The following is a 57671-nucleotide window of genomic DNA, read 5'->3' on the forward strand; positions in this document are numbered from 1 at the left end:
GCTGTCTGCTGACCGCGCTGGCGCTGGGGCCGCTGCTGCACTGGAGCTGGCCGTGCATTGTGCTGCTAGTGGCCTTCCCCCTGCTGCTAAGCCGACTGTGGCGCGTTGAGCAGGCACTCGAAAAACGCGGCGGTGCGCCATTGCTGCCCCCGGCACTGATGCGCCTGCACGGCGTGCGTTTTGGCCTGATCATCGCGGTACTGTTTTTCTGCTGCTGGAGCGGGTTTATGTTCGTGGTGGCGCTGACCCTACAGTCCGGCCTTGGGCTGAGCGCCTTCCAGTCAGGAAACGCCTTTATCGCGCTCGGCGTCGCCTACTTTATCAGCTCCCTGCTTTCCGCACGGGTGGTTGAACGGCTGGGTAAGGTTCCCACATTGATTACCGGCTGTGCGATCCAGATGACCGGGCTGCTCGGTCTGGCGTGGACGTTTAATCACGGCTGGCCGCACGTGGGTATTGCGCAGTTAATTCCGGCAACCGCGCTGATTGGTTTCGGTCAGGCGTTTATCGTCAGCTGTTTCTTCCGCATCGGGCTGGCGGAAGTGCCAAAAAGCCATGCCGGAGCGGGAAGCGCAATGCTGTCAACGGTACAACAGGCGGCTTTCGGCCTTGGCCCGATGGTGCTGGGTGCGGTATACAGCCACGGGCTACTCTCAACAGGAAATTACCAGCACGCCGTACTGTCCTCACTGGGCACCGAGTGGGCAATCATGCTGATACTGGTTATCAGTGCGGTTATTTTGCGACGCGGCACAACTCAGGGAAATGCTAACGTTCAGGGAAGCGCACCGTCGTTAAAGCCTGCCGTTTGCGCTGCCAGGGATAAAGCGGAGTGATATCGGGGAGTTTAAGGACAACCGGTGGTTTACAGGCCGGGTAAATGACAAATGACCAGGCGGATTACACTGAGCGATCCGCCTGGCTTAACGCCAGATATCTCACGGAGAAGCATAAGGCTGACGCTTCGAAAAGCTTTCAGGCTTTCAGGCTTTCAGGCTTTCAGGCTTTCAGGCTTTCAGGCTTTCAGGCAGGCATTTTTATCGCCTGCTTACTGGACAACCCACCTCGCCTCAACCTGCTGCGCAGGATGGAAGCGCAGTCGGCTGCCGCTCATCGTCCAGACTTCAATACTCTGCGGCGTGGTACGGATCATCGCCAGTTTCACCAGGTTGCCAAACTGGCACAGCTGATGGTTAAGAGTCAGCTGACGTGCTGGAATGCTCATCTCATTGTTCACTTTGCACAGTCCTCGCGCCATAAGTGTTAATTCACTGCGCGAAATATTAGCAAATTGTGCTGTAAAAGGCTTTGAGCTGGATCAACAATTGAGAACCAGAGCCAACTGGCTCAAGAGTATAAAAAAATCTGCATAAGCCCGCTGTTAAAGTCAGAAAATTGAACGACCGATGCGGTCGGCCAGCAGTTCCAGCGCGGCGGTGCCCGCCAGCGAATTACCGGAAGTATCCAGCTCCGGCGACCAGACCGCGATACTCATTTCACCCGGAACAATCGCGATAATCCCGCCGCCCACGCCGGATTTGCCCGGCATGCCGACCCGCCACGCAAACTCGCCGGCACCGTCGTACATCCCACTGGTGACCATCAGCGCGTTGATCTGCCGGGCCTGTTTTGGCGTCAGCAGCGGTTCGCCCTGCCCCAGGCCTCGCCCCTGATTGGCAAGATATAAAAAGCAGCGCGCCAGTTCGCCGCAGCTCATGGTCATCGCGCAGTAGTGAAAATAGGTCTGTAACACCGTCTGAACGTCATTGGAGAAATTACCAAACGACTTCATCAGCCAGGCAATTGCCGCGTTTCGTGCAGAATGATCGAACTCAGAACGGGCAACGTGGCGGTCGTAATGGATATCCGGCTGCTGCGTCAGAACCCGTACCAGTTCCAGCATGCGCTGGCGAGGCGCGGTCAGACGAGTCTCCAGCATATCGCACACCACCAGCGCCCCGGCGTTAATAAACGGGTTACGCGGTTTGCCCTGCTCCAGTTCCAGCTGTAACAGCGAATTAAACGGCTGACCGGACGGTTCTTTCCCCACCCGCTGCCAGATTTCACTGTCCTGATAACGCGTGAGGGCCAGAGTCAGAGAAAGCACTTTGGAGATCGACTGAATCGAAAAACGCTCATCCGCATCGCCCGCCTGATAAAGCGTGCCGTCCAGCATACAAACCGCAATTCCCAGCCGATCGGCGGGCACGTCGGCCAGCGCAGGAATATAGCTGGCCACTTTACCCTGACCAATTAGCGGCCTCACCTGTTGCAGGATCTCCTCCAGCAGGACATTATTCAGAACGCTCACGATATCTCTTCCTCGACGGCTGCCTTTACGGCCTGATTTTCTTCGCGATTCTGCGGCCTGGCAGACCAAAGGTCAAACCCGCTCAGGCGGAACTGCGATGACGGACGGTAATAGTAAAGGATTAATTGATTCGCTTAAGTTATATATAAATTCTGATTTACAAATTTATTGAATTTTCTGTTTCATCTGTCACATAAATAAAAGACAATATCCCTACTAAATTTATGATCCATAATTTGGATTAACACTTCATCAACACATCGTTAACTTCAATAATGCATCCAAACACTGTTTCTCGTAAGACCGCATGGCTACGCGTAGTTATGCTGGCTATTGCTGCGTTTATTTTTAACACCACCGAATTTGTTCCGGTCGGCCTGCTGTCTGATATTGGCGAAAGTTTCTCAATGCAGACGGCACAGGTTGGCCTGATGCTGACCATCTACGCCTGGGTCGTGGCACTGATGTCGCTGCCGATGATGCTGTTAACGCGCAACGTTGAGCGCCGTTTTCTGCTGATGGTGATTTTCACCCTGTTTGTTGCCAGCCATGCGCTCTCTTCCGTGGCGTGGGATTTCACCACCCTGGTGGCTTCCCGCATTGGGATTGCCTTTTCGCACGCCATTTTCTGGTCGATTACCGCATCGCTGGCCATCCGCGTTGCCCCGTCGGGTAAAAAAACCCAGGCGCTGAGTATGCTTGCCACCGGTACGGCGCTGGCGATGGTGCTTGGCCTGCCGCTCGGCCGCATGATCGGCCAATTGCTGGGCTGGCGTATGACCTTCGCGGTGATTGGCGTGGCGGCGCTGGTAACCATGGCGCTGCTGTTTAAGCTGCTGCCTAAACTGCCGAGTGAGCATACCGGTTCGTTAAAAAGCGTGCCGATGCTGTTCCGTCGCCCGGCGCTGGTGTCACTCTATTTGCTGATTGCCGTTACGGTGACCGCGCATTACACCGCCTACAGCTATATTGAGCCGTTTATTCAGAGCGTCGCGGGATTAAGCGGCGGGTTCACCACCTTCCTGCTGTTAATTTTCGGGGCCGCAGGCATTGTTGGCAGTATTCTGTTTAGCATGTTCGGAAATAAATATCCGGCCAGCTTTTTACTCGGTGCGATCCTGTTAATTAGCGTGTGTATGCTGTCACTGTATCTTGCCGCCACGCACGATCTGGCCATCTCCACCCTGTGCATCGTCTGGGGCATGGCGATGATGATCATTGGCCTGGCGGTTCAGGTTCGCGTACTGGCACTGGCACCGGACGCCACCGACGTGGCGATGTCCCTGCTGTCGGGGATCTACAATATTGGTATCGGCGGCGGCGCACTGCTGGGCAGCCAGGTCAGCGTGCATCTGAATATGGCCAGTGTCGGCTACGTCGGCGGTGCTATCGGCGTGCTGTCGCTGTGCTGGTGCGCGTGGAGCATGAAGCGTTACCCGCAGCTGAGAATCAACGGCTAAATTACTACCCGCGTTAACGATCAAAACGACAAAGCCCCTGACCGGCATGAAAACGGTCAGGGGCTTTTTGTTGATAAGCGGTCAACGGCGATTCAGGCGATCGACAATAAAATCAACCGTCGCCTGAACTCGCTTCGCCCGCTGGCTTCTTGGCAGGTAGTAAAGACAGACCGCCGGAAAGGTCGGCCAGTAGTTATTCATCACCGGCTGCAAATGCTCGTAGCCAGACATATTATCCCGCAACGGTTCAAACAGTCTGCCGATGCCAACGCCATCAGATATCGCATCGCGAACGGTATCAATATCATTGCAGATCATCGCATTATCCATATCGGGCGATATCGTCACACCGTGACTTTGCAGGATAAGCTTTGAAAGGCGCTTCGAAGTACCGAAGCGATAGGTGATCAGCCGGTGTGTCGCCAGCTCCTCCGGAGTGGTCGGCGTGCCGTGGTGCGCCAGATACTCATCTGAAGCATAAAGCCCCATTCTGAACGGCGGGAAAATTTCTCGGGCCACCATCCCTTCGCTCACCGCATTGCCAAACCGAATGCCCAGGTCGAATCCCTCCTCGACCAGGTTGACGCTGCCGTCATTGACCGAAACCTCCAGCTGGATATTTGGGTAAGTGCGATAAAAATCGGCCAGCAGCGGGCGGAGAATCAGCTGCCAGGCAAAGCGCGGCAGCGTAATGCGCACCGGGCCGGAGGGCGCGCCGCTACTATTCAGCACCTCTTCCAGCGCCGTATCCAGCTCGGCCATCGCACCTTCCGTTCGCTTTAACAGCGCCATACCGGTCTCGGTCAGGCTGATTTTTCGTGTGGTGCGGGCAAACAGCGGCACGCCGGTTTTCTGCTCCAGCAGGCGCAGGGATTTGCTGACCGAAGGCACGGTGACGCCGAGCTTGCGCGCCGCTGCAGAAATGCTCAGTTCACGTGCAATAGTGTGAAATACCGCCAGCTGGCCGTAGGTTGTGGTGTCCATTATTAACTTTGAGTTAACAGTTCAGGTGATAAAAGCAGTCTACTCCGCATTCGACGATTGTCCTACATTACCGACTGCCAAGACAGGGCGAAGGCATAATCCGTTACTCACTGAAAACAGAGGCACTATGACCAGGGCGCTAATCATCTCAGGGCATCCGAACCTGAAAGAATCTATCGCAAACGCAACCATTCTTACCGCGGTCGCTGCCGCGCTGCCTGAAGCAGAAATCCGCTATCTCGATTCGCTGTATCCCGATTATCGTTTTGATATCGAGGCGGAACAGCAGGCTTTACGTTGTGCGGATGTGATTGTCTGGCAGTTCCCGTTTTCATGGTATGCCCTTCCCGGGCTGATGAAGCTGTGGATTGATGAAGTGTTCCTGTACGGCTTCTCGCACGGTTCAACCAGCAAACTTAACGGCAAAAAGCTGCTGCTGTCGTTTACAACGGGTGCGCCGCAGGAAGCCTTCAGTACAGAAGGATGGTTTGGGCACGATCTGGACGACTACCTTCTGCCCTTCAGAACAACCGCCGGGCTGTGCAATCTGGAGCTGCTGCCGCCGATTCACACCAGCGGAGTCAGCTACACGGCGCGAATTGAGGAAAGTCAGATTAGTCAGCAAAAAGAGGCGGCGCGGGAACATGCCGCGCGGCTGGTGGCAGCTATTAAAGCACTGAGCTAAAAGCCGCGGCCAGTGCATAAGACGTTAACCCCGCTGAGAATTCACAGCGAAATCAACATCCCACGTCAGCGATAAGTTAGCGATAAGAACGAGAAAGCCCCTGAGTCAGGGGCTTTTGCTGGTAATCACGTTAAGAAAAGTGACTTAGGGTAAATAAAACACCGACGGCAGCTCGCTGCTGACCGGGCTGTGATCCGCATTGGACGGCATCAGCTCGCTCATCGACCGCCACCAGCGCTGGCACACCTCCGTGGCAGCCACCGCGCTCCAGCGCTCCTCGGATTCGATCTCCACATACGCAAACAGCAGATTGCGTGAGGCATCAAGGAAAATGCTGTAGTTGTGCGCCCCGTGATCCTTCAGCGTTTGCGCCAGCTCGGGCCAGATTGGGCTGTGCCGCTGCTGGTACGCCTGATGCTTGTCAGGATGCACCTGCATCACAAACGCCTTACGCAACATGAGAGTGCTTCGCTTCCAGCGCCGCCGCCCACGGTTTAACCCCGAAACGCTCACCCAGGGCGATCAGCTCCTCGGTGGTAATGCTCTGCCTCATTCCGCCCATCGACAGCACTTTCACCACTACCTCCGACGATTTCTCGGCGGTATCGATCAGACCAAAGGTTTCATCCAGCGTCGGCCCGGTGCCGAAAATACCGTGGAACGGCCACATCACCAGCGTATGAGAAGCCATCTGTTCGGCGGTTTTGGTGCCGATACCGTCAGTGCCCGGCACCATCCACGGCACAATACCCACACCGTCCGGGAACACCACCAGGCACTCGGTGCTGCCTTCCCACAGCAGGCGGGTAAAGCTGGCGGCGTTAAGTTCAGCCACGTAGCTCAGCGCCATAAAGTTGGTGGCGTGGCAGTGCATAATCACCCGATCCGCGCCGTTGGAAACTTTCTTACGCACGCTGTGCGACTGGAAGTGCGAGGCCAGCTCAGAGGTCGGCACACCGCCGTTGCTCAGTCCCCAGTGAATGGTATAGGCCCGGCCGTCGGCGCTGACGCGCAGCAGCACCAGGTTATCGGCCGGATCGAGCTGTACGTTACGGAAAAACTTGCCTGAACCGGTCACCAGGAACCAGCAGTTTGCCAGCTCCGGCGCGGGCTGGCTGAGTTCCAGCGTGCGCGGTTCGGCATAGAAATCAGCGGCGAACGGCTGCACTTCTTCGTCCAGCAGGCGCAGCGAAACGTTGCCGCCGTTGCGTTCGTCCCAGCCCTTCAGCCACATATCACTGGTTGCTTTGACCATGCCCTGGACAAACCAGGAGTTGAGTATCTGATGCATGTTTTTACCCTTAACGTTGGCTGAGAATCTGTTGTTCATAATGACGGACGTCGCCTAACCAGCTGGCACCCGCCGGGACATCATGGCGCAGGCACCAGGCTTCCCATACCGCCTGCCACGGCAGGGATTTCTGCTCTTCCAGCAGCGCCAGGCGCGCCGTGTAATCCCCCTCAAGCTCCAGCTTTTTCAGCTGGTCGACCGGCTCCAGCAGCGCCCGCAGCAGCGCTTTTTTCGCATTGCGCGTGCCGATAACCCAGGCGGCGATGCGGTTGATCGAGGCATCGAAGAAGTCCAGCCCGATATGCACTTTGTCAAACAGCTTCTGGCGGACAATTTCGCTGGCGATCGCCTGAGTTTCATCATCCAGCAGCACCACGTGGTCGCTGTCCCAGCGCACCGGGCGGCTGACGTGCAGCAGCAGGCGCGGCACGTAGAGCATGGCGGTAGAAATCTTGTCGGAAATCACTTCGGTCGGATGGAAATGCCCGGCGTCCAGGGTCAGCGCGGTCTGGCGGCTGGCGGCATAGCCGAGGCAGAATTCGTTAGAGCCGACGGTATAGCTCTCGGCACCGATGCCGAACAGTTTGCTTTCCACCGCGTCGATATGGTGCGCCGGGTTCAGTTTTTCTCTGATAATTTCATCCAGCGAGTTCATCAGGCGCTGGCGCGGAGCCAGGCGATCCACCGTCAGATCCTTCATGCCGTCCGGCACCCAGATATTCATCACCGACGGCGTGCCCAGCTGTTCCCCAAACCACGCGGAGATTTTGCGGCTGGCCTTGCAGTGGTCGATCCAGAACTGGCGGATTTCCGCGTTGGCATGCGCCAGGGTAAAGCCGTCGGCGCTTAACTCGTGCGAGAAACAGGTCGGGTTAAAATCCAGCCCGATTTTCTGCTGCTTCGCCCACGCCACCCAGCCGGCAAAATGCTCGGGTTTGATTTCGTGGCGATCCACCGCCTGCTCGCTTTCCAGATAGATAGCGTGCAGATTCAGCCGCTTCGGACCGGGGATCAGCGCCATAGCCTGTTCCAGATCGGCGCGCAGTTCTTCCGCGCTGCGGGCGCGGCCCGGATAGTTGCCGGTTGCCTGAATGCCGCCGGTCAGCGCGCCCTGCGGGTTTTCAAAACCGCGCACGTCATCGCCCTGCCAGCAGTGCATGGAAACCGGCAGGCGATCGAGCTGCGCCAGTGCGGCCTCCACATCAATACCGATATCGGCAAAGCGCTGCTTAGCCAGCGCGAAAGCCTGTTCAATAGCCTGGGTCATATACATAGCTCCTTATCTGAATGGGTCAGTGCCTGAAAGCGCGCCTGACTGCGGCGAAACGCCTCACTGCCCTGGAAATCGAAACGAATGAGAGGGAAATTATGGTTAATCAGCTGGCGGAAAGCGCTGACATCCGCCACATCGCCAGCGGCAATCAGCTGACAGCCGATATTGCCGAGCGTGGAGGCTTCAACCGGCCCGGCATACACCGGGATACCGCAGGCGTTGGCGCACAGCTGGTTAAGAAACTGGTTCTGGCAGCCGCCGCCGACAATATGCAGCTGGCTGAATGCCCTGCCGCGCAGGCGTTCCAGCTGCTGCAGGACTTCCCGGTAGTACAGCGCCAGGCTGTCGAAAATGCAGCGGGCCAGCTCGGCGGGCGTGGCGGGAACCAGCATCGCCTGTTCGGCACAGGCGTCCTGAATTTCTCGCACCATGCTGGCCGGATTCAGGAAGCGGTCGTCATTGGGATTGATCAGCCACTGGCATACCGGCTGCCGTTCGGCATCGGCAATCAGCTGGCAGAGATCGTCAATCGCCAGCTCGTCACACACGCGCTGCAGCAGCCACAGCCCCATAATGTTTTTCAGCACCCGATAGCGGCCTTCGGCACCGCCTTCGTTGGTGATATTGGCAGCCTGCGCCGCCCTGGAAGTAAACGGCTCGCGGCTCTCAAAGCCCATCAGTGACCACGTGCCCGAACTGAGGTACGCCGCCTGCGCATCGGCCAGCGGGGCCGCCAGTACCGCACTGGCGGTATCATGGGTGGCGACGGCAATCACCGGGATCGCCTGCCCGGACGGACTGTGCCAGTGCCCCACCTTGCGCCCCGGCTGGGACGGCTGTCCGAACCACGCCGGATTTGCTCCGGTCCAGTTCAACAAATCGCGATCCCATTCGCCGCTGCGGATGTTCAGCAGCTGGGTGGTGGTGGCGTTGGTGTATTCCCAGTTCAGCTTGCCGGTCAGGCGGAAGTGCAGATAGTCCGGGATCAGCAGCGCATGTGCCACGCGTGACAGTTCAGGCTGATTGTCGCGGCACAGCGCGCGTAGCTGATAAAGGGTGTTAAACGGCAGAAACTGAATGCCGGTGCGCTGATAAATATTCTCATGGCCCAGTTCGCGTGCAGCTTCGGCCATCACCCCGTGAGTACGATCGTCGCGGTAGGCAATCTGCAGCCCGACGCGCTCCCCCTGCTCATCCAGCAGCACATAGTCCACGCCCCAGGTATCAATCCCGATACTGTCCACCCGGATACCCTGGCGATCCAGCGTCTCCAGCGCGGCAACGATAAAGTCTTCCAGCGCATCCAGATTCCAGCACTGGTGATTATCGACGCTGATCAGCTGGTTCACACAGCGGCTCACCTCTTTGAGGGTAATGCTCTGGCTGTGCAGATCGTGGCGGGCCAGAATAACGCGACCGCTTGATGCGCCAAGGTCAACGGCCACAAGGTGACGAACAGTCATATGATTTACTTCCTGATGATTCGATGTCACCAGTGTAAAACAGCGCGATTTTGCCACCTTCTTGCTACTGCCAGCACATTTCCCCTGCTGGCAGGATGGCAAAGATGAACGTGAAGCAGTTCACATTTTCACATCCTGAACCCGTTGCAGAGCGGGATGTGATGCCTGCCGCATTTTTCAATGTTTCCGCTCATTTCTTTAAAAATTAGCGCCCTGGCGAAGATTTACTGTCAAAAATTCAAGGTGGCAACGTTCACGGCTTCGTACACTCTGTTGCTGGCATGTTACGAGGAAACAATCATGACCGTGTTACACAGCGCCGATTTCTTCCCCTCCGGGCACTGCCCGGTTGCTATCGAACCTCGAGCACCGCAGGGGGCGTTCCCGGAGCATCATCACGATGACTTTCATGAAATTGTGATCGTCGAACAGGGTGCCGGTATCCACGTTTTTAACGGCCAGTCGCAGCCGCTGTGCAGCGGCTGCGTTTGCTTCGTGCGTAATCATGACCGCCATATGTATGAGCAAACGGACAACCTGACGCTGACCAACGTGCTGTATCGCGGGCCGGAGTCATTCCGTTTTCTCACCGGGCTTCAGCACCTGCTGCCCGCCGAGCATGACGGGGTTTATCCGTCGCACTGGCGCATCGGTAATAAAGTGCTGGCGCAGGCCAGGCAGCTGATTGACGGACTGGTCGCTTCACCTTCCCCGGCGGGCATTGCCGGGCAGGCGGAACAGGAGATGCGCTTTATGCAGCTGCTGGTGCTGCTGCATCAGGGCCGCAGCGCGGCGCAGAGCGACGATCAGGACAGCCGCCTGCGTGCGCTGCTCGACTGGCTGGCCGACCATTACAGCGAAGAGGTTGACTGGGAAAATCTGGCGGACAGCTTTTCACTGTCCCTGCGTACCCTGCATCGCCAGCTGAAGCAGCAGACCGGCAGTACGCCGCAGCGCTACCTCAACCGCCTGCGCCTGCTGGAGGCGCGCCACCTGCTGCGCCACAGTGAAATGCGGGTGACGGATATTGCCTTCCACTGCGGTTTTGGTGACAGCAATCACTTTTCTACGCTGTTTAAACGGGAGTTTGGCTGCTCTCCGCGTACACTGCGGCAAAATGACTGAAAAGGACATGCATGGTGACTGCCCCTCTGCGGCTGGCCAAAGCCGACTATATTCCTTCCGAACAGATGCCGGTTGCGGTTGCCGAGCGCACGCCGCAGCCCTCCTTTTCGCCCCACGTTCACGAATTTAATGAGATCGTGCTGGTCTGGCGCGGTAACGGCCTGCACGTCATGAACGATCGTCCCTGGCCGGTAACCTGCGGGGATATCTTTTATCTGCACGCCGACGACTGCCACAGCTACGAGTCGGTGCAGGATCTGGTGCTGGACAATATTATCTACTGCCCGGAACGCTTTCAGCTGGCGCTGGACTGGCAGCAGCTGCTGCCTGCCCGCAACGAAGGATGCTGGCGGCTGACCACGCGTGGTATGGCGCTGGCGCGCGGGGTGATTAAGCAGCTGGAGGTGGAGAGCCGCAAAAGCGACCTGCTCTCAAGGCAGCTGACCGAAGCGCTGTTTTTACAGCTGGCATTGATACTACAACGCCATCGCTACGCCTCCGATCTGCCGTGGCAGTTGCCGGAAGGCGAACAGCTGGACCTGCTGATGGCCGCCATTCAGGGGCATACCGCCAGCCCGTTCGATCTGGCCACGTTCTGCCAACAGCATCGCCTGTCCGAACGGGCGCTGAAGCAGCTTTTCCGCCAGCAAACCGGCATGACCATTGGCCACTATCTGCGCCAGCTGCAGCTGTGTCAGGCAAAATATCTGCTGCGCAGCGGCGATCTGCTGATTGGTGAAGTGGCCTCGCGCTGCGGCTTTGATGACAGTAACTACTTCTCGGTGGTGTTCACCCGCGAAACCGGCTTTACCCCCAGCGCCTGGCGCCAGCGTTTTATCAGCGGCGGCGAGGCGCATCGGCTGCATAACGCAAAAGGCTGACCCGAGGGTCAGCCTTTTGTGACGCTGTAACGAATTTACGACACCATTCCCATCCCGACAATGTTGGCCGCGAGGATAATGACCACGCAGCCCACGCTCAGCACGCGAACCGGTCTGCGCCCAACGTTGCTCCACTCCTTCAGCAACAGCCCCACCAGCCCGCCGCACAGCACGTAGAAGCTCATATGCAGCATCCAGCTGACGAAATCGTACTGTGCCGGAATGCGGGCATGGCCCCAGGCATAGAAGAAGAACTGCAGATACCACATCGTCCCGCCGAGCAGCGACAATCCGATGTTGGAGATAAGCAGCGGTTTTGCCACCGAGAAGTCGGCTTTAACCGACAGGTTAGATTTGGTTGCCAGGCGAATAAAGCAGTAGCCGAGGTTGATCAGCGCCCCGCCGCCCATAATCACCACATAGCTCGGCAGCGCCACGTAAAGCGGGTCGATACCTGCGGCGGCAGCGGCCTCGTGCATCGGTTTGGCCGCATCCATCGCGAAGGACATACCGGCAGAGAAAATGCCGCACAGCACCGCCAGCACCAGGCCTTTCTTCAGGTTAAAGTCCTCCGCCGCTATGCCCATCGCCCGCTCTTTCAGCAGTCCTGCACGGGAAACGATCGCCACCCCAATCAGCGCCACCAGCACACCCAGCAGCGTCAGACGACCGCCGGTGGAACTGAACAGCTCAACGAAGCGCCCCTGTAATAGCGGCGTCATCAGCGTGCCAACCACCAGCGTAATGCCGATGGCAATGCCGATACCCATCGACATGCCGAGGTAGCGCATGGTCAAACCGTAGTTAATGTTACCGATGCCCCACATCGCGCCAAACAGAAATACCGGCATCAGCTGGGAGAGAGAGAACGAACTGTAGTAGCCCCAGAAGCTGGGCAGCAGCATGGCGCTGATCGCCCACGGCAGGATAATCCACGACATCACCCCGCCCACTGACCACATGGTTTCCCACGACCAGTTGCGGACCTTCTTTAGCGGAGCATAAAAGCAGGCGGCGCTGGCCGCACCGACCAGATGCCACAGAATACCCGAGAGAATGGCTTCACTCATTTTGTTTTCCTTCGTTGTTGTTTGCCCTGTATGACGAAGGAGTCTACGGATAAGCGCCACCGGGCAACCTTACGCTGGCTGCCCCACCGGCGGCAGATCTGGCAAAATTCAGCGCCTTCAGCCGACCTCGATCACAATTCGCTTATCTGATGCCCGGCCACTGCATTCACTCGGGTTTTACGTTAAGTTGCTCATATTTATCATTAAATATAAAAAATGCCAGATCGGTCAGCCGCTTCTTTTCGTTTTTGCCACCCGGCTCTCATTGCTGGCAGCCAGTTCAAGGTGATTGCGCCACAGCTGTTGCACTTTCTAAGACCTGTAACAGTTATTCCGCTGTTAATTAACACACCGATAAAAAATGCGTCACGGAGAACCTGCCATGAACCCAGTTCAGCAACAAATGTATATCAACGGTCAGTTTGTCGAGAATCGCTCCGATCGCTGGATAGATGTGATCAACCCGGCCACCGAGGTGCTGCTGTCGCGCATTCCCGAAGGTAGCGTTGAGGATGCGCAGCGGGCGATCGATGCCGCAGCGCTGGCTCAGCCGGGCTGGGAGGCGTTACCGGCGATTGAACGCGGAAACTGGCTGCGTAAAATCGCCGCAGGCGTGCGCCAGCGCGCGGCAGAGCTGACCGCCACTATCGTTGCCGAAGGCGGAAAAACCCAGGAACTGGCCGAAACCGAGGTGTTCTTCACCGCCGACTACCTCGATTATATGGCCGAGTGGGCGCGCCGCTACGAAGGTGAGATCGTGCAGAGCGATCGCCCGCAGGAAAATATTCTGGTGTTCAAAAAAGCCATTGGCGTCACCACCGGAATACTGCCGTGGAACTTCCCGTTCTTCCTGATTGCCCGCAAGGCGGCTCCGGCGCTGCTGACCGGTAATACCATTGTGATCAAGCCCAGCGAACTGACGCCGAATAACGCCATTATCTTCGCCGAAATCGTTAATGAGATCGGCCTGCCCGCCGGGGTATTTAACCTCGTGACCGGCTACGGCCCGGTAATCGGCCAGGAGCTGGCGGCCAACCCGAAAGTGGGCCTGGTCAGCCTGACCGGCAGCGTAAACGCCGGGATCGCCACGATGAAAGCAGCGGCGCAGAACGTCACCAAGGTGTCGTTAGAGCTGGGCGGCAAAGCCCCGGCTATCGTGATGAACGATGCGGATTTAGACCTGGCGGTGAAGGCCATCGTTGCCTCACGCATGATCAACACCGGACAGGTGTGCAACTGCGCCGAGCGTCTCTACGTGCAGGAAGGAGTTTACGATGAAGTGGTTAAGCGCCTGGCCGCAGCGTTTGAGCAGGTTAAATTTGGCGATCCCGCCACGCAAAAAGGGCTGGATATGGGCCCACTGATCACCGCCGCAGCCCTGCAGCGCGTGGAGCAGAAAGTCGCCGATGCGGTGGCGGCAGGCGCAACGGTGGTCACCGGCGGCAAACGCGCAGGCAGCAGCGGTTTCTTCTTTGAACCCACCCTGCTGACCAACGTTAACCAACAGATGAACATTATGCAGGAAGAGACGTTCGGCCCGGTGCTGCCGGTGATGAAGTTCAGCACCTTCGATGAAGTTATCGCGCTGGCTAACGACAGCGAGTACGGTCTGACTTCGTCGATCTTCACGCAAAACCTGAATACCGCCATGCAGGCGCTGAAGCAGCTGAAGTTTGGCGAAACCTATATCAACCGCGAAAACTTCGAGGCGATGCAGGGCTTCCACGCCGGTTGGCGTAAATCCGGCATTGGCGGTGCCGACGGCCGCCACGGCCTGGAAGAGTATCTGCAGACCCACGTTGCCTATCTGCAATATCAGTAAATGATTTGACGCGGCATCTTCACACCCGAGATGCCGCCTCTCTGTGCTTACCCTGTCAAACTGATGTATTTATTCGGCAGCGCAATCTTCTGTGCTCTTCACATTCCTGACACATCGCCGTGTTCATTCTGCTCCGCAACGTTCCTGTTCAATCCTTCAATTCTTTCTACTCCGATATGTTCACTTTCCACGTCGTTATGTTCCTGACGCATATCGTTATCAGATCAACTCGCTAAGCCGCCTTCATGCATTTTGATATGTTTTTCTGACAGCGCTTATCACTTCGGGAAATAACATGAATAAAGCACTTCTTAGCGGCCTGATTAGCGGTCTGGTGATTGCCACCACCGTTTCGGCTAATGCAGCGGAAAAACTGCCGGAAACGGTGAATATCGGCTATCAGAAAGCCAACATCTTCGCCCTGCTGAAATATCGCGGCACGCTGGATGAACAGTTTAAAAAACAGGGGATCGCGGTGAAGTGGGTTGAATTCCCTGCCGGTCCGCAGATGCTGGAAGGCCTGAACGTTGGCAGTATCGATCTGGCCGCTACGGGCGATGCGCCGCCTACCTTTGCCCAGGCCGCGAAAGCCGACCTCGTGTACCTCGGCCACTCTCCGGCGAACCCGAAAACGGAAGCGATTGTCGTTCCCGAGAATTCCCCGGTGAAATCGGTTGCCGATCTGAAAGGCAAGCGCGTGGCACTGAATAAAGGCTCGGACGTCAACTATCTGCTGGTTCGTGCGCTCGAAGATGCCGGGCTGAGCTATAAGGATATCACCCCGGTTTATCTGCCCCCGGCGGATGCCCGCGCCGCCTTCCAGCGCGGTGCGGTTGATGCCTGGGTGATCTGGGACCCGTTCCTCTCTGAGGTGGAAACCAACGCCAAAGCGCGGCTGGTGAGAAACGCCGAAGGACTGGTGCCGCACTACACCTTCTATCTTGCCAGCCGCAAGTTTGCCGATACATGGCCGCAAACCGCTAAGCAGGTCGTAGATGAGTTAGGCACACTCAGCCAGTGGGCAAACGGTCATCCGCAGGAGGCGGCGAAGATCCTCTCAACCTCTACCGGACTGCCGGAACCCATCTGGCAGCGGGCGCTGGCGAGAATGCCGTACGGCGCAGAACGCATGACCCCGGAGGTATTTGCTGAACAGCAGGCGCTGGCGGACAAGTTTACCCAGATTGGCCTGCTGCCGGTGAAAGTGGACGTCAGCAGCGCAACCTGGTCGCTGGATAAGTAATTTTTATTGCCGGTTGCCAGCGACTTTGCCGGGCAGCAATGCCCGGTCAATGCGCTGACGGCCGGCTCAGGCGCTGGCCTTGCTGTCTCCGGCGGGCAATATCGATCTCCACCGCCAGCTTAATTTCATCCTTCTGCGATTCTATCTCGCTGATGTCCTGCTCCATGCTTTCAAGCTGCGCTTCCAGCGCTTTGATTTTAAACGGATCGCGTTCATATTTCAGCATCACTTCCGGCTCGATCATTTTTATTTTGATATCCTGGATGCGCTTATTATGCGGTTCGGTTTTCTCGTTTATTATTCTGAGTTTTTCGTTATACCAGAGCAGACTTTCATTGACCTGCGCCAGACCGGTGTTGGCCTCGGACAGCACGTTGGCCACCGCCGTTGAAACCGGCCCGGGGGGGTTATTTCTTTTCGCCGACAGCTTCATCAACAGGCCAGACAGCACGATGACCGGCACGGCGACATAAGTTAAATAGACGCCAACGTAGGTCACGGTAAGTAACGTCAGAACATAAAGAATCAACGTTGAGTAGAAAACATACTTTGAGAATGCGTGCATGCTGCTGACCAGTGTGGGTTGGCTGTATATCAGGAGCCTGAAATTTTGCTACAGGCCGGGTATGTCGTCCAGCCGTTTCTCAGGCGTGAAATGACCGGCGAATTTGCCGGGCAGCAATGCCCGGCAGGACAACGAAGATTACTGTCGGTTTATCATAAATTTGATGTTTTTTGTCATGCCTTTATACGGCTTATTGGGTTCGTATTTCCAGCCCGAAATGGCATTCACCGCTTCCCGGTTAAACGCGCCATTAGCCGTATCAGACACCACTACCGGATTAATCACATTGCCGTTAGCGTCGACATCGTACGACAGCATGACATCGCCCGTAAGTCGTTGATGAAACGCAGCCGCTGGGTAAGCGGGCCGTTTTATCGCTATCGGCGATGGCACCTCTCCGCGGCTATCATTGTTACCCTGCGTACAGGCGGCTAATAACGCGCAAAAAAGCAGAAGTGTGAATTTATGCATTAAATAGTCCCTTATCGTAAAACAATCAATAACCTGAGCAAGACAGGAAAACAGCATAACAGAAAAACTCGCGATAACATGGCGTAGCTTGCTCACTGCGGAAGTTGATCCCCTTCAAACAATCACAAATTCCTATGCCTGAAATTCTGAATTTTGTTGCACAACCCGGCACCTTCTCTCACGATAAGTAGAACGTTCTACTAAAACGTTCTACTCACAATAATAGTGCACAATGTGCGCAGAATAATGGTCGGTAATCGGGGGAAATCGGGATGAGACTGTTATCAGGGTTTATTAAATCGCTATCAAAGCTGTCGATGATTGGCCGCGCGCTAATGCTGCCCATCTCACTGCTGCCTGCCGCCGGCCTGCTGCTGGCGTTCGGTGATAAGTTCCACCTGCCGCTGATGATGAACGCGGGCGGGGTGATCTTCGACAACCTGCCGCTGCTGTTTGCCATCGGTTCGGCGGTTGGCCTGGCGTCGGAATCGGGTATCGCTGCCCTTTCCGCCGCCGTATCGGTGTTTATTACCAACATTACTATCGGAACCGTGCTGTCCATTACGCCGGAAATGGCTTCACAGGGCGGAAAGTATGCAATGGTGGTTGGTATCCCCACCCTGCAAATGGGCGTATTCGGCGGGCTGATCTGCGGTATTCTCGCCGCCTGGTGCTATAACCGTTTCCATACGCTACAGCTGCCGGAATTCCTCGGTTTCTTCTCCGGGAAACGCTTCGTGGCGATTGCTACTGCGTTTATGTCGTTTATTCTCGGCCTGCTGCTGCCCTATGTCTGGCAGCATATCCAGGCGGGTATCGATGCCCTGTCGGTGATCGTCAACGGTGATAATCAGGCGGCGTCGACCTTTATCTTTGGTCTGGTGGAACGCGCGCTGATCCCGCTTGGCCTGCACCATATCTGGTATCCGTCGTTCTGGTACTCGTTCGGCGACTACACCACGCAGGCCGGTCAGGTGATCCACGGCGACCAGACAATCTGGTTCAAAATGCTGGAAGAAGGCACCAAGTCATTCAGCAGCAGCACCTATCAGAATGCCGGTAAGTTTATGCAGGGCGAGTTCCCGCTGATGCTGTTTGCGCTGCCCGCGGCCTGTCTGGCGATGTATCACGAAGCGCACACTAAAAACAAAAAAATCGCCGCCGGTATTCTGTTCTCCGCCGCACTGACCTGCTTCCTGACCGGCATTACCGAGCCGGTTGAGTTCACCTTCATTTTTGTTGCGCCGATTCTGTACGTCTTCAACGCCATCATGGCCGGTCTGGCCTATATGTGCATGTATCTGCTGCATGCGCATATCGCCAAGTCCTTCTCCGCCGGTCTGATCGACTACATCTCCTTCGGTATCCTGCCGTCGTTTAACGGCTATCAGACCAACTTCCTCAGCGCGGTGATGATTGGTGTGCCGATGGCGCTGATTTACTACTTTACCTTCCGCTTTGTCATCCGCCGCTTTGACGTGAAAACGCCCGGCCGCACGGAAGTCTCGGCGAATGCCAGCGATAAGAGCGATGACGAGCTGGTTAGCGAAATTATCGGCCTGCTGGGCGGAGCGAAAAATATCGATTCCGTCGGTTCCTGCATTACCCGTCTGCGTATCGAAGTGCTGAACGGCGATCGCGTGGATAAAGAGGGGTTGAACAGCGTAGGCGCACGCGGCGTGGTGTTTGTCGGCGACAAGGGCGTGCAGGTTATTTTCGGTGCTCGTGCGCAGTTTATCGCCCAGGCGATGTCGACAACGCTTGGCAAATAGCCCGGTGCTGTTAAGGTAGCTAAGCCTCCCGTATTCGTACGGGAGGCTTTATTGTTTCCGACTGATTATTCTGGTGTTTCAGGGAGCGAGTTTGAAAAAGGTCAGCATTATTGATGTCGCTAAACTGGCGGGCGTTTCCGTCTCGACCGTGTCGCTGGTGCTGCGCCAGAAGGGAAAAATATCCGAGGCGACCATCGAACGCGTGCACTCGGCGATTAATGAGCTGGACTACGTGCATAATGTCGCCGCCGCAAACCTGCGTTCCAATACCTCAAATCTGATTGGGCTGATTCTGCGCGATTTCAGCGATAGCTTTTCCATTAAGGTGATGGCCAGCATCGTAAAAGAGCTGGAAAGCCAGGGCTTTATGGTGTTCCTCGGCCAGCCGCAGGATGACCAACAGCATCTGGAGCGCTGCCTGCTCTCTTTCAAACAGCAGGGCGTGGCGGGCGTGATCTATCTTGCCAGTGATGCCACGACCGACCGACTGCCGGAACAACTCTGCCAGTACCCGCTGCCGCTGGTGGTGGTGTCGCAGGCGCTGCCGGAACAGCCTTGTAATCTGGTGATGCGCGATAACCGCCAGGCGGCCAGTCTGGCAACCCGCCACCTGATTGAGCGCGGGCACCGCAACATTGCCTATATCGGCGGAATGGAAAACGATCGGGTGCGCCACCAGCGCCTGCTGGGCATGCACGGCGCACTGAAGCAGAACGGGCTGGCGCTGCGCGATGAGTTCACCCCCGCCTGCCTGGAAAGCACCCATTCGGTCAGCGTGGCCACCCGTCAGCTGTTAGAGAAAAACAATACGATTACCGCACTGCTTTGCCATTCCCCGACGGCGATAATCGGTGCGATCGGCGGCATTCATCAGGTGGGGCGTACCGTCGGTAAGGACGTGTTCCTGACCCAGCAGGTAGCGCTAATCGGCTTTGAGGATATGCTGCACGTTAATCTCACCTCGCCATCGTTTACCTATGTCTCCTCAGCCAGTGAGGAGACCGGTCGCCAGGCGGCGGGGCTGATGATGCGCAAACTGAAAGAGCCGGAGCTGCAAACCCAGCGCATCACCTTATCCGGCCAGCTGGTGATACAACAATCCGCCTGAAGCACCACCCGTCAGCATTAGCGCAGATTTTTGTGCACCGATTCCTGCCCACAGGCTAACGGCAGGCCGCAACCATCGCCGTTAACCGCTGACGGACACGCCAAAATTTATTCTAGCGCCCTTTCTTCTTGCGCCCCGGCTGAGTGAAACGCTTGCGCCCGGCAGCAGCTCCCGCTCCGGCACTTTTCTCGCCCGACTTAGCTCCCGGTTTGGCTCCGGCAGGTTTTTTCTGCGGGGAGGATTTCGGCGGTGACTTTTTAGCCGAGGCGTCTTCCGAGCTGGAGTCTTCGATCAGTTTGAACAGGTCGATCAGTTCGTCATCGGTCAGATCGCGCCATTCGCCCGGCGGCACGCCCTTCAGGCTGACGTTCATGATTCGCGTACGTTCCAGCTTGGTCACTTCATAGCCGAAGTGCTCGGCCATACGGCGGATCTGGCGGTTAAGACCCTGAACCAGAATGATGCGGAAAACGAAGGTCGACTCTTTCTTCACCTTACATTTCTTGGTCACCGTGCCCAGCATCGGCACCCCGGCACCCAGCCCGCGAATAAACTCTTCGGTAACCGGCTTGTTGACAGTCACCAGGTACTCTTTCTCGTGGTTGTTACCGGCACGCAGGATCTTGTTGACCAGGTCGCCGTGGTTGGTCAGGAAGATCAGCCCCTGCGAGTCTTTATCCAGTCGGCCGATGGGGAAAATGCGCTTGCTGTGGTTAACGAAATCAACAATGTTGTCTTTCTCGCCGTCTTCGGTGGTACTGACGATGCCCACCGGTTTATTCAGCGCAATCAGCACCAGATCTTCGGCATCGCGCGGCTCTATCAGCTGACCGTTAACTTTAACAACATCACCGTCCGACACCCGATCGCCCACCGTGGCGCGCTTGCCGTTGATAAAAACATTTCCCTGTTCGATATAGCGGTCGGCATCGCGGCGAGAGCAGATTCCGCTTTCGCTGATGTATTTATTAAGACGTGTCGTTGAGTTGGTCAGCATGTTACCCCCGTGCAAAAAAGCGGACTATACCTTACCGCCGGGCAAGCCTGGAGTAAAAAATGCAGATTTTGTTGAAAGCGCGGTATTCCGCCGCCGCGGAGCCGTTTTTCTGGTCTGGCGACGGGGAATACCGTGCTTTAATATTGAATAAAAAACAGGCTTACTGCCCCTGTTCTTCCGGCCCGGAGCAAGAAGCCAACAGCTGGCGAGCAACGCTTTCTGCATGTTCGGCCACCTGCGGCAGCCCCATCAGTTCACCGAAGCGGCCGCGCGCGGCGGGGCCAGCCACGTAAAGGTGCAGATTCGGTGCGCCAAAGCGATTAATGGTCTGCGAACGGCCGTTAACCTTAATGCCCAGCGCCAGCTCGTCCGGCTGGATCACACCGTCCAGCGCCAGCTGGTGCAGCAGCGCATCGCTTTGCAGCAGCCCGCCGTGCGCCGGTCCGGTGGTGACAATCAGGCGATCGACCTTCAGGGTACGGACTTCGCCTCGACGGGAACGTAAATCCAGCTGGATCGCGTTCTTTTCCGTCGTAATGGACTGCAAACGCGCGGCCAGCACCTGCAGCTGTCCGCTGCTCTGCCACTGTTCCAGCACCGCATTGACCTGCGGGGCGATGCGGTAGCGGTGAACATCCCACCACGGGCGTAAATGTCGCAGGAAACGCCGCTGTTCGGAGAGCGACAGCTGCTGCCAGATGGCCTGACCGTTCTGGCGGATATCATCCAGCACCAGCTGCCACGGCAGCCCTTCTGCGGCGGCACGCTTCACCTCACGACGAATGCGACGCAGCCAGCCGAGTGCAGAATCCTGCTGCGGAACAGCGTAATCCAGCACTCTCGGCTCAAAGCTGCCGCTGAGATTAGAACGCGGCAGCAGGCCACGGCGTGAAAAGGCCACAATCGGCCCACGATGACCGTGACGGTGTAACGTTGCCACGGTATCGGCCATGGTCAGACCGCTGCCAATAATCGCAATGGATTCATCAGGCGCGATATCCGCCAGCGCGTTGTTACGCCACGGATCGGCAACCAGTCCCGGATGCCCTTCCAGCGCCAGCGCAATGGCGCGCGGCAGTGCGGGCGGCGGATGGCTGATTGCCAGTACCAGCTCATCCACCCGCAGTCGTTCACCGCTGGCGGTAATGACTTCACCGTTTTCCAGCGCCACGGCGCGGTCGCGCAGATGGCGCAGAACCACCGGTGACTGCCTTTGCGCTTCGGCAAACAGCCCGGCGATGTAGCCGGCGAACTGACCACGCTGCGGATACACCCGCCCGTCCTGCCAGCGTGCCGCCGGGTCAGCATCGTAAGCCGCCGAGGCACGGAACCAGCGGTCAAAGTCGCCCTGTTCCGCAGCGGTCAGCTGCATGCGGTCAGCGGGCACGTTAATGCGGTGCGCCGGATCGCGGCTGCCGTAGGCCACGCCCTGCGCCACGCCGTCGCGCGGTTCAATTACCGTGACCTTCAGCCCGGCATGGCCGCCGCGCGCCAGATGGATGGCCAGCGCGGTGCCGCTGAAACCGCCACCGACGATCGCGATATGGCGATCAGCCATGCGCCAGTTCCCGCTCTTTCTGCCGCTCCAGCTCGCGCACCAGCGGAATAACCTCGCGACCAAAGAACTCCACCTCTTCCTGGAAGTGCAGGAAGCCCAGCAGCATCAGGCTCACACCCGCTTCTTTCAGCGCGATAATGCGTTCGGCGATCTGCTGCGGCGTGCCGATCAGATTGGTTTTGAAACCGTCGTTGTACTGCACCAGATCCTCCAGGGTGGATTTTGCCCAGTTGCCTTCACCTTCCGGCGAGGCGCTGCCAGCGTTTTTCACTTCGTGCTGGAAGCCTTTTACCGCATCCGGGTTGGCGTGGTCGAGGATCTCCTGCAGCACCTGCTGTGCTTCCTCCTCGCTGTCGCGGGCGATAACAAAGCCGTTGACGCCGACTTTAACCTGGTGCTGATTATAGGCCGCCTTGCGTTGAATATCCTCCACCTGCTGACGAATACCCTCCACGGTATTGCCGTTGGTGAAGTACCAGTCCGACACGCGTGAGGCCATATCGCGAGCGGCGCGGGAACTGCCGCCCTGGAAAATTTCCGGGCGCGGCGACAGCGGCTTCGGCTTCAGCGAATAATCGCGGTAGCGGTAGAAATCGCCGGCAAAGGTAAAGCTCTCCTCCTGCCAGATGCCTTTCAGGCAGCGGATAAATTCTTCCGACCGCAGGTAGCGCTCTTCGTGATCCAGCCATGGCTCACCGATGGCTTTGAACTCGCCACGGAACCAGCCGCTGACGATGTTAACCGCGATGCGCGCATTGCTCAGATGGCTGATGGTAGCGATCTGCTTGGCGGCCAGCGTCGGGTTCCACGGACCGGGCAGCAGCGCGGCAATCACCTTCAGTTTTTCCGTCGCGCCCAGCAGCCCCTGTGAAAAGCTGACCGACTCATGCTGGTTATCCGCGCCGTATCCGGCAGTAAAGCGGATCTGGGTCAGCGCGTAATCAAACCCGGCGCGTTCGGCAATCTGCGCCAGCTTGCGATTGTAGTCAAAGTCCCAGCTGGTGCGCTGCGGGATATTACTGATCACCAGGCCGCCGGACACGTTCGGTACCCAGTAGGCGAATTGAATAGGTTGTTGGCTCATTGTTGTTCTCCTCAGCTCACGCTGGTCTGTTTTTGTGGCCGGCGGTCGCCGCCAATCGTTTCACCAAATGGTCCGGTATTGACCGTTCCCTGACGTTTTTCACCGTTTGTCGCCAGCGGCAGCAGTGGCATAACCAGCTCGGCAAAGCGGTGTGCTTCTTCAAGATGCGGATACCCGGAGAAGATAAAATTGGTGATCCCCAGTGCCTGATATTCGCGGATACGTGCTGCAACCTGCTGCGGGTTCCCCACCAGTGCGGTGCCCGCCCCGCCGCGCACCAGACCAACGCCCGCCCACAGGTTCGGCGCAATGCGCAGGTCGTCTCGCGATCCGCTGTGCAGTGCGCTCATTCGCGCCTGCCCGGTAGAATCCATGCGGGCAAAGATTTTCTGCGCGCTGGCGATGGTGTCGTCATCCAGATGGGCAATCAGTTTGTCGGCTGCGGCCCACGCCTCCTCTTCGGTTTCCCGCACGATAACGTGCAGGCGGATGCCGTAGTCGAGTTGACGACCGCGCTGCTCGGCGCGCTGACGCACCACGGCCAGCTTTTCGGCCACCTGCTCAAGCGGTTCGCCCCACGTCAGGTAGGTATCTACCTGATTGGCAGCCACGTCGATCGCTTCATCCGACGAGCCGCCGAAGTAGAGAGGCGGGCCGTTTTCCTGTACCGGCGGGAAGAGGATTTCAGCGCCTTCCACGCGGATATGTGTACCGTCGTAGTCCACCTTTTCGCCTTTCAGCAGGCGGGAATAGACATCAAGGAACTCTCGTGTGACCTGATAGCGGTCGGCGTGGCTGAGGAAAATGCCGTCACCCCGGTTCTCGACCGGGTCGCCCCCGGTGACCACGTTGATGAGCAGACGTCCTTCCGACAGGCGGTCAAGGGTTGCCGCCATACGCGCAGCCAGGCTGGGTGGCTGTAATCCAGGACGAACCGCCACCAGATAGCGCAGACGGCGAGTCATCGGTGCCAGCGCCGAGGCGACCAGCCAGGAATCCTCGCAGCTTTTCCCCGTGGGGATCAGCACGCCGTAATAGCCAAGATTGTCCGCCGCCAGCGCAACCTGCTGTAAATAGGGCAGATCGACTGCCCGCCCGCCTTCAGCGGTCCCCAGGTAACGCCCGTCACCGTGGGTGGGCAGAAACCAGAATACGTTGATGTTGTCCTGTACCGACTCGCTCATTTGCCATTTCCTATATAACTACATCTGAATTTATTCATTAGAAAGTTACGCTTTGGTTATAAAACACTAAGCAGGAAGCATGCCAATTCTTTATTGAATTTTTATTGTTAAAAATCAGCATATTAAAAACATCTCCGTTATTAATTTTTGCTGCATTTGCAGCAGCGAATGATGATCTTCTGCTGCAATTGCAGCAGCCCGGCCGTTTATCCCTCTCGTCGCCGCTTCCGCGCCAGGATACTCTGGCCGCAGACGCTATTCCGCAGGAGTGAAGCATGCAAAACCCCGCCCCTATACTGATTGACCCGGCCTCTATTGCCTTTCAGAGCGTGCTGGACAGGCTGGCACCTACCGATGCCACGGTGCTGATCGTCGGCGAAACCGGCACCGGTAAAGAGGTGGTGGCGCGCTATCTGCATCATCACAGCGCGCGGCGCGGCGAGCCTTTTCTGGCAGTGAACTGCGGTGCGCTGACCGAAACCCTGGCGGAATCGGAGCTGTTTGGTCACGAAAAAGGCGCTTTTACCGGCGCGGCGGAGCGCCACCAGGGCTGGTTTGAGGCGGCGGAAGGGGGAACCCTGCTGCTGGATGAAATCGGCGAACTGAGCCTGCCGCTTCAGGTGAAGCTGCTGAGGGTGCTACAGGAGCGTGAAGTCACCCGGGTGGGATCGCGCCGCCCGGTGAAGGTTAACGTGCGGGTGATTGCCGCCACCCACGTCGATCTGGCGCAGGCGATCCGCGAACGCCGCTTCAGGGAAGACCTCTATTATCGTCTGAACGTCGCAGCGGTGACCCTGCCGCCGCTGCGCCAGCGCCGCGAGGATATTCCCCTGCTGGCGGATCATTTCCTTAAGGTGTATGCCACCCGACTCGGGCGGCCACAGCTGCGGCTGGCGGAGGATACCGTCGCCACGCTGATGGATTATCCGTGGCCGGGCAATATCCGCGAGCTGGAAAATACCCTGCACAATGCCGTGCTGCTCAGCCGCGAGGCGGTGATCGCGCCGCAGCACCTGCGGCTTAACCCGGTGGCGCTGGACCCTCAACCCGCCAGCGAACTGGCGCTGGATCGCTTTTTGCGCCAGCAGCTGAGCGTTGACAGTGGGCAGATATACCAGCGGGTGCTGGATTCGCTGGTGCGTAATGCGTTTGAACTGAGCGACGGTAACCAGCTACAAACCGCCGCACTGCTGGGCGTCAGCCGCAACACGCTGCGCACGCATCTCGGCCATCTGGGGCTGATCAAGGCGAGGCGCAGTACCGCACGCGGCCTGCGTTTCGATGTCGCCCCAGCCGCGCCGCAGGAACGCGAACTGCGCATCGGCTATCAGAAATTCGGCAATCTCGGCATTCTTAAAGCGCGGCAAAGCCTGGAAGCGGAGTTTGCCAGCCGGGGGATCAGCGTACTGTGGAGTGAATTTCCCGCCGGGCCGCAGCTGCTTCATGCGCTGACCAACCACGAGATCGACTTCGGCACCACCGGCGAAGTTCCCCCGGTATTCGCCCAGGCCAGCGGCAGCCCGCTGCTTTACGTGGCCTGGGAACCGGCCGCGCCGCAGAGCGTGGCGCTGATGGTGGCTAACGACAGCCCGATCCGCACGATTGCCGATCTGCGCGGTAAGCGCATTGCGGTAAACAAAGGTTCCAACGTGCACTATCTGCTGGTGCAGATGCTGGATGAAGCGGATATGAGCCTGGCCGATGTGCGGGTGGTTTACGCGCCGCCGAAATATCCGCTGACGCCAAGCGATCATCACGCGGTGGATGCCTGGATGATGTGGGACCCGCTTCTCAGCGCAGCGGAGTATGACGGACAGCTGCGGGTGGTCGGCGACGGGCGTGGCCGGGTGAACAATCATCAATTTTACCTCACCCACCGCGAGTTCGCCGCGCACTCTGCCGATCTGCTGCATACATTACTGGCAGCGCTGGAACAAACCGGGCGCTATATAGACGGTAATCGTAAAGAGGCCAGCGCACTGCTGGCAACGGAATTGGGCCTGGCACCGCAGGCGCTGTCGGACGCGCTGGTGCGCCGCAGCCATCAGACGAAGCGGATGGATCTGGCGGTGATCCGCGAACAGCAGACCATCGCCGACCGCTTTTATGCACTGGGATTGTTGCCTCGCGCGGTGAAGGTGCGCGAGGCGTTATGGCACGATTAGTGACAGCGTCACATTTTAAGGGTGTTTAGCGTACCCGGTGCTGGCTGTGGAACAGTGCAACCGCACTGAACAGGGCCAGCAGCATCAAGTAGTAACTCGGCGCCAGACTGCTGCCGGTCAGGCTAATCAGCAGGGTACAGATCAGCGGCGCAAAGCCGCCAAACACCGTCACCGCCACGTTATAGCTGATGGCCATGCCGCTGGCGCGGGTAGTCATCGGGAACAGATCGGCCATCATCGACGGTACCGTTGAGAAGTAGACCGATTTCAGCAGCGCCATCCAGCCGACCAGCAGGATCAGCGTGGTCGGACTGGTGTGATTCACCACCAGCAGGAACGCCGGATAAATGGTTACCGCCAGCATAATCAGCGAGCCCCACATCAGCGGCAGACGCCCGACTTTTTCCGCCCACAGCCCCATCAGCGGCGTCACCACCGTCAGAATAATCCCGGCCACCAGCGTAGCGGTAAACGCTGTCGATCCCGGCAGATGCAGGTTTTTAGTGGCGTAGGTCGGCACGTAGTTGAGCATGTAGTTCACGCCGGTGGAGATCACCATCAGCCCCATAGCCAGCAGCAGCAGGTTTTTCTGCTGGCCCATCAGCGTTTTCAGCGGCGCGGCGTGTTTTTCCTGGCTGACGAAGCTGGCCGGTTCATGTACGTGGCGGCGAATATACAACCCCACCGGACCGATCAGCAGGCCGAAGGCGAACGGAATACGCCAGCCCCACTCCTGGATCTGCGCTTCGGTCAGCCAGGCCGTCAGCCCCAGGCCAAAGGCAGACGCCATCAGCGTACTGGCCCCCTGGGTGGCGAACTGCCAGCTGGCGATAAACGCGCGGCGCTCCGGGAAATGCTCAACCAGAAACGCGGTGGAACTGCCGAACTCGCCGCCTGCGGAGAAGCCCTGAATCAGCCTTGCCAGTAGGATCATAATCGGTGCAATCACCCCGATGCTGCTGTAGGTCGGCATCACGGTGATGATCAGCCCGCCGACCATCATCAGCATAATCGACAGCAGCAGCGCCTTCTTGCGCCCGACGCGGTCGGCGTAGGCACCCAGCACAATTGCCCCGAGCGGGCGGATCAGGAACGACACGCCGAAGCTGCCGAAGGTCAGCAGCAGCGATACAGAGGGATCTTCGGTTGGGAAAAACGCATGGGCGATATAGCTGGCGAAGAAACCGTATACCGCGATATCAAACCACTCCAGCGCGTTACCGACGCAGGTGGCAAACAGGGTTTTATACAGATTCGGCTTGACCGCCGCAGGTGTCTGAACGGTGGTACTCATTTTGCACCTCCCTGCGCACGATGGGCCTGATGGCGCGCCAGCAGTGCACTTCCCTGTTCCCCCAGATCCCAGAACAGCCGGGTCATCATCTGTAATCCCTCGCGCGCGATGGACTTCAGCATGTGCTCATCCACCGCGTGCTGGCCGCAGGCCGGATAGGAGTGCGGCACCCACAGCGTGGGCAGGCCGAGGATATCGGCAAAGACATCATTTGGCAGCGAACCGCCCAGATTCGGCAGCAGCGCCGGTTTTTTGCCGCTGGTTTCCGCCATCAGCGCCAGCGCCCAGCCGACCAGCGGGTCGGTAGGATCAAGCCGGGTGGCCGGGGAACCGCGCAGCACTTCAACCTCAACCTGCGGGAAACCGTGGCGATCCAGATGCTCGCGCAGATGTTCACCGATGTGCTGCCAGTCGGTATCCACCACAAAGCGCAGCTGGCACACCGCCGTGGCGCTGCCGGGAATGGCGTTCATCGGCCGCGCCGGGTTGCCGGTCAGGAAGCTCAGCACCTCCAGCGTATTCCAGCCGTACAGGCGCTCGGTTGGCGTCAGCCCCGCTTCACCCCAGGCGGGATCGATAGCCGGGCCGTCGCCTTCACCCACGGTAATATCATCGAGAATAGCCTTAACCGCCGCGCTGATGGCCGGCGGTTTTAGCGCGGCCACCTGCAGCTGACCGTGCTGATTGACCAGGCAGGCCAGCGCATTCGCCAACTGGGTGCCGGGATTGGTCAGCAGGCCGCCCCAGTTGCCCGAGTGGTAGTCGCGGTCGCGGGCGTGAATGCTCAGGCGGAAGTTCACCGCCCCGCGCGAACCGAGGAACAGCGTCGGGCGTTCCGCGTTCAGGCGCGGGCCGTCGGAGGCGATAAAGATATCGGCGGCTAACTCGGACTGGCGATCCCGGCACAGCTGCGCCAGGCCGGGGGAGCTGACTTCCTCCCCCATTTCAAACAGGAACTTGCAGTTAAAACCCAGCGAACCGCGCGCGGCAATCACCTGCTCCAGCGCGGCGATATTCACCGAGTGCTGGCCTTTATTATCGGCGCTGCCTCGACCGTACCAGCGGTCGCCCTCTTCCACCAGCTGCCACGGGTCCAGCCCGCTGCGCCAGTTTTCATCGTCACCGAACACCACGTCGCCGTGGCCGTAGCACAGCACGGTGGGCAGCGCGGGGTCTTCAATACGCGTCGCCAGCAGGAACGAACGCGCCGGTGCCTGCGGGTTCGGCAGCTGCTGGCAGGTAAACCCCAGCCCCTGCATCGCCGGGATCATCTCTTCGTCATAATAGCGCTGGATAATCTCATCGCGATCGTCGCGCTGGCTTTCACTGCGTATCGCCACGCGATTAGCCAGCACGCGCTTAAACTCCCCGCTGTCAAAATACGCCGTCGCGCGGGCTACTGCCTGTTCAGCTGTCATAGACTTTTTCCGTAGTTATGTGTTGGTTTGCGTTTTAACGATCTCTTTCGCGGATCGATGTTGTTATCACTCCATCTAAGCTAATATTCAGCTTTGCCACAATTATCAAAATAACAAACGAGACTTGCTTTAAAAGCAATGCTCATCTGCACCATCACCGATCGCGCACCGTTAAAGAGCACCGCTATGCACAGCACTGAAATTCGCTATTTTCTCGCCGTTGCCAGCAGCGGCTCGCTAAGCGCCGCCAGCCAGCAGCTGTTCGTTGCCGTTTCCGCTATTAGTCGCCAGATCCAGCGGCTGGAGGCCCGAGTCGGCGCACCGCTGTTTGAGCGCCATGCGCGCGGCATGGTCCTGAACGACGCAGGGCAAATATTTGAGAACCACGTGCGGAAAAGCATGATGGACATGGAACACGCCATTGCGGAGATAAAGGGGCTGAAGGCGGTGCGGCGCATCGCGCTGCGTGTGGCCTGTACCGACGGCATGGCATTCAGCCTGCTGCCGGTGCTGTTTACTGAGTTTCGCCAGCTGCATCCGGGGGTCAGCTTTCATCTGACGGTGGGTAGCGCGCTGGAGGTGGCGGAAGTGATTCGCCGTGGCGAATGCGACGTCGCCTTTCAGTTCAGCCTGCACCCGGAGCGCGGCGTGGATGTGGTGGCCGCCTGGTCTGCACCGGTGCTGCTGGTGATGCAGCAAAATCACCCGCTGGCACATCAGCGGATTCAACTGTCCGACCTGCTGGCCTGGCCGCTGGCGCTGCCGGATGCGGGCACTACGGTGCGTCAGCTTTTCGATCTCTCCTGCCGGATGAGCGGCACCTTTGTGGAGCCCACTCTGACCTGTAATAACTTCAGCACGCTCTACTCCTTCCTGCTGAGCACGCCGCAGGCCATCACCATCTGCAGCCAGTTTACGGTGATGTACCAGGCCGAAGAACAGGGCCTGGTACTGAAGTCGCTCGGCAGCGAACAGCTCAGCCAGCGCTCGCTACAGGTGCAAACCGCGATTGGCCGCCCGCACTCTGCCGCGTTGGCGCTGTTCCTGGAGTTCGCCCAGCACGAGCTGAAGCAGCAGGATGAACGCATAAGAACGCGTTACGACTTTTAGCGATTATTTAATATCCACCGGATAGAAAATATGTTTGCCGAACGGATCAACCTCATAACCGCTGACATCTTTGCGCACCGGCTCAAAGATCGTTGAGTGAGCAATCATCACCGCCGGGGCCTGATCGTGCATAATCTGCTGCGCTTCGCGGTACATCTCCACGCGTTTTTCGTGGTTCTGCTCGGCGCGGGCTTTGGTAATCAGCTGGTCAAACGGCTGATAGCACCATTTCGACGAGTTCGAACCGCCGTTGGCCGAAGTGCAGCTAAACAGCGGGCCGAAGAAGTTATCCGGGTCGCCGGTGGCGGTGGTCCAGCCCATCAGCGCCGCCTGATGCTCGCCGTTTTTCACCCGTTTGAGGTATTCGCCCCACTCAAAGGTGACGATAGTGGCTTTGATGCCGACCTTCTGCCAGTCCGCCTGAATCATCTCCGCCATACGTTTGGCATTCGGATTATACGGGCGCTGAACCGGCATCGCCCACAGCTCAACGGAGGTGCCCTGCGCGATACCCGCTTCTTTTAGCAGCGTTTTCGCCTTTTCCGGATCGTATGCGTAGTCCTGCATATCTTCGGCGGCGCTCCACACGCCCGGCGGCAGCAGGTTTTTCGCAGCGGTGCCGGTCCCCTGGAAGACTGCCTCAATAATCGCCGGTTTGTTGATCGCCAGCGTCAGCGCCTGGCGCACTTTGACGTTATCCATCGGCGCTTTTTGGGTGTTGAACGCGAGGAACCCGGTATTCAACCCGGCTTTCTGCTCCAGAGTGATATTCGGGTTTTCACCCAGCCGCTTCAGGTCGGCGGGATTAGGGAACGGCATCACCTGGCACTCGTTTTTCTCCAGCTTGGCGGCGCGCACTGAGGCATCCGGCACGATGCTGAAGACCAGCCGGTCAAGCTTCGCCTTGCCCTGCCAGTATTCCGGGAAAGCGCGGTAGAGAATGCGCGAGTCCTTCTGATACTGCACCAGCTCGAACGGACCGGTGCCGATCGGCACACTGTCCACCTTCTCCGGCGTACCGGCTTTCAGCATCGCGTCGGCATATTCGGCAGAGAGAATCGAGGCAAAGTACCAGGCCAGATCGGCGAGAAACGGCGCTTCGGCATGAGCAAGCGTAAAGCGCACGGTGTGGTCGTCCACTTTCTCGATATTTTTCAGCAGCGTGCCAAACTCCAGGCTTTCGAAGTTGGCATAGGTGCCGTTAGAGACGTTGTGATACGGGTTGGCCGGATCTTTCTGGCGCATAAACGAGAAGATCACATCATCGGCGTTAAAATCGCGCGTGGGTTTAAACGTTTTGTTGCTCTGAAACTTGACGCCCTTGCGCAGATGGAAGGTGTACACCGTACCGTCTTCAGAGATATCCCAGCTTTCCGCCAGGCTTGGGATCAGCTCGGTGGTGCCCGGCGTAAAGTCCACCAGCCGGTTGTAAACCGGCACCGCGCTGGCATCCACGCTGGTGCCGGAAGTGTAAAGCTGTGGGTTAAAGTTTTCCGGCGATCCTTCAGAACAGTACACCAGTGTTTTTGCCGATGCCGCGGAGGCCATTGAGATTGCCAGCGCCGTTAACAGCGTGCCCAGTACCGCTTTCTTCATCTCCATCCTCGCTTTTTATTTGACATTGTCAGGGGGTGGTGCGTAAAACCAGAGAGTATCTGAGTGATAAATATGACATAAATACAGCGATATGCTGAGCAACGATTAAGGAATCCTGATGACTGACTCCCTCGCGCAGAAGCTGACCGACCGTTTTTACCGCTATCTGGCGGTCACCAGCCAGAGCGATGCCGCCGCCACCATCCTGCCCAGTACGCCCGAACAGCACGACATTGCCCGGCTACTGGCGGAAGAGCTGACCCAGTTGGGTTTGCAGGATGTGGTAATCGATGAATTTGCCACCGTGACCGCCGTCAGGCCGGGCAATACGCCGGGCGCACCGAAAATCGGCTTCATAACCCATATCGATACCGTCGACGTTGGCCTGTCGCCGCATATTCATCCGCAAACGCTGCGTTTTGAGGGTAAAGATCTGTGCCTGAATAAGGAGCAGGACATCTGGCTGCGCACCGCCGAGCACCCGGAGATCAACGCCTATCTCGGCCAGGATATTATTTTCAGCGACGGCACCTCGGTGCTGGGTGCGGACAACAAAGCCGCCGTTACGGTGGTAATGACGCTGCTGGAACATCTGCCTGCCGATGCCCCGGTTGGCGACATCGTGATGGCTTTTGTGCCGGATGAAGAGATCGGCCTGCGCGGCGCGAAGGCGCTGGACCTGGAATCCCGCTTTAAGGTGGATTTTGCTTATACCATTGACTGCTGCGAGCTGGGCGAAGTGGTGTATGAGAACTTTAACGCCGCAGCGGCAGAGATCCGCCTGACCGGTGTGACCGCGCATCCGATGTCCGGCAAGGGCGTGCTGGTCAATCCGCTGCTGATGGCGTGGGATTTTATCGGCCACTTCGATCGCCAGCAGACGCCGGAGCATACCGAGGGCCGCGAAGGCTACACCTGGTTTAATGATATGCATGCCAACGCCAGCGAGGCGGTGCTGAAGGCATCCATTCGCGATTTCGACCTGGCAAGCTTCGCCGGACGCAAGCAGCAGATCCACGATGTGGCGGAGATTATTCGTAAAAGCTATCCGACCGGGCGCGTTGAGGTGAGCATCAGCGACACCTACAGCAATATCAGCAACGCCATTGGTGAAGATCGCCTGCCCATCGATCTGATTTTTGCGGCACTGAAGGAGATTGGTGTAGAGCCGAAGGTGATCCCGATGCGCGGTGGCACCGATGGCGCGGCGCTGTCGGCGAAAGGTCTGCTGACGCCGAATTTCTTTACCGGCGCGCATAATTTCCATTCTAAGTTTGAGTTTCTGCCGATTCCCTCGTTCGTGAAGTCCTACGAGCTGGCGGAGAAAATCTGCCTGCTGGCGGCGCGCCCTTTCGTTAAGTAAGCCGGTTAGCGGGCAGACTCTGCCCGCTTCTGTATCAAAGACCCGCCTCCCGGCGCGGCTGCACGCCACCGATTTCCACGCTGTTATTCCTCGTAAACGTATACGCGCAGACGGTGACCGTCCGGGTCGCTGCAGGTAAAAGTATAGCCGAAGTCCATTTCGCTCGGCTGCTGGAGGATTTCCGCGCCGTGCTGCTGCCACAGGCGGCAGCAGGCATCCACTTCTGCGCGGCTTCCCAGGGTGAAGACCAGTTCTGACTGGCTTGGGCCTTTGGTTGCCGGCGGTTGGGTGTCGTCGATTGCCCACAGTCCCAGGCGGCCGGTTTGCAGTACGAACATGTAGTAGATGTCCTCCGTCACCACCGGTTCGGTCTGGAACAGGCGCTGGTAGAATTCGGCACTTTTTTTCGGGTTTTCGACGTAGAGGATGGTGTAATTGAGTGCGTTCATGGTGATTTCCTTTCATTTCGTGGGTTGGTTTGATGTCGGGAAGGATAGCGTTGGGGGGTGACAGTTTCTGTCAGTAGGGGTGAGCTGGGTGTGTGCTCGCACTAACGGGTTGGATATGTTGCCTGTGAGTTTAGTGCCCGCGCTGATGGGCAGGGTAAGTTGCCTGCGGGTTGGGTGCTGACGCTGGTGGGCGGGTGTCTTCCTGCCGGGCCGGTCCTCGCGCAGCTTCGCTGTGCCTTCTCTTCGTTCGTCAGCCTCACGGACCGCCGCAGACGCGCGTCCTGCGCGGCTGCGTCTTTTGCCCACGTCCGTGTGGGCAAATCCGGGCTTCCTCTCTGCGTTCAGCGCTGCGGATGGCCCTTCAGTAAGCCACCTTCCCGCCTGCTTTTCTGCACAGGTGGTGGCTTTACAGAGAAAAAGAGGCTCACTGCTGCGATTCAGCCGTCAATGGCTGGAGGACAGATTTATTACTGCGAGTGAAATTTAGCAGGTATGCGTTCACACTCGTGAGCTGAGTGTGTTGCTTATGGACGATTGCTATCGCTAGTGTGCTGCGTATGTGCTCGCACTACCGGATTGAATATGTTGCCTGTGATTTATGTTCCCGCATTGGTGGACTGGATAAGTTGCCTGTGGGTTGGGTGTTGACGCTGGTGGGCGGGTGTCTTCCTGCCGGGCCGGTCCTCGCGCAGCTTCGCTGTGCCTTCTCTTCGTTCGTCAGCCTCACGGACCGCCGCAGACGCGCGTCCTGCGCGGCTGCGTCTTTTGCCCACGTCCGTGTGGGCAAATCCGGGCTTCCTTTCTGCGTTCAGCGCTGCGGATGGCCCTTCAGGAAGACACCTGCCCGCCTGCTTTGCTGCATAAGCGTCTGCTGGCTGGAAATGAAAGAATTACAATTCAGTAATTCAGTAATTCAGTAATTCAGTAATTCAGTAATTCAGGCATCGACATCTGGTGAAAAGAAAGCACTCTTTATATTGAAGCCTTGCAGTTAGGTTTTGCGGGAAAACACCGGTTAATTACAGAATTGATATGTCCAGGACCTGGGAATATACCAACGATCACGATGTTTAAAATAGCGAGCAGATTGCCCTGCAGCAGCAGATACTGGGCCCCGGCCATCAATGTAATCACAACGATCAGCAAAAAGTCGGTTCGATAAGACAAAGTTAAACGACAGGAATTTAATACAGCGAGCAGATTGCCCAAAGGGGGGGCGGCCTCTGCTGCTGCGTAAGGGCATCCGCAGCGCCGAGGTGAAGCCATTGAGCCAGGAGACGACAGCAGGGACGCTGGCGTCAGGCCGGGTTTGAACAGGGATGTTCAATCCTGGCCGGTCCGACCGGCGCAATGGCGTAACCGAGGGCACCGCAACGCGGCGCGAGGACCGCCCTGAAGCAGCAGCAGAGGCTGAACCCAGCCCCGCGCGTCGCAGCAATTTCTTTTTCTTTAAAAAGCAAAAAACCGCCATCCCCAAGGATAACGGCCAGATAAATGCTCACGCTCCGGCATCTCGCAAAGCGGCATGCCGGAGGTTTTATGGGCTTACTTCACAGAAACATCAATACCCGGGAAATACTTCGCTGCCAGCTTGGTGATCGTACCGTCGGTCTGCACCTTGGTAATCGCCGCATCCAGCTCGCCCTTCAGCTTGGTATCGTCCTTACGCAGACCGAAACCAATACCGGTACCAAGAATCGTATCGTCCTCAACCGCTTTGCCGATAAAACCGAATCCCTTGCCCTGTGGCTTATCGAGGAAACCAGACTGGCCCGCCGCAGACATCACCAGCGTACCGTCCAGACGACCGGCAACCATATCGTTATAAACCTGGTTCTGATCCTGATAGGAGGTTACGGTCACGCCATTCGGCTCCCAGTGCTGCTTGGCGTAAGTTTCCTGAATGGAGCCCTGCAGAACGCCGATGCTCTTACCCTTCAGTGCTTCCGCAGTCGCATCTTTCAGGCCTGCATCGGTTTTACCCACCAGCATGCTTGGAATACGGTAGATAGGCTTGGTGAAGCCGATGCTCTTTGCACGCGCTTCGGTAATATTCATCGCCGAGTTGATGGCGTCGAACTTCTTCGCCGACAGTGCCGGGATCAGCGCATCAAAACTGCTCTCCACCCAGTTGCACTTGAAGTTACCGGCCTGGCAAATCGCGTTGCCCAGATCGATATCAAACCCTTCCAGCTGACCGGACGCGTTGCGGCTTTCAAACGGCGGATACTGAGATTCCAGACCGTAACGCAGCGTTTCCTGCGCCAGCGCGGAGACGGATGTCAGCAGGCCAATTGCCACAAACAGCGCATTCAATTTCTTCATTCACTTCCCCTTATGATTTTGATTAGCGAGGCTTGACCTGGCAGAGCGCGCGTGCACCAGCCTGCAAGGTGGCTTCGTCTTTTGCGAAAGAGAGACGGATCAGTTTATTGTCGGTTCCATCGGTATAAAACGCCGACAGTGGGATAGTTGCCACACCGTAATCAACGATGAGACGTTGTACCATTTCACTATCCGTTTCGTCACTGAAATCCGCATAGCTGGCCAGCATAAAGAACGATCCGGCGGACGGCAGCAGGGTAAACGGCGAATCCTTCAGCAAAGATGCCATCAAATCGCGTTTTTGCTGATAAAACGCCCCTAACCCGAGGTAGTTTTCCGGCTGTTGCAGATAGTCGGCAAACGCTACCTGCATCGGCGTATCGGCAGAGAACATCATAAACTGATGCACTTTCACCACTTCTTCCATCAGCTCTGCCGGAGCCAGCAGATAACCTACTCGCCAGCCGGTAACGTGGAAGGTTTTACCGAAGGAGGAGACAATCACGCTGCGCTGCGCCAGTTCGGGATGCGTCGCCATGCCGTTATGTTTGCGGCCATCAAACAGAATATGTTCATAAACTTCGTCGGACAGCACCACGATATCGGTGTTGCGGGTCAGCGCGGCAAGGCGGTCAAGATCCTCGCGGCTCAGCACCTGTGAACTTGGGTTGTGCGGCGTATTGATGATAATCATCCGGGTGCGCGAGGTGATCGCCGCGCTGACTTCATCCCAGTTAATGGCGAAATCCGGAACCTGAAGCTTCAGACCGATCGGGGTGGCACCCTGCAGGCGAACAATGGGCGCATAGCTGTCGAAAGCCGGTTCGAAGAAGATCACTTCATCGCCCGGATGCACCAGTCCGGCAATCGCCGAGTACAACCCTTCGCTGGCGCTGGCGGTGATCAACACTTCACTGGCAACATCATATTTTTGGCCGTAAAGCGTTTCGACTTTCTCCGCCAGAATCTGCTTCAGGGCCGTGACGCCGGTCATCGGCGCATACTGGTTATGGCCCTGCTGCATTGCCCTGCTGACGCCCGCTACCAGTGCCGGGTCGCAGGGGAAGTTTGGTGCGCCCTGCGAAAGGTTAATCGCCTTATGCTGCGCGGAAAGCTGGCCGATCACCGTGAAAATGGTGGTGCCGACGTCGGGTAATTTTGAGCGCTGCTGCACCGAAGAGGTGATAGTCATGGAAGCTCCAGTCAGAGGTTAAACCGTCGGGTGAATTTGCTTATGCTATTCAACGTGGCGCGGCTTGAGGCGACAAGCGAATTGTTGTCATAATAGCTATGACTTTTAAACATAGCTCAGGGTGTACCTATGTCCCAGCGTCCGCTGCCGCTGAACGCCATTCACGCTTTTATTGTCACCGCGCGCCACCTCAATCTGACCCGTGCCGCAGGGGAACTGTGCATCACTCAGGGGGCCGTCAGCCGTAAGATCGCCTCACTGGAAGCCTGGCTGGGCTTCAGCCTGTTCGATCGCCACGCGCGCGGGCTGCGCCTGACACCGCAGGGTTCCGCCCTGCTCCCCGCGTTACAGGCAGGCTATCAGCAGATTTTCGACGCTGCGCAGGCCAGCAGGCAACAGGCGGTGATTCGGCTTAAGGCCCCGACCTGCGCCATGCGCTGGCTGCTGCCGAAGCTGGTAGCGCTGGAGAAACTGCGGCCCGAGCTGCACGTTTCGCTGACTACCACCGTCGATCACAGCATTCTGCTGGAACACTATGATGCTGCGATCCTTTACGGCAGCAGCGGGCGCGGCCTGCTTCTGTTCGAGGAGGAGCTGACGCCGGTACTCGCAGGTGGCCTGCTGACTTCACGTCCCGCAGATGCCGCTACGCTGACCGCCATGACTTTTTTGCATCCCACCGCCGACAGCCGCGACTGGCAGCTGTGGCTGAAATCCCAGCAGATGTCCATTGCCATGCAGCGCAATCAGCATTTCGCCACCATGGATCTGGCAATCAGCGCGGCCATTCAGGGCTACGGCGTGACGGTGGCGGACGTCACGCTGATTGCGGAAGATCTGGCCATGCAGCGGCTGGTTGCGCCATTCAGCGGCAGAGTGAAAACCGGCGCGGTTTACAGTCTGATCCGTCGTCCGGCAGAGGAAGCCCCGCCGCTGCTGGATGAACTGGTGGCGTGGCTTTCCTCCCATGATGAAACGGCACTCAGCACAGAAAAATGAGCCAGGCAGTTCAGTTACGTTTCGCTCCCGGCTGGTGAAAATTGATTTGCAGATTATGCTGATAGGAGGCCGATCCTGACGTATGTCACCATCGCCAGCCTGCGGCACACGCCTTTTGCCGCCGAGCATTTCTTCATAACGTTAAGGACTTCACTTATGTTCTCCTCGCTTAATAACGGTTTTACCCGGCTCAGCGATCACCCCGATCTGGGCAGGCTGGTACTGCGCGTTTCGCTGGGCGCACTGCTGCTGTTTCATGGCGTATTTAAGCTACAGCATGGAGTGGGCTGGATTGCCGGGCTGTTGCAGGCTCACAACGTTCCAGGGCTGGTGGCCTACGGAGCCTATATTGGTGAGGTTCTGGCCCCGGCAATGATGATTATCGGGCTGATGACCCGCCCTGCGGCGTTTATTATTGTGATTAACCTGGTGGTCGCCACGCTGCTGGTGAAAACCGGCGCATTCTGGGACCGCACTTCGGTCGGTGCCTGGGCGCTGGAGGGCGAAGCGCTGTATCTGTTTGGGGCGCTGGCAGTGATGCTGCTGGGACCCGGGCGCTTTACGATAGTGCAGGACAGTCGCCTGCAATAAAAGAAAAACCACCTCTGAAATAGAGGTGGTTTTGATTCATGATGACCTGTTGCGAGCGCTTCTCAACGATGCTCAGGACGAAACAATGCGCGCCACGTCGTTAATATTGCCGGTGAGGATATTCACCAGGTTCGACACGCCAATCCGCTGATTTTCCTGCATCGAGAAATCAGAGTAAAAGGCAGCATGCGGCGTAATAACAACGTTATCCCGGCCTACCAGCGGCGATCTGGTAATGTACTCATCGCTCTCTTCAACCAGCACATCAAGCCCGGCACCAAATATCAAATTGTTGTCGAGGGCCTCAACCAGCGCCTCTTCATCGATCATCTGACCGCGCGAAACGTTGATAATAATTGGCCGTTGTTCCATTTTGGCAAACGCCTCGCGGTCCAGAATGTTCACATTGCCAGCGTTAAGCGACATGGTTAAACAGATGAAATGACTCTCTTTTAGCAGTCGATCTTTATCTACCAGCGTTATGCCCAGCCCCTCCGCCACCGCTGCCGGGCAGGACGGGGAGAAGGCAATCACCTTCATGCCGAACCCCTGCGCGTTCCTGGCAACGGCCTGGCCGATTTTCCCCAGCCCCATAATGCCGAAGGTGCTCCCTTCCAGCCTGAACATGCCGCTGACGCAGTTGAAGGCATATTTCTGCTTCTGCTCGATGCTGCGCCCGTACGCCTTGATATTCCTCGCCACGGCCAGGCCCAGCGTCATGGCATGTTCACTGACCTCCTGCGTGCAGTATTCAGCAATCACCGCTACCTGAACGTTATTGCGGCTGGCGGACTGCAGGTCGATAAAATTATAACCGGTCGCATTAATCGAAATGCCTTTTAGCCTGCGGCAGGCGGAAATCATGTCATCGGTAAAGGTCACATAGGAAGTCATAATGCCATCTGCATCGGCGATAACTTCGTTTAATGCCTGATTATCGCCGTTGTATTCATGGATAATTACCTCGGTATTCTGACCCAGCTGCTGCTTAAACAGATTAATTTCAGCGGCGACGTCTCTGTCGAGCGATTCTTTATGATCGCAAATCACTATTTTCATTAGAGGAACTCTTTAGACTGCTGCTATTAATTATTGACCAGACGCTCGGAAATTCGATTTTTCTTAACTGCATTTCTCGACAACACCCATAGCGATAAAATAACCGACAGCACTGCCAGGCAGGCCAGGCTCAGGAAGATTATTTTATAAGCCGTCATGGTATCCGCACCCTGGTATTTATCCAGCACCGTGCCGTAAACGGTATTCATAAACAGATCCGGTGAATAGCTAATAATTGAAGCAAAGCCGATAGCCGTTCCCGATACCTTGACGGGGACATTAATTTCTTTAAATGACGAGAACATAATGCCGTACATCGACATGACCAGCCAGCCCGGAATAATTGAAATGATACTGGTTAGCTGGAGATTATCACCGCCGACCATTACCGTAGCGACAATAGAGACGGCCAGCAGAATCGAACCATACATAATCCATTTTAGCGTCGATTTGAAAACTTTATCCGCCAGGTAGCCACCTATTGGCGAGGCAATCATCATCGCCATATTAATTCGCAGAATACTGAGCTCGGCGGAATTATCGGCTGACATCCCCAGCCAGGTCAGATACGGCGTATAATAAGAGCTACAGGTATAAACCGCATAGATACAGAAGAAGATAATCGACACCATCCACACCGAGGGATTCTTCACTACCAGTGAAAGGTCGGCGAATTTAAATTTATCTTCTTCTTTCGTTTCTGACTTTTCGAATCCTTTCAGGAAGAACATCAGGGCAATAGCCGACACACCGGTAAAGCAGGCCATCAGCAGCACGGCCATAAACAGTCCATGGCTGCCGCCGCCGGAATAGCCAAATACTTTCAGACACAGATAATTAATTATCGCCGTTGCGGCACCGTTGGCGCTGTAATAGATGCCATACATTAACCCCTGATCCTGCTCCTCGCTGATTATCCTTACCGCCTTAAGTACGGCGGACCAGAAAACAAACCCGGAAGCAAAGGCCATCAGGAACCAGACCACCAGCGCCGAGGCAAAGTTAAAGAAGAAAGCAAATATCAGCGTTAATGCGGTGGCTGCGAACAAGGAAGCCACCACGGAAATGCGCGGCGACAGTTTGTCGGCCAGAATACCCCCTGGAATATACAGTGCCACACAGCCGAGAGAATACGCCGTCAACAGTAAACCGGAATCGGCATTACCAATACCGAGTGAGGTTAATACGTCATCATAAAAAATATATTTAAGATAGGGAAAGACAAATATCGCACCACCGGAAAAACCCAACAGAAGGAGGGTTATATACTTCTTATACTTTGGCATAATTAAGCACCCTGTAATGTTTGCAACACACTTTTAAATTTGTCGATAAAGACTTTATTTTGTTCTTCCGTTCCGATCGTCACCCGCAGATGGTTCTGGTAGCCCCAGCCGCCGCACGGACGCACAATCACGCCTTGCTGCAGCAGCCGATTGGCAATATCACTCGCTGCAAAATCCGTAGAGAAAAAGACAAAGTTGGTGTCAGACTCGCTGCACGTACAGCCCGCCTCGCGCAGTTCCGCAATCATGCTTTCGCGGGAGGCGATAAGCCGGTTGCCATAGCTGATGCAGGTCGCCAGATCTTCCGTCAGCACGCTGACCGCACCGGCCAGACCGATACGGTTGGCGTTAAACGGCTCGCTAATGGTGTCGTAGGCGGTGATCACCTCGGGCCGGGCAATGCAGTAGCCAATTCGCCCGCCCGCCAGACCAAAATATTTCGACAGCGTGCCGACTTTAATAATTTTTTTACCTTCACTAATCAGGCGGGTTACATCAATCAGATGGTCCTGTTTGGCAAATTCAATATAGGCTTCATCTAATACCACCCATACGTGGTTCGGCAGTGCGTCAATAAAGGCGTAAAATTCATTGCGGTCAACGGTAGTGCCGGTGGGATTGTTTGGATTACAAACCCAAATCAGCTTTGTTTTTTCACTCACCGCGGCAGCCATTGCCTGCAGATCCAGGCGGAATTCGCCGTCCAGGGGGATCTGTTTTACCTCAGCCCCCATCCCTTTTGATATTTCGTTATACAGGCCGTAAGTTTCTTTCGGAACAATTACTTCATCGCCGTGGCTGATAAAAGTTTTAGCCAGCGTATCGAGTACGCCTCCGGCTCCGTGACCTAAACCAATATTTTCCGCAGCCAGATTATTTCTTTCTGCCAGAATAGATTTCAGGCGGATAAAGTTTTTCTCCGGATAGCTGTTAATTTTCAGCACTTCATCCATCATTCGTTTCGTGGAAAGATGAAAAGGTGCATAAGGGTTTTCATTGGACCCCAGTTTAATGGCGCTGGATAAACCATACTCTTCCATTACATCTTCCATACTTTTACCTGCGGCATAAGGCACGCAGTTGTACACTTCTTTTCTTACTTCCTTGATCATATTATCCCCTGAAAATTTTCTAATTATGATGCAAACATTCCGGCACGGAAGCCTTTGATCCATGCCTGACAGATTGATACGGCATCTTCTGGTTTAAATGCGTGTGAGTTGAGGCAGCTTTCCACCCATAAACCGTCGAGCATTGATGAAAATGAAATACTGGCCAGTCGGATATTACATTCCGTACTGTTGTCCTGCCGCCACAGGTCGCCAAGTAGCTGTGAAAGGAATTCAAGATAGCTGGCGTAGGTTAATGAGTGAGATTTATCAATTTCCGGGCTGTATCTCGTCATTCCCCAAAACACTATCCACGCATTAAGCAGATCGGGGTCAAGAATTGATGGATTAAAGCTCTCCCGAATAAACACCTCAATTCTTTTAGCGGGATCGGTAATTTCACCTTCACAGGTTTCTTTTAGGGAAATAAGAATTCCACCCGCCATTGACTCATAGGCTGCGGATATTAATTTTTCCAGACTGCCGAAATGATGATTAATCAAGCCGACGGAAACCTTCGCCTCATCAGCTATTTTCCTTACCGATAATCCTTTGTACCCTTCCTTTTTCAGGCAGGTTAAAGCGGCGGAAATAAGTTCCGATTGTCGTTGTATTACCGTCATCTGATGTGCCTGTTGATTTATTTAAACCCTGCGATTGATTATTAACTTACACAGCGTTGAACACTCGTTCAATCTCTTTTTTCGTAATGAAAAAGGCATAGAGACGATCGCACCATGGTGGGGAGCGATGTTTAGTTTTGGCATTAACAATAAGAAATAAAACGACGCAAATAGAACGAGTTAATGCAGCATTGAACCAATTTGGTGCACAGGCACCAAAATAAAGCGTCAGATATTTTTTTATCCGGCAGGCAAAAAATGAAGGGACAGAAGGTGGGGAGTGAGAGAAATTTCGATCTTTACTGACAAAACCGGGGGCGATGCTCCCCCTGATTTTGTCAGCCTGTGGCCGCGAGGCAGTTGTTTTGCCCTACTATGGCCGGTAACCATAACGCGATTTTGCCACCAGCATCAGCGTAGTCAGGACTGCGGGGATGGCCAGGAAGGAAAAGACATCGGTAATATTCCAACCCATCGACAACATCTGCGCACCGGCAAAAGCACTGATGATCGCCCCGACTCGCCCCACTCCGTGCATCCAGCTGGAACCGGTAGCGCGCGCTCGCGTTGGATAGTAGCTGGCGGACAGTGCATTCATTCCGGTATTCGCCCCGTTAAGGCAGAAGCCGCTACAAAAAGCGATACAGCTCAGCACCAGAACGTCTGCCGGCGCATAGCCGATACACACGGTAGCAATCGCACCGGTGAAATAGATTGCCGCCAGTGCCAGATTGGCGTTAAAGCGATCCATTACCCAGCCGGCAAATAGTGAACCAATCGTCCCCCCCGCCTGATACATCGCCGTGACCAGCGCGGCCTGGGTGACCGTCATACCAATGTCTTTGACCAGCGACGGCAGCCAGCTGCCGATCAGATAGACCAGGAACAGCCCCATAAAATAGCTGCCCCACAGCATTACGCTGCCAAACAGATACTGTCGGGACAGCACCAGACGCACGGCGCCTCCGGTTGTGGCTATTTCGCTAAGGGCAAAACGGCAACGATCGGTCGTCATTCCGGGGTGCATCTTTTCGACAATCCGGCGAATTTTCCAGGCTGGAGCATTGCGCGTCATCATAAAACGCACGGATTCAGGCAGCCAGCGGAGTAAGAACGGCACAATCATCAGCGGCAAAACGCCGCCCAGAATGAGTACCGAATGCCAGCCGTAGTGAGGGATCAGCCATGAGGCGGCAAAACCGCCGCTGGCGGCTCCAAAGGTAAAGCCGCAAAACACCACGGTGATCAGGAACGCGCGTTTGCGCTCGGGGGAATATTCCGCCACCAGCGTACCGACATTAGGCATCGCAGCTCCAAGGCCTAAACCGGTGAGAAAGCGGAACAGCATTAGCTGATCGAGGTTCTGTGAAAATGCGGTTGCCAGCGTCCACAGGCCAAAGAAAAACACGCTGCTGATAATCAGCACCCGTCTGCCAAACCGATCGGCCAGCGGCCCGGCAAACATTGCGCCCAGCGCCAGGCCAATCAGAGCTGCGCTGATGACCGCACCCAACTGATGATTGCTGACACCCCACGCCGTTTTCAACGCCGGAGCGATAAAGCCCATCAGCGCAATATCCATTCCGTCCATGGCGACGACGGCAAAACTCAGTGCAATAATGCACTTCTGGTAACGGCTTAATGCATTGCGGTTGATTAATGCATGAATATCGATGGCCGCGGTACTGTTCACTGCGTACTCCCTGGCTTGCCGATCGTCACCCCGCTCCAGCATGCTAAGCGGGTTTCTGCGGCCTCAGGGCCCTGCTGCGCGATCAAGCGGAAAAATAGCCCGTTATCATAACGGATTGTTATGAAGTTCTCCTGATTAATTGCATGTACTTTCAACCTCAGTAATGCATAAGCACACATTAAGGATGGGTGATTTAACGCCCTGAAAAGTAATAGTTACCGGGCTATACAGAGCAAATGTTAATTAAATTTTGCAATAAGGTTAACAAAAAACGCAACGCAAGCTTGCCAGTAATACCGCCAGATTACTAATCTGAGCTATGAATAAAAATTATCAATTTAATCAGCGCATTCGACTGCGCCACCTGCATACCTTTGTTGCCGTTGCGCAGCAGGGCACCCTCGGCCGCGCTGCGGAAACCCTGTCGCTAAGCCAGCCCGCGCTGTCAAAAACGCTAAATGAACTGGAAGAGCTGGCCGGAGCCAGACTGTTCGAACGGGGTCGGCTTGGTGCGCAGTTGACCATGATGGGCGAACAGTTTCTCACTCACGCGGTTAAAGTGCTTGATGCGCTCAATCATGCCGGACAGTCCTTTAATACGCCGTTACCGCAGGAGCCGGAAGTGCTGCGGGTTTGCGTGTTAACTACCGTGGCGCTCGGGATGCTGCCTTCTATTCTCGATCGCTTCCATCAGCAGCGGCCACAAACCATTGTACAGGTGGCAACGCTGCACAATAACGTACTGATAGCCGGGCTGAAAGCCGGGGAATTTGATGTGGGCATCGGCCGCATGGCCGACGCCGAACTGATGACCGGACTGACTTATGAACTGCTGTTCCTGGAATCACTGCGGCTGGTGGTTCGCCCCGATCATCCGCTGATGAGTGACAACGTCACGCTTTCCCGCGCAATGTCCTGGCCAGTGGTGATCTCACCTGAGGGAACTGCCCCGCGCAGGCTGGCGGAAACCATGCTGAAAGAACAGGGATGCAGCCTGCCGCCCACGCTGGTCGAAACGTCGGCCACGTCACTGGCTCGCCAGCTGGCGCTACGCTACAACTATGTCTGGTTTGTTCCTTCCGGCGCGATTAAGGAGGATCTGTTGCACAATTCCCTTGCCGCACTGCCCGTGGCATCACACGGACCGGGAGAGCCGGTCGGTATTCTTACCCGCTCCGGCGTTCCGCTCAGCCTGAGCGCAGAGATATTGCTGGCGACTATTCGAAAATCGCACTCTGGTTAGAACGTCAACGAGCGCGGCGGGCGTTTTGCTCTCGGTTTTCCAGCCGCGCCCGTTCGCTTTTACGCAGCGCAACGTAACATGCACCGCTACCGCCGTGGTGAGGCTGAGCGCTGCAAAAGGCCTGCACTTCATCAAACTGCTGTAACCAGCGCATCAGGTAGCTGCGAATAATGTTGGCATGAGACGTGTCGTGCCGCGCTTTGCCGTGGATTATCAGCAAATTACGGATATCATCTCGCAGTGCCTGGCGCATAAACAGGTACAGCATCTGGCGACTGTTTTCTGCCGATTGCTTGATGAGATTAAGATTGAGCTGCGGTGGATATTTGCCCTGTCGAAGTTTATCGAGTACCCCAGGCTGTATACCGTCAGCAATAAACTCCAGCGGCTGCGTGCCCGGCACAACTTCCAGCAATCCGGTGGTCAACGGATTATCCAACTGTTCTTCCCACTGCCGATCTCTGGGGGGTTTAGCGGATGGCGATTTCTGCCACATAATCGTGCTGCAGTCTTTCAGCGGTGTGACATCTTCCATCGCGTGGCGGAAGATATCGCTTTCATCAGGGTTAAAGGTCATCACTCACTCCTTTTACTGGCACCTGCGGCGCGACAATTCAGCGCATGACGTTTTAACGCCTAACGGGAAGTTTAGCAAGATAGAAAGCGGCAAGGCGAAAATTGCGCCAGCATCGCTTTTCGATGGGCGAAATAATTCCACGGTTAAGTGTAAATTATGATGGCAAAGAGCAGAACAATACTCTACAGCGCATGATTACAATGGCACAGATCAATGAAAAATCGCTAAATAAGCAGATTTAAGTTTGTTAATGGATTGTTTTTATCATATATTTCACCAGGATAGCTTTTAATAATGACGTCCTTAGTCTTTATGTGGCTAAAACTGCTCTGATGAGTTTCATTTTGTAAGTCAAAACGGTAAAATTGATATCAGTCAATAATCATAGAGCGTACATTATGATTCCAGAAAAGAGAATTATCAGTCGACGCATACAATCAGGTGGTTGTGCTATTCACTGCCAGGATTGCAGCATCAGTCAACTCTGCATCCCCTTCACGCTAAACGAACACGAACTTGACCAGCTTGATAATATTATTGAGCGCAAGAAACCAATTCAAAAAGGCCAGACGCTGTTCAAAGCCGGCGACGAACTCAAGTCGTTATATGCCATCCGCTCCGGCACCATTAAAAGCTATACCATCACCGAACAGGGTGACGAACAGATTACTGGTTTCCACCTGGCGGGCGATCTGGTTGGCTTTGACGCGATCAGCGGCAGTCAGCATCCCAGCTTTGCGCAGGCGCTGGAAACCGCGATGGTGTGTGAAATCCCCTTCGAGACCTTAGACGACCTGTCCGGTAAAATGCCGAGCCTGCGCCAGCAGATGATGCGGCTGATGAGCGGCGAGATCAAAGGTGACCAGGAGATGATCCTGTTACTGTCGAAGAAAAATGCCGAAGAACGCCTTGCCGCGTTTATCTACGGTCTTTCTCGTCGTTTCGGCCAGCGCGGCTTTTCTCAGCGCGAGTTCCGTCTGACCATGACGCGGGGCGATATCGGTAACTACCTGGGATTGACGGTAGAAACTATTAGCCGTTTGCTTGGCCGCTTTCAGAAAAATGGAATGCTGGCGGTGAAAGGCAAATATATCACTATTGAAAATCATGAAATCCTCTCCCAGCTTGCCGGCCAAAGCAGGGCAATCGCCTGACGATTTGCCGGGTCAATATTTGTTATTTTATTGATCCGGCAATATCTTTCCCCTTTTTCCTTTTGTCTGATTGGGCTATCTTTAACTTACACGCTCGGTGTATGGAGAACCCATTATGGCTAACTATCAAAACATCCTTGTGGCTATCGATCCGCAGCAGGACGACCAGCCTGCCCTGCGGCGCGCGGTGTATCTGAATCAGCGCCTTGGCGGTAAGATTACCTGTTTTCTTCCGATCTATGATTTCTCCTACGAGATGACCACTCTGCTGTCGCCTGACGAACGCTTAACGATGCGTAAAGGCGTGATCAGCCAGCGCACTGAGTGGATTCGCCAGCAGGCGCAGGCCTATCTGGCCGCCGGTGTGCAAATCGATATTAAAGTGGTATGGCACAACCGCCCCTTCGAAGCGATTATTCAGGAAGTACTGAACAACCAGCACGATCTGGTGATCAAAATGACCCATCAGCACGATCGCCTGCAGGCGGTGGTGTTTACCCCAACCGACTGGCACCTGCTGCGTAAATGCCCTTGCCCGGTCTGGATGGTGAAAGACCAGGCCTGGCCAGAGGGCGCGAAAGCGCTGGTCGCCGTCAACCTCGCCAGCGAAGAGCCGCATCACGATCCGTTGAACACCAAGCTGGTGCGGGAAACGCTGGACCTGGCCGAACGGGTAAACCATACCGAAGTACACCTGGTCGGTGCCTATCCGGTAACGCCAATCAATATCGCCATTGAACTGCCCGATTTTGACCCAAGCGTCTATAACGATGCAATTCGTGGGCAGCATCTGGTGGCAATGAAGGCGCTACGTCAGTCATTCAGCATTGACGAGAAATTTACCCATGTGGAAAAGGGTTTACCGGAAGAAGTCATCCCGGAACTGGCCGACCATCTTTCTGTGGGGGTCGTGGTCCTGGGCACTATTGGCCGCACCGGTCTTTCCGCTGCCTTCCTTGGCAACACCGCAGAGCAGGTCATCGACCACCTGCGCTGTGACCTGTTAGCCATCAAACCTGACGGTTTTACTTCACCGGTGGAACTGGACGACGACGAAGACGATTAATCTGACTACAGGCGCAGTCGTTGAGATACGCGCGGCTGCGCCTGGCCACTTGAAAATGATATTGTGTTAACCGTTTCATCGATCCCATGAAAGCCCGGTGCTCTCTGCTCTCTGCTCTCTGCTCTCTGCTCTCTGCTCTCTGCTCTCTGCCAGAATATATTTCGTCTGTTGAGAATGCTGTAAGACTAAATATCAGCTTTAATGTTAAATATTTGTTTAAATTCACCAAGAATAAGTCGGCGATAATTTATTCCCTGTCGCAATAACGTTAAAAAATAGCTTCATGATAAGAATTATCCTTTAACATTATAAATAAAAGCCGTTACACTCTGCCGGTCATTTTACTTTGCCAGAGATTGCCCTTTTGGTTCTATATCGTCTGTCACAGCGCCGAATGCCTGCACTTATCGCCATACTGGCGATTCTGCTGCTATTTATCGCGCCGGACATCTCGCAATCGCTGATGCATCGCCAGTCTTCAGACGGTATGACTGAAGCAATGCACGATATGTCCGCGATGCACGATGATATGAATATGCAAAGTATGACTGCTGACGATATATCGAGCAGCCACAGCAACCACAGCAACCACAGCAACCACAGCAACCACAGCAACCACAGCAACCACAGCAGCGTAAACGACTTAAACAACGCAACGCAACACGCCATGAATCCCCTTCAGTCCCACGCCATGAGTATGAATATGGGCATGGGCATGGGCATGGGCATGATGGATGAATTTGCCTGCGGCTATTGCCAGCTGTTGGTCCACGTGCCGATGCTGATGTGGCTATTTGTCCCGGTGCTGCTACTGATGCTGCTGGTGAGCCAGTCACCGCCGATACGTCCGCTGCCCACATATCACCTTACCGTTTATCCCGGCCCCTGCCAGCCGCGCGCTCCGCCTGTTTTTAATTCCTGAATGTTATTCAGCTCGATAATTTGCTTGCGGCAAATATATCGCTTGGAAAAAATAATAATGTGATTTTCACAGGACCTCGCACGCCCTGATTATTATTACCCTGAATCTTCTACTGCGTAATAAAAGCATTGGAGAACGGGAATGAAATAGTAATCAGACGTTAGCGTTGATGGTTAAAACAGGAATAATAAATGAATACATTTCCCCTGCGCAGCTCACTGCTGAGTGCGGCTATTTCCATCGCATGCCAAAGCCAGGCTGCCTCCGATCCTCATCATCCCATCGTGAACGAGGATGCAGTGATTACCGTAACGGCACCGCTGTCTAATCCGCTGAACGTGGTGACATCTCCCAAAACGCCACGCCAGCCGGTTCCTGCCAGCGACGGTTCCGACTATCTGAAAACCATTCCCGGTTTTGCTCAGGTACGCAACGGCGGCACCAACGGCGATCCGGTATTTCGCGGGATGTTTGGCTCACGCCTGCGTATCCTCACCGACGGCGGAGAAATGCCGGGGGCCTGCCCGGCGCGAATGGATGCACCAACGTCCTATATTTCACCGGAAAGCTTCGATTTACTCAGTATCACCAAGGGGCCGCAAACCGTACTCTGGGGACCGGGAAACTCCGCCGGAACCATCCGCTTTGAGCGCCAGCCGCCGCAGTTCAAAGAGACAGGGATCAAAGGCGATGCCAGCCTGCTGGCCGCATCAAACCATCGCTACGATCAGAATGCGGATCTCAGCCTCGGCAGTGAACAGGGCTATCTGCGCCTGCTGGGTAACAAATCGCGTTCGGATGACTACAAAGACGGTAACGGCGATCGCGTTGCTTCTCGTTGGGATAAATGGAATGCCGATATCGCGCTGGGCTGGACGCCTGATACCGATACGTTGCTGGAGTTGAGCGCCGGGCGCGGCAACGGCGAGGCCCGCTACGCCGGTCGCAGTATGGACGGTTCACAGTTTAAGCGTGAAAGCCTCGGCCTGCGCTTCGAGAAATCGAACATCGGCGAAGTGCTGGATAAAGTTGAGGCACAAATTTATTACAACTATGCCGACCATATTATGGATAATATCACCCTGCGCTCACCGACGGCCGGAATGGGCAGCATGGTTGACATGGCGATGGGCGGTATGGATATGAGCAGCGGCATGACGGGCAGGCTCGACCGCCGTACCGTTGGCGGGCGGGCGATGGCCACGCTGATGCTGGGCGATGTTAAACTAGAAAGCGGTCTGGATATGCAGACCAGCACCCACCGCCAGCGCAGTGGCGATGACTGGAGTAAAGATGCCCGCTTCCACGACGTCGGCATGTTCAGTGAGCTGAGCTGGTCGGCGAGCGAACAGGACAAAATCGTGGGTGGTGCACGACTGGATCGCACGTGGGTGGATAATTTCAGCGCCCGTGGTGAAGGCGAACGTAGCGATACGCTGCCGGCCGGATTTATGCGTTTGGAACATACGCTCAACGACGTGCCGTTGATGCTGTATGCTGGCGTCGGTTATACCGAGCGCTTCCCGGATTACTGGGAGTTATTTTCGCCCACCACCGGCGCAGATGGCCTTTCAGCGGCGTTTGATACGGTTAAACCCGAAAAAACCACCCAGCTGGACTTCGGCGCCATGTATTCCGGTGAACATCTTGATGGCTGGCTCTCCGCCTACGTTGGCCGGGTGAACGATTTTATTCTGTTTAATTACGATGCGGATAACAGCAGTTTGAGCCGGGCAAGCAACGTTGACGCCACGATTATGGGTGCAGAAGCTGGCTACCGTTACCAGCTGACCGAACACTGGTCGACGGATGCCAGCCTGGCGTGGGCGTGGGGCAAAAATCGCAGTGATAACACGGCTCTGCCGCAGATGCCGCCGCTGGATGCCCGGCTCGGGCTGGGTTGGGAAAATGGACCGTTCAGCACCAGCGCCCTGCTGCGGATGGTCAGCCATCAGGATCGCATCGCGCTGAATCAGGGAAATGTGGTCGGCAAAGATTTTGGCCGCAGTGCCGGGTTCAGCATCTTTTCCGCCAATGCGGCCTGGCAGTTTAATCCGCAGCTTAAGCTGAGCGCTGGCGTTGATAATATTTTCAATCAGGCGTATAGCGAACATCTGAATCTGGCGGGTAACAGCAGCTTTGGTTACTCGTCTAATACCCCGGTTAACGAGCCAGGTCGTACCTGGTGGGCAAAAGTTAACGTGAAGTTCTGAACAGCATACAGGAGTTTTTTATGGCGTTTTTACCACCGGGCAAAAAGAGAAGGAATTTTCTGACCGCCCAGGCCTGCGTTTTCATTGTCGTTGCCATTATCATGACCCGAGCGATCATCGGCGGAGCCATTCAGGAATACAACATGCCGTTTTCTACCTGGCCGGTAGAGCTGTATATTTCGGAATTCTTTATGATCACGATTTACAGCAGCGTCTTCACCCTGCTGTTTTCCATCCCGCTCTGGTACTTCTTTATCGGTACCCAGGACCCCGAGCAGAAACAATAGCTCATGCCGTACTGAGCACCTGCTTTGACTCATTGCGGGAATCCGCTCCTCTCTCCTGAGGTGCGGATTTAAAACGGACAATAAAAAAGGGGCGACCGGTTAAAGGTCGCCCCTGTTACTTTCCGCTATTCTCAGGCTTCAGGTCATGTCGCCCCAAAGCCTGAGTGGCTTACAGCGCTTTCAGAATGGCATCTACGGTCGCTTTCGCATCACCGAACAGCATCTGGGTGTTCTCTTTAAAGAACAGCGGGTTCTGCACGCCTGCGTAACCGGTATTCATTGAACGTTTGAATACCACCACGTTTTGCGCTTTCCACACTTCCAGCACCGGCATGCCGGCGATCGGGCTGCGCGGATCTTCCTGCGCGGCCGGGTTCACGGTGTCGTTAGCGCCGATAACCAGCACGGTATCGGTAGAAGCGAAGTCATCATTGATTTCGTCCATTTCCAGCACGATATCGTAAGGAACTTTCGCTTCGGCAAGCAGTACGTTCATGTGGCCAGGCAGACGACCGGCAACCGGGTGAATACCGAAACGTACGGAGATGCCGCGCGCGCGCAGTTTCTCGGCGATTTCAGCCACCGGATACTGAGCCTGCGCAACCGCCATACCGTAACCCGGGGTGATGATCACCGAGTTAGAGCTTTTCAGCAGTTCTGCGGTGCCCGCAGCATCGATCTCGCGGTATTCGCCCATCTCTTCGCTTTCACCGGTTGAGCTGCTGTCAGTACCGAAGCCGCCGGCGATCACGCTGATAAACGAACGGTTCATCGCCTTACACATAATGTAGGAGAGGATTGCACCGCTCGAACCCACCAGCGCACCGGTCACGATCAGCAGGTCGTTGCTGAGCATAAAGCCCGCTGCCGCTGCCGCCCAGCCCGAGTAGGAGTTCAGCATCGATACCACTACCGGCATATCGGCACCGCCGATAGATGCCACCAGATGCCAGCCGAACGCCAGGGCGATCAGCGTCATCACCAACAGCGCGAAGCCTTGAGCACCCACGCTTTCTGAACGCACAAACAGGATCAGCAGCAGGAAGGAAACCACCAGCGCCAGCAGGTTCAGCTTGTGGCGATGCGGCAGCATCAGCGGACGCGAGGAGATTTTCCCGCGCAGCTTACCAAACGCCACAATCGAACCGGTAAAGGTTACCGCACCGATAAAGATGCCGATAAAGACTTCGGTCAGATGGATGTTCTCCATCACCGGCAGCAGACCAGGCGCGTGGTCCAGATAGCTGTTAAAGCCAACCAGTACCGCCGCCAGGCCAACGAAACTGTGCAGCACCGCCACCAGCTCCGGCATTTCGGTCATCTCAACCTTCTTCGCCAGACGGATACCGATTGCCCCACCAATGACCATCGCAAGCAGCACCAAGGCAATATTGCCAGAATCCGGGCCGAAGATAGTCGCTACCAGCGCCAGCGCCATACCGCTGATGCCGAAGATATTCCCCTGTTTCGAGGTTTCATGTTTAGACAGCCCGGCAAGGCTGCAAATAAACAGGATCGCAGCAACAATATATGCTGCAGTCACTAATCCGCCAGACATGGACAAACCCCTCAGTTTTTACGGAACATTTTCAGCATGCGCTGGGTGACGGTGAAGCCACCAAAGATATTGATGCTGGCGATCAGCACCGCGATAAACGACAGGAAGCTGACCCAGCCGCCGTGACCAATTTGCAGTACCGCACCGATAACGATAATCCCGGAAATCGCATTGGTTACCGACATCAGCGGAGTATGCAACGCATGGCTGACGTTCCACACCACGTAGTAACCCACCACGCAGGAGAGCGCGAACACGGTAAAGTGCGAGAGGAACTCCGGCGGCGCAACGTTAGCCAGCCAGCCAAACAGGACGATAGCCAGCGCCAGCAGCAGATACTTACGCAGTGGAGAAGCCGGTTTTTTCACCTCTTCTTCAATTTTCACTTCAGCTTTAGCCGCTTTAGGCGCAGCGGAAACCTGAATCGGCGGTGCGGGCCAGGTCACTTCGCCATCGCGAATTACGGTCACGCCTCGCACCACGACATCGTCGAAGTCGATAGTAATCTCGCCGTTCTTCTCTTTGCACAGCAACTTCAGCAGGTTAACCAGGTTAGTACCGTAGAGCTGGGAAGACTGCGTCGGCAGACGGCTTGGCAGATCGGTGTAGCCGATAATCTTCACGCCGTTCGGGGTAACGGTGACTTTATCTGCCACGGTCAGTTCACAGTTGCCGCCGGTTTGCGCCGCCAGATCGACGATCACGCTGCCCGGTTTCATCGAAGCAACCATGTCAGCGGTAATCAGCTTCGGCGCAGGTTTGCCCGGGATCAGGGCGGTGGTGACGATAATGTCCACTTCCGCAGCCTGAGCCGCAAACAGTGCCATCTCTGCCTTAATAAAGGCTTCTGACATCACCTTCGCATAACCGTCGCCGCTGCCCGCTTCTTCCTCGAAGTCCAGCTCGAGGAATTCGGCGCCCATACTTTGCACCTGCTCTTTCACTTCCGGGCGGGTATCGAAGGCGCGAACGATTGCGCCCAGGCTGCGCCCGGCACCGATCGCTGCCAGACCGGCGACACCGGCACCGATCACCATCACTTTGGCAGGCTGTACTTTGCCCGCTGCGGTGATTTGTCCGGTAAAGAAGCGGCCAAACTCGTGAGCGGCTTCCACAATCGCACGGTAACCGGCGATGTTAGCCATCGAGCTGAGGGCATCCAGCGACTGAGCGCGGGAAATACGCGGCACCGCATCCATCGACATCACGGTGACTTTACGCGCTGCCAGTTTTTCCAGCAGCGCCGGGTTCTGTGCAGGCCAGATAAAGCTGACCAGCGTACTGCCTTCACGCGTCAGGGCGATCTCTTCATCGTTCGGCGCATTAACCTTCAGCACGATATCCGACTGCCAGACGTTAACCGTATCAGCGATCGTTGCACCGGCAGCAACATAGGCTGCATCGTCAAAGCTGGCGAGCTGGCCCGCACCGCTTTCTACGGTGACACTGAAGCCAAGTGATAACAGCTGTTCCACCGTTTTCGGTGTTGCTGCCACACGGGCTTCGTTTGCCAACCGTTCTTTGGTAATACCAATAAGCATATTCTTCCCTTTCATCAGAGAGTATGACGGTTTGTTGATACTGCTCCGGCCCATATGACCGAAACCATCTTGTTTCAAACTGTTTATAACCTACTGAAAATGTGTGTTCCGATCCAGCCACCACGAGCACTGCGGCGCACTTTACCTATAAAAATTCAAATCAGACCCGGTTCAACCCTATATTGGACCTGAATTTCGCGCTAAACCAACGATAATCTGCTACGAAAAAATTTAACATTCTCAGTGTATTCTTATCAAATACCATTAATTAACAATACATTAACGAGTAAAGTGGTAGCTATTACCTGCATAAGTGGTATGGACTGAAAAAATGACTCGATTCAGCAAGCTTTCCTGACTATTCCAAAAAACGGAATACCCACCCACATAAAACCATAAAAAATGGCTGAGACAGAGGCATTATTACATGCAATAATCGTGGACTAATCTGTTGAACATCAAGACTCCAGCACGTTTTCGTACTCATTTTGCGTAAGGCGAAGGATTATTTTTATGAAGCTGAAGAACACCATCCTGGCATCAGCCCTGTTGTCACTCACATCATTAACCGCAGTCCATGCGGCACAGGAACTGACGCCGGAGAAAGCCGCCGCGCTGAAACCGTTTGATCGGATCACCATCAATGGCCGTTTTAATGCCATTAACGAAGCCAGCAGCGCAGTATCTAAACGTGCTGATGCGATGGGTGCCGCCTCCTACTACATTCAGGGCATCAACGACACCAACGGCAACGGTGGCAACTGGAACGTGACTGCCGACCTGTATCACGCAGATGCACCGGAAGCAGTGAAGAATAAAGATCGCGTGATCAACGGCGTGCGCGAACTGACTAAATCGGAAGCCTACTCGCTGGAACCGTATGACACGGTCAGCGCCAGCGGTTTCTTCCGCAGCCAGCCGGACGTCAACGACGCCATCAGTCGTTCAGCGAAAGATAAAGGTGCGGCATCCTTCTTTATTATTCGCCAGATCGATACCAACAACGGCGGCAACCAGATGATCACCGCCTATATCTATAAAGCCGACGCACCAAAACGTGTGGTGCAGGAGTCGTCGAATCTGATCCCTGCGGATTCCGAAGCCGGTAAAGCCGCGCTGGCCGCCGGTGGTGCTGCAGCGAAAAACGTTGAGATCCCGGGTGTCGCGTCCTCCGATACACCAAGCAAAAATGTCGGTCGTTTCTTTGAAACGCAGACCACGTCCGGTCAGCGTTACACTGTCACCCTACCAAACGGTAAGAGCGTGCAGGAAGTGAACGCCATCACGGCAGCACAGATGCAGCCGTTTGACAGCGTAACCTTCACCGGCCACTTCAGCACCCCAACCGAAATTTCGGAAGAAGTCGGTAAGCGCGCGATTGCCAAAGGTGCGAAGTACTACCACGTGACTCGCCAGTGGTCTAATCAGAGCGGCGGTAACCTGACTGTCAGTGCTGACCTGTTCAGGTAATAAGCTAAAACAGTCTGCAACGCGGGCAGCCTTCGGGCTGCCCTTTTTATTGGTGAATAATCCGCTGTGATTTGTGCATAGTAAATCATTGCATCCCTCCTCCTCACTCCGTAAAATCGCCCTCCTTTTACAGGGCTATCGTTCGCACAATCGCACATTAACCCTGATTAAAATTCACACCAATCGATTTAACTGGCTTTTTATTCTGTTTCTGGAGTCATTTTTGGACAAAAAACTAGGGCTTACCGCTCTGACCGCGCTGGTACTCAGCTCTATGCTCGGTGCAGGCGTTTTCAGCCTGCCGCAAAATATGGCAGCGGTAGCCAGTCCGGCAGCATTGCTGATCGGCTGGGGTATTACCGGTGTGGGCATTTTGCTGCTGGCCACGGCAATGCTGCTGCTGACCCGAATAAAACCAGAACTGGATGGCGGGATCTTTACCTATGCGCAGGCGGGTTTCGGTGAGCTGATTGGCTTCTGCTCCGCCTGGGGTTACTGGCTGTGCGCGGTGATCGCCAACGTGTCGTACCTGGTTATCGTTTTTTCCGCGATGAGTTTCTTTACCGATTCGCCGGGCCACATTGTATTTGGCGATGGCAATACCTGGCAGGCAATGCTGGGTGCCTCCGTGCTGCTGTGGGGTGTCCATGCCCTGGTGCTGCGCGGCGTACAGACCGCTGCCGGGATTAATCTGGCCGCCACACTCGGCAAGCTGCTGCCGCTCGGGCTGTTTGTGGTGCTGGCGATTGCCGCTTTCAACTACGATCGCTTCCGCATCGATTTCAGTGGACTGTCGCTGGGTAAACCGGTGTGGCAGCAGGTTAAAGACACCATGCTGATCACCCTGTGGGTATTTATTGGCGTTGAGGGCGCGGTGGTGGTTTCTTCCCGCGCGCGCAACAAGCGGGATGTCGGCCGCGCGACGCTCCTGGCGGTGGTGGCTGCACTGTTCGTGTATCTGCTGGTGACGCTACTCTCGCTCGGCGTGGTGCCGCGCGCTGAACTGGCTGACATGCGCAAC

51 protein-coding genes (2 of these 51 cut by a window edge) are annotated in these 57671 nt (G+C 55.9%); 23 read left to right on the top strand and 28 right to left on the bottom strand.

What is annotated here, in order from left to right:
• Positions 1 to 836, top strand: partial view of an MFS transporter gene (locus IBT47_RS01955; protein ID WP_200558922.1) — the 3' portion only. 646 nt of this gene lie to the left of the window's left edge; the window shows 836 of its 1482 coding nt (coding positions 647-1482); the start codon falls outside the window, past its left edge; its stop codon occupies positions 834 to 836.
• 212 nt (positions 837 to 1048) lie between these two features.
• Here IBT47_RS01955 and IBT47_RS01960 read toward each other — a convergent pair whose 3' ends face one another.
• Together IBT47_RS01960 and glsB are read right to left on the bottom strand one after the other, a co-directional pair.
• Entirely contained in the window at positions 1049 to 1225 is a 177-nt protein-coding gene (locus IBT47_RS01960) for a hypothetical protein (RefSeq protein ID WP_200558923.1), read from the bottom strand.
• Between the two features lie 162 nt (positions 1226 to 1387).
• Positions 1388 to 2314 (bottom strand): glutaminase B, encoded by a 927-nt coding sequence (glsB, locus tag IBT47_RS01965; RefSeq protein WP_200558988.1) that lies wholly within the window; start codon positions 2312 to 2314, stop codon positions 1388 to 1390.
• A 272-nt stretch (positions 2315 to 2586) separates the two neighbouring features.
• Between glsB and IBT47_RS01970 the strand changes: the two genes are divergently transcribed.
• A complete protein-coding gene (locus IBT47_RS01970) occupies positions 2587 to 3771 on the top strand; it encodes a sugar transporter (protein ID WP_105593733.1) in 1185 nt (394 codons plus the stop codon).
• Positions 3772 to 3852: 81 nt separating this feature from the next.
• On the opposite strand, the gene IBT47_RS01975 is transcribed toward IBT47_RS01970, so the two are convergent.
• A complete protein-coding gene (locus IBT47_RS01975) occupies positions 3853 to 4755 on the bottom strand; it encodes a LysR family transcriptional regulator (RefSeq protein WP_200558924.1) in 903 nt (300 codons plus the stop codon).
• Positions 4756 to 4882: 127 nt separating this feature from the next.
• Between IBT47_RS01975 and IBT47_RS01980 the strand changes: the two genes are divergently transcribed.
• On the top strand, positions 4883 to 5440 hold the full coding sequence (locus IBT47_RS01980; RefSeq protein ID WP_200558925.1) for an NAD(P)H-dependent oxidoreductase: 558 nt from the start codon (positions 4883 to 4885) through the stop codon (positions 5438 to 5440).
• Positions 5441 to 5584: 144 nt separating this feature from the next.
• On the opposite strand, the gene rhaM is transcribed toward IBT47_RS01980, so the two are convergent.
• Genes rhaM through rhaB form a run of 4 tightly spaced genes read right to left on the bottom strand, consistent with a single transcriptional unit; the run spans position 5585 to position 9467 of the window.
• Positions 5585 to 5899 (bottom strand): L-rhamnose mutarotase, encoded by a 315-nt coding sequence (rhaM, locus tag IBT47_RS01985; protein WP_105593730.1) that lies wholly within the window; start codon positions 5897 to 5899, stop codon positions 5585 to 5587.
• On the bottom strand, positions 5889 to 6731 hold the full coding sequence (rhaD, locus tag IBT47_RS01990) for a rhamnulose-1-phosphate aldolase (protein WP_200558926.1): 843 nt from the start codon (positions 6729 to 6731) through the stop codon (positions 5889 to 5891). The genes rhaM and rhaD overlap by 11 nt, the downstream gene beginning before the upstream one ends.
• A 10-nt stretch (positions 6732 to 6741) precedes the next feature.
• The gene (locus IBT47_RS01995; protein WP_200558927.1) at positions 6742 to 7998 is read right to left on the bottom strand and encodes an L-rhamnose isomerase; all 1257 of its coding nucleotides are present in this window, start codon (positions 7996 to 7998) and stop codon (positions 6742 to 6744) included.
• Complete coding sequence (rhaB, locus tag IBT47_RS02000; RefSeq protein ID WP_200558928.1) at positions 7995 to 9467, bottom strand: rhamnulokinase; 1473 nt, start codon at positions 9465 to 9467, stop codon at positions 7995 to 7997. Before rhaB ends, IBT47_RS01995 begins: the two co-directional genes overlap by 4 nt.
• 300 nt (positions 9468 to 9767) lie before the next feature.
• Between rhaB and rhaS the strand changes: the two genes are divergently transcribed.
• Positions 9768 to 10592 carry an HTH-type transcriptional activator RhaS gene (gene rhaS, locus IBT47_RS02005; protein WP_200558929.1) on the top strand — a complete coding sequence of 275 codons (825 nt, stop codon included), beginning with the start codon at positions 9768 to 9770 and terminating at the stop codon, positions 10590 to 10592.
• Between the two features lie 11 nt (positions 10593 to 10603).
• Entirely contained in the window at positions 10604 to 11473 is an 870-nt protein-coding gene (rhaR, locus tag IBT47_RS02010) for an HTH-type transcriptional activator RhaR (protein ID WP_200558930.1), read from the top strand.
• 35 nt (positions 11474 to 11508) lie between these two features.
• Here rhaR and rhaT read toward each other — a convergent pair whose 3' ends face one another.
• Entirely contained in the window at positions 11509 to 12543 is a 1035-nt protein-coding gene (rhaT, locus tag IBT47_RS02015; RefSeq protein ID WP_200558931.1) for an L-rhamnose/proton symporter RhaT, read from the bottom strand.
• Positions 12544 to 12925: 382 nt separating this feature from the next.
• Here rhaT and aldA point away from each other — a divergent pair, with 382 nt between their 5' ends.
• Entirely contained in the window at positions 12926 to 14365 is a 1440-nt protein-coding gene (aldA, locus tag IBT47_RS02020; protein WP_200558932.1) for an aldehyde dehydrogenase, read from the top strand.
• A gap of 295 nt (positions 14366 to 14660) precedes the next feature.
• Positions 14661 to 15608, top strand: coding sequence for a sulfonate ABC transporter substrate-binding protein (locus IBT47_RS02025; RefSeq protein ID WP_200558933.1), 948 nt, complete (start codon positions 14661 to 14663; stop codon positions 15606 to 15608).
• Between the two features lie 46 nt (positions 15609 to 15654).
• On the opposite strand, the gene IBT47_RS02030 is transcribed toward IBT47_RS02025, so the two are convergent.
• Positions 15655 to 16173 (bottom strand): hypothetical protein, encoded by a 519-nt coding sequence (locus IBT47_RS02030; protein WP_200558934.1) that lies wholly within the window; start codon positions 16171 to 16173, stop codon positions 15655 to 15657.
• Between the two features lie 138 nt (positions 16174 to 16311).
• A complete protein-coding gene (locus tag IBT47_RS27205) occupies positions 16312 to 16740 on the bottom strand; it encodes a TonB family protein (RefSeq protein WP_200558935.1) in 429 nt (142 codons plus the stop codon).
• Between the two features lie 176 nt (positions 16741 to 16916).
• Between IBT47_RS27205 and IBT47_RS02040 the strand changes: the two genes are divergently transcribed.
• Entirely contained in the window at positions 16917 to 18416 is a 1500-nt protein-coding gene (locus IBT47_RS02040; protein ID WP_200558936.1) for a PTS transporter subunit EIIC, read from the top strand.
• 91 nt (positions 18417 to 18507) lie between these two features.
• Positions 18508 to 19524, top strand: coding sequence for a Mal regulon transcriptional regulator MalI (gene malI / locus IBT47_RS02045; protein ID WP_200558937.1), 1017 nt, complete (start codon positions 18508 to 18510; stop codon positions 19522 to 19524).
• Positions 19525 to 19636: 112 nt separating this feature from the next.
• Here malI and rluF read toward each other — a convergent pair whose 3' ends face one another.
• The 4 genes from rluF to ssuD all read right to left on the bottom strand — a co-directional run bounded on the left by rluF (position 19637) and on the right by ssuD (position 24347).
• On the bottom strand, positions 19637 to 20521 hold the full coding sequence (rluF, locus tag IBT47_RS02050) for a 23S rRNA pseudouridine(2604) synthase RluF (RefSeq protein WP_200558938.1): 885 nt from the start codon (positions 20519 to 20521) through the stop codon (positions 19637 to 19639).
• 160 nt (positions 20522 to 20681) lie between these two features.
• Positions 20682 to 22079, bottom strand: coding sequence for an FAD/NAD(P)-binding protein (locus IBT47_RS02055; protein ID WP_200558939.1), 1398 nt, complete (start codon positions 22077 to 22079; stop codon positions 20682 to 20684).
• Complete coding sequence (gene sfnG / locus IBT47_RS02060) at positions 22072 to 23163, bottom strand: dimethylsulfone monooxygenase SfnG (protein WP_200558940.1); 1092 nt, start codon at positions 23161 to 23163, stop codon at positions 22072 to 22074. The genes IBT47_RS02055 and sfnG overlap by 8 nt, the downstream gene beginning before the upstream one ends.
• Before the next feature lie 11 nt (positions 23164 to 23174).
• Positions 23175 to 24347 carry an FMNH2-dependent alkanesulfonate monooxygenase gene (ssuD, locus tag IBT47_RS02065; RefSeq protein WP_200558941.1) on the bottom strand — a complete coding sequence of 391 codons (1173 nt, stop codon included), beginning with the start codon at positions 24345 to 24347 and terminating at the stop codon, positions 23175 to 23177.
• Between the two features lie 104 nt (positions 24348 to 24451).
• Here ssuD and IBT47_RS02070 point away from each other — a divergent pair, with 104 nt between their 5' ends.
• Positions 24452 to 24619, top strand: coding sequence for a hypothetical protein (locus IBT47_RS02070; RefSeq protein ID WP_200558942.1), 168 nt, complete (start codon positions 24452 to 24454; stop codon positions 24617 to 24619).
• Between the two features lie 3 nt (positions 24620 to 24622).
• Positions 24623 to 26512 (top strand): sigma-54-dependent Fis family transcriptional regulator, encoded by a 1890-nt coding sequence (locus tag IBT47_RS02075; protein ID WP_200558943.1) that lies wholly within the window; start codon positions 24623 to 24625, stop codon positions 26510 to 26512.
• 25 nt (positions 26513 to 26537) lie between these two features.
• On the opposite strand, the gene IBT47_RS02080 is transcribed toward IBT47_RS02075, so the two are convergent.
• Together IBT47_RS02080 and IBT47_RS02085 are read right to left on the bottom strand one after the other, a co-directional pair.
• On the bottom strand, positions 26538 to 27806 hold the full coding sequence (locus tag IBT47_RS02080) for an MFS transporter (protein ID WP_200558944.1): 1269 nt from the start codon (positions 27804 to 27806) through the stop codon (positions 26538 to 26540).
• A complete protein-coding gene (locus tag IBT47_RS02085; RefSeq protein ID WP_200558945.1) occupies positions 27803 to 29224 on the bottom strand; it encodes a M20 family metallopeptidase in 1422 nt (473 codons plus the stop codon). Before IBT47_RS02085 ends, IBT47_RS02080 begins: the two co-directional genes overlap by 4 nt.
• A 186-nt stretch (positions 29225 to 29410) precedes the next feature.
• Between IBT47_RS02085 and IBT47_RS02090 the strand changes: the two genes are divergently transcribed.
• Positions 29411 to 30334, top strand: a complete 924-nt coding sequence (locus IBT47_RS02090) for a LysR family transcriptional regulator (protein ID WP_200546921.1) — start codon at positions 29411 to 29413, stop codon at positions 30332 to 30334.
• Between the two features lie 3 nt (positions 30335 to 30337).
• Here IBT47_RS02090 and IBT47_RS02095 read toward each other — a convergent pair whose 3' ends face one another.
• Positions 30338 to 31930, bottom strand: a complete 1593-nt coding sequence (locus IBT47_RS02095) for an ABC transporter substrate-binding protein (RefSeq protein WP_200558946.1) — start codon at positions 31928 to 31930, stop codon at positions 30338 to 30340.
• A gap of 118 nt (positions 31931 to 32048) precedes the next feature.
• On the opposite strand from IBT47_RS02095, the gene pepT reads away from it, so the two are divergent.
• Entirely contained in the window at positions 32049 to 33293 is a 1245-nt protein-coding gene (gene pepT / locus IBT47_RS02100; protein ID WP_200558947.1) for a peptidase T, read from the top strand.
• An 83-nt stretch (positions 33294 to 33376) separates the two neighbouring features.
• On the opposite strand, the gene IBT47_RS02105 is transcribed toward pepT, so the two are convergent.
• From IBT47_RS02105 to IBT47_RS02115, 3 genes are all read right to left on the bottom strand, one after another.
• Positions 33377 to 33742: a VOC family protein gene (locus IBT47_RS02105; protein ID WP_105593708.1), complete on the bottom strand. Its 366-nt coding sequence runs from the start codon at positions 33740 to 33742 to the stop codon at positions 33377 to 33379.
• 1545 nt (positions 33743 to 35287) lie between these two features.
• A complete protein-coding gene (locus IBT47_RS02110; RefSeq protein WP_200558948.1) occupies positions 35288 to 36067 on the bottom strand; it encodes a transporter substrate-binding domain-containing protein in 780 nt (259 codons plus the stop codon).
• A 22-nt stretch (positions 36068 to 36089) separates the two neighbouring features.
• A complete protein-coding gene (locus tag IBT47_RS02115; protein WP_105594640.1) occupies positions 36090 to 37259 on the bottom strand; it encodes a methionine aminotransferase in 1170 nt (389 codons plus the stop codon).
• Positions 37260 to 37388: 129 nt separating this feature from the next.
• On the opposite strand from IBT47_RS02115, the gene IBT47_RS02120 reads away from it, so the two are divergent.
• Together IBT47_RS02120 and IBT47_RS02125 are read left to right on the top strand one after the other, a co-directional pair.
• Complete coding sequence (locus IBT47_RS02120) at positions 37389 to 38258, top strand: LysR family transcriptional regulator (protein ID WP_200558949.1); 870 nt, start codon at positions 37389 to 37391, stop codon at positions 38256 to 38258.
• Positions 38259 to 38414: 156 nt separating this feature from the next.
• Positions 38415 to 38849, top strand: coding sequence for a DoxX family protein (locus IBT47_RS02125; RefSeq protein ID WP_105594642.1), 435 nt, complete (start codon positions 38415 to 38417; stop codon positions 38847 to 38849).
• 72 nt (positions 38850 to 38921) lie between these two features.
• On the opposite strand, the gene IBT47_RS02130 is transcribed toward IBT47_RS02125, so the two are convergent.
• The 5 genes from IBT47_RS02130 to IBT47_RS02150 form a co-directional block, all read right to left on the bottom strand.
• Positions 38922 to 39908: an NAD(P)-dependent oxidoreductase gene (locus IBT47_RS02130; protein ID WP_200558950.1), complete on the bottom strand. Its 987-nt coding sequence runs from the start codon at positions 39906 to 39908 to the stop codon at positions 38922 to 38924.
• A 26-nt stretch (positions 39909 to 39934) separates the two neighbouring features.
• Positions 39935 to 41194 (bottom strand): nitrate/nitrite transporter, encoded by a 1260-nt coding sequence (locus tag IBT47_RS02135; RefSeq protein WP_105594644.1) that lies wholly within the window; start codon positions 41192 to 41194, stop codon positions 39935 to 39937.
• A gap of 2 nt (positions 41195 to 41196) precedes the next feature.
• Entirely contained in the window at positions 41197 to 42306 is a 1110-nt protein-coding gene (gene hisC, locus IBT47_RS02140; RefSeq protein WP_200558951.1) for a histidinol-phosphate transaminase, read from the bottom strand.
• A 23-nt stretch (positions 42307 to 42329) separates the two neighbouring features.
• Entirely contained in the window at positions 42330 to 42926 is a 597-nt protein-coding gene (locus IBT47_RS02145; RefSeq protein ID WP_105594646.1) for a TetR/AcrR family transcriptional regulator, read from the bottom strand.
• Positions 42927 to 43299: 373 nt separating this feature from the next.
• Entirely contained in the window at positions 43300 to 44619 is a 1320-nt protein-coding gene (locus IBT47_RS02150) for an aromatic acid/H+ symport family MFS transporter (RefSeq protein ID WP_105594735.1), read from the bottom strand.
• Positions 44620 to 44938: 319 nt separating this feature from the next.
• On the opposite strand from IBT47_RS02150, the gene IBT47_RS02155 reads away from it, so the two are divergent.
• Entirely contained in the window at positions 44939 to 45862 is a 924-nt protein-coding gene (locus IBT47_RS02155; RefSeq protein WP_200558952.1) for a LysR substrate-binding domain-containing protein, read from the top strand.
• 4 nt (positions 45863 to 45866) lie between these two features.
• On the opposite strand, the gene smrA is transcribed toward IBT47_RS02155, so the two are convergent.
• The gene (smrA, locus tag IBT47_RS02160; protein ID WP_105594648.1) at positions 45867 to 46439 is read right to left on the bottom strand and encodes a DNA endonuclease SmrA; all 573 of its coding nucleotides are present in this window, start codon (positions 46437 to 46439) and stop codon (positions 45867 to 45869) included.
• A gap of 398 nt (positions 46440 to 46837) precedes the next feature.
• On the opposite strand from smrA, the gene IBT47_RS02165 reads away from it, so the two are divergent.
• The 5 genes from IBT47_RS02165 (at position 46838) to IBT47_RS02185 (ending at position 52081) form a co-directional block, all read left to right on the top strand.
• Positions 46838 to 47593, top strand: a complete 756-nt coding sequence (locus tag IBT47_RS02165; protein WP_105594649.1) for an FNR family transcription factor — start codon at positions 46838 to 46840, stop codon at positions 47591 to 47593.
• Positions 47594 to 47708: 115 nt separating this feature from the next.
• Complete coding sequence (gene uspE / locus IBT47_RS02170) at positions 47709 to 48659, top strand: universal stress protein UspE (RefSeq protein WP_200546933.1); 951 nt, start codon at positions 47709 to 47711, stop codon at positions 48657 to 48659.
• Between the two features lie 394 nt (positions 48660 to 49053).
• On the top strand, positions 49054 to 49581 hold the full coding sequence (locus IBT47_RS02175) for a DUF2946 domain-containing protein (RefSeq protein ID WP_200558953.1): 528 nt from the start codon (positions 49054 to 49056) through the stop codon (positions 49579 to 49581).
• 191 nt (positions 49582 to 49772) lie between these two features.
• Positions 49773 to 51794, top strand: a complete 2022-nt coding sequence (locus IBT47_RS02180) for a TonB-dependent copper receptor (protein ID WP_200558954.1) — start codon at positions 49773 to 49775, stop codon at positions 51792 to 51794.
• Between the two features lie 20 nt (positions 51795 to 51814).
• Entirely contained in the window at positions 51815 to 52081 is a 267-nt protein-coding gene (locus IBT47_RS02185; RefSeq protein ID WP_200546935.1) for a DUF2534 family protein, read from the top strand.
• A 169-nt stretch (positions 52082 to 52250) separates the two neighbouring features.
• Here the strand turns inward: IBT47_RS02185 and pntB are convergent, their stop codons facing one another.
• Both pntB and pntA read right to left on the bottom strand, forming a co-directional pair.
• Positions 52251 to 53639, bottom strand: a complete 1389-nt coding sequence (gene pntB / locus IBT47_RS02190; RefSeq protein WP_200558955.1) for a Re/Si-specific NAD(P)(+) transhydrogenase subunit beta — start codon at positions 53637 to 53639, stop codon at positions 52251 to 52253.
• A gap of 11 nt (positions 53640 to 53650) precedes the next feature.
• Complete coding sequence (pntA, locus tag IBT47_RS02195; protein ID WP_200558956.1) at positions 53651 to 55180, bottom strand: Re/Si-specific NAD(P)(+) transhydrogenase subunit alpha; 1530 nt, start codon at positions 55178 to 55180, stop codon at positions 53651 to 53653.
• Between the two features lie 513 nt (positions 55181 to 55693).
• On the opposite strand from pntA, the gene ydgH reads away from it, so the two are divergent.
• The gene (ydgH, locus tag IBT47_RS02200; RefSeq protein WP_200558957.1) at positions 55694 to 56650 is read left to right on the top strand and encodes a DUF1471 family protein YdgH; all 957 of its coding nucleotides are present in this window, start codon (positions 55694 to 55696) and stop codon (positions 56648 to 56650) included.
• Positions 56651 to 56873: 223 nt separating this feature from the next.
• A protein-coding gene (locus IBT47_RS02205) for an amino acid permease (protein WP_200558958.1) crosses the window boundary here: on the top strand, positions 56874 to 57671 show its 5' portion. Its footprint extends 594 nt past the window's final position; only the first 798 of its 1392 coding nucleotides appear in the window; the start codon lies at positions 56874 to 56876; its stop codon lies off the right edge, out of view.

Source organism: Erwinia sp. S43, assembly GCF_016624745.1.
In the GTDB taxonomy this organism is placed as follows: domain Bacteria; phylum Pseudomonadota; class Gammaproteobacteria; order Enterobacterales; family Enterobacteriaceae; genus Erwinia; species Erwinia coffeiphila.

Bases quoted from the DNA above. Each gene is read 5' to 3' on its own strand.
- IBT47_RS01960 (WP_200558923.1), bottom strand. From the start codon at position 1,225: ATGAGCATTCCAGCACGTCAGCTGACTCTTAACCATCAGCTGTGCCAG.
- IBT47_RS01970 (WP_105593733.1), top strand. From the start codon at position 2,587: ATGCATCCAAACACTGTTTCTCGTAAGACCGCATGGCTACGCGTAGTT.
- IBT47_RS01975 (WP_200558924.1), bottom strand. From the start codon at position 4,755: ATGGACACCACAACCTACGGCCAGCTGGCGGTATTTCACACTATTGCA.
- IBT47_RS01980 (WP_200558925.1), top strand. From the start codon at position 4,883: ATGACCAGGGCGCTAATCATCTCAGGGCATCCGAACCTGAAAGAATCT.
- rhaM (WP_105593730.1), bottom strand. From the start codon at position 5,899: ATGTTGCGTAAGGCGTTTGTGATGCAGGTGCATCCTGACAAGCATCAG.
- rhaD (WP_200558926.1), bottom strand. From the start codon at position 6,731: ATGCATCAGATACTCAACTCCTGGTTTGTCCAGGGCATGGTCAAAGCA.
- IBT47_RS01995 (WP_200558927.1), bottom strand. From the start codon at position 7,998: ATGACCCAGGCTATTGAACAGGCTTTCGCGCTGGCTAAGCAGCGCTTT.
- rhaB (WP_200558928.1), bottom strand. From the start codon at position 9,467: ATGACTGTTCGTCACCTTGTGGCCGTTGACCTTGGCGCATCAAGCGGT.
- rhaS (WP_200558929.1), top strand. From the start codon at position 9,768: ATGACCGTGTTACACAGCGCCGATTTCTTCCCCTCCGGGCACTGCCCG.
- rhaR (WP_200558930.1), top strand. From the start codon at position 10,604: ATGGTGACTGCCCCTCTGCGGCTGGCCAAAGCCGACTATATTCCTTCC.
- rhaT (WP_200558931.1), bottom strand. From the start codon at position 12,543: ATGAGTGAAGCCATTCTCTCGGGTATTCTGTGGCATCTGGTCGGTGCG.
- aldA (WP_200558932.1), top strand. From the start codon at position 12,926: ATGAACCCAGTTCAGCAACAAATGTATATCAACGGTCAGTTTGTCGAG.
- IBT47_RS02025 (WP_200558933.1), top strand. From the start codon at position 14,661: ATGAATAAAGCACTTCTTAGCGGCCTGATTAGCGGTCTGGTGATTGCC.
- IBT47_RS02030 (WP_200558934.1), bottom strand. From the start codon at position 16,173: ATGCACGCATTCTCAAAGTATGTTTTCTACTCAACGTTGATTCTTTAT.
- IBT47_RS02040 (WP_200558936.1), top strand. From the start codon at position 16,917: ATGAGACTGTTATCAGGGTTTATTAAATCGCTATCAAAGCTGTCGATG.
- rluF (WP_200558938.1), bottom strand. From the start codon at position 20,521: ATGCTGACCAACTCAACGACACGTCTTAATAAATACATCAGCGAAAGC.
- IBT47_RS02055 (WP_200558939.1), bottom strand. From the start codon at position 22,079: ATGGCTGATCGCCATATCGCGATCGTCGGTGGCGGTTTCAGCGGCACC.
- sfnG (WP_200558940.1), bottom strand. From the start codon at position 23,163: ATGAGCCAACAACCTATTCAATTCGCCTACTGGGTACCGAACGTGTCC.
- ssuD (WP_200558941.1), bottom strand. From the start codon at position 24,347: ATGAGCGAGTCGGTACAGGACAACATCAACGTATTCTGGTTTCTGCCC.
- IBT47_RS02075 (WP_200558943.1), top strand. From the start codon at position 24,623: ATGCAAAACCCCGCCCCTATACTGATTGACCCGGCCTCTATTGCCTTT.
- IBT47_RS02080 (WP_200558944.1), bottom strand. From the start codon at position 27,806: ATGAGTACCACCGTTCAGACACCTGCGGCGGTCAAGCCGAATCTGTAT.
- IBT47_RS02085 (WP_200558945.1), bottom strand. From the start codon at position 29,224: ATGACAGCTGAACAGGCAGTAGCCCGCGCGACGGCGTATTTTGACAGC.
- IBT47_RS02090 (WP_200546921.1), top strand. From the start codon at position 29,411: ATGCACAGCACTGAAATTCGCTATTTTCTCGCCGTTGCCAGCAGCGGC.
- IBT47_RS02095 (WP_200558946.1), bottom strand. From the start codon at position 31,930: ATGAAGAAAGCGGTACTGGGCACGCTGTTAACGGCGCTGGCAATCTCA.
- pepT (WP_200558947.1), top strand. From the start codon at position 32,049: ATGACTGACTCCCTCGCGCAGAAGCTGACCGACCGTTTTTACCGCTAT.
- IBT47_RS02105 (WP_105593708.1), bottom strand. From the start codon at position 33,742: ATGAACGCACTCAATTACACCATCCTCTACGTCGAAAACCCGAAAAAA.
- IBT47_RS02110 (WP_200558948.1), bottom strand. From the start codon at position 36,067: ATGAAGAAATTGAATGCGCTGTTTGTGGCAATTGGCCTGCTGACATCC.
- IBT47_RS02115 (WP_105594640.1), bottom strand. From the start codon at position 37,259: ATGACTATCACCTCTTCGGTGCAGCAGCGCTCAAAATTACCCGACGTC.
- IBT47_RS02120 (WP_200558949.1), top strand. From the start codon at position 37,389: ATGTCCCAGCGTCCGCTGCCGCTGAACGCCATTCACGCTTTTATTGTC.
- IBT47_RS02125 (WP_105594642.1), top strand. From the start codon at position 38,415: ATGTTCTCCTCGCTTAATAACGGTTTTACCCGGCTCAGCGATCACCCC.
- IBT47_RS02130 (WP_200558950.1), bottom strand. From the start codon at position 39,908: ATGAAAATAGTGATTTGCGATCATAAAGAATCGCTCGACAGAGACGTC.
- IBT47_RS02135 (WP_105594644.1), bottom strand. From the start codon at position 41,194: ATGCCAAAGTATAAGAAGTATATAACCCTCCTTCTGTTGGGTTTTTCC.
- hisC (WP_200558951.1), bottom strand. From the start codon at position 42,306: ATGATCAAGGAAGTAAGAAAAGAAGTGTACAACTGCGTGCCTTATGCC.
- IBT47_RS02145 (WP_105594646.1), bottom strand. From the start codon at position 42,926: ATGACGGTAATACAACGACAATCGGAACTTATTTCCGCCGCTTTAACC.
- IBT47_RS02155 (WP_200558952.1), top strand. From the start codon at position 44,939: ATGAATAAAAATTATCAATTTAATCAGCGCATTCGACTGCGCCACCTG.
- smrA (WP_105594648.1), bottom strand. From the start codon at position 46,439: ATGACCTTTAACCCTGATGAAAGCGATATCTTCCGCCACGCGATGGAA.
- IBT47_RS02165 (WP_105594649.1), top strand. From the start codon at position 46,838: ATGATTCCAGAAAAGAGAATTATCAGTCGACGCATACAATCAGGTGGT.
- uspE (WP_200546933.1), top strand. From the start codon at position 47,709: ATGGCTAACTATCAAAACATCCTTGTGGCTATCGATCCGCAGCAGGAC.
- IBT47_RS02175 (WP_200558953.1), top strand. From the start codon at position 49,054: ATGCCTGCACTTATCGCCATACTGGCGATTCTGCTGCTATTTATCGCG.
- IBT47_RS02180 (WP_200558954.1), top strand. From the start codon at position 49,773: ATGAATACATTTCCCCTGCGCAGCTCACTGCTGAGTGCGGCTATTTCC.
- IBT47_RS02185 (WP_200546935.1), top strand. From the start codon at position 51,815: ATGGCGTTTTTACCACCGGGCAAAAAGAGAAGGAATTTTCTGACCGCC.
- pntB (WP_200558955.1), bottom strand. From the start codon at position 53,639: ATGTCTGGCGGATTAGTGACTGCAGCATATATTGTTGCTGCGATCCTG.
- pntA (WP_200558956.1), bottom strand. From the start codon at position 55,180: ATGCTTATTGGTATTACCAAAGAACGGTTGGCAAACGAAGCCCGTGTG.
- ydgH (WP_200558957.1), top strand. From the start codon at position 55,694: ATGAAGCTGAAGAACACCATCCTGGCATCAGCCCTGTTGTCACTCACA.